Below are 56,525 nucleotides of genomic sequence, written 5' to 3' on the forward strand. Positions count from 1 at the left end.
CAACCTGGGCTATATCTTTGCTTTCAGATCGCTGCCCCAGGTTGTGTTCTTTGCCTCCATTTTTGCGCTGCTGTACAACCTGGGGGTGGTGCAGCCTATTGTGAGGGTGTTTGCCCGCTTCTTCCGCTGGGCAATGAACATCAGCGGAGCCGAGTCGTTGGCGGGGGCAGCGAATATTTTTGTTGGTATTGAGTCGGCGATCGCGATCAAGCCCTTCCTTGAACGCATGACCCGCAGCGAGCTGTGCTGTGTGTTGGCGGCCTGCTTTGGCTCCATTGCCTCGACAGTGCTGGGTCTCTATGCTGGCTATCTGCGGCCTATTTTTCCCTCTATTGCCGGGCACCTAATGTCGGCCTCGGTGCTCACGATTCCAGCCTGCTTTGTGATGGCTAAGATTCTAGTGCCGGAGAAAGAGGTGCCCGATACCCTGGGCAAAGTCCCCGACATTGATTTTGCTGACGATGAGCAGCAAAGCCCGATGGATAGCCTAATTTTGGGTGCCCTCGACGGCGTCAAAATGGCAGTGGGCATTGTCGCCGCCCTAATCGCCATTCTGGGGCTGATCGCCCTGCTCAATTTGCTCTTTGCCCAGCTGGCTAGCTTGGCCACCAGCGAGTTTGCCCTCTGGCGCGTCATCGGCCAGGTGTTTAGCGTGATTACGCTGCAAAACATTATGGGGGTGCTGTTTTTGCCCCTCACCTTTCTCACTGGGGTTTCGTTGGACTGGCAAGAGCTGTGGCTGTCGTCGCAGCTGATTGGGCGACGGTTCTTAGAAACAGCGATCCCACCTTACATCAGTCTCGCCAATGCTGCGGCTGAGGGCACGCTGAGCGATCGCGCCTTAGTAATTGTCAGCTACGCCCTCTGCGGCTTTGCTCACCTGCCTTCGGTGGGCATCTTTGTCGGCGGGCTATCGACCCTGGTACCCTCCCGCCGCAAAGACATTAGCGAAGTTGCCTGGAAGGCCTTGTGGGCGGGCACCTTGGCCACGCTGATGACCGGCTGTGTAGCGGGCATCTTTTTCTACGAAGGCGCGGCGGTGCTGGGCCGGTAAGGGGCGCTAGTTTTTAGCTGATGACCATCGCCTTGGTCAGCTACCAGAACAAAATTGTCTGCGGCTAGACTGTAGATATCTGCATTGCGGCCCTCTAGGCAAAACGCTAGGGCAGGTTCTAACAAAGGGTAAAGCGATGACCTTAAAGGAATTGCTCATTCAAGAACTCGACAACGCCTCCGAGCCGGTGTTGGTTGAGCTGCTCGACTTTCTGCAATTTCTCAAGGCTAAACAAGTAGAAGATACTGCCGATGTAGGGGAGGCCAGACAGGCCTTGGCGTCTGTTGCCACTGAAGGCACCCTTGCCTGGGAAGACCTCAAGGCCGATGTGGGGCTATGACCTATCGCATTGAGTTTGCAAAGCCTGCGGTCAAGCAATTCAAGGCCTTATCACCTCAAGATCAGCAGCGACTAAAGCCCAAAATTGACGCTTTGGCCTAGGAACCTCGCCCGGCGGGGATGGTTAAGCTCTCAGGAGAAGACGACCTTTATCGTATTCGGGTCGGAGACTACTGCATTGTTTACACTATTAAAGATACCCAGCTCTTGATTTTGGTCGTTCGAGTCAGGCATCGGCGGGAGGTCTATCGCTGATGTCTAGCCACGTACTGAGTTAGTTTTGGCCAAGCCTTACAAGCAGGCGATCGCGCCCTCACTGCGGCGATCGCAGCCGCCCAACAGCCCATCTGGATTCACCTGGATGGCGTGGGCATGGCCCATTTTCTCAGCCCAGGCGGGAGCCTCGGCCACCTGGTGCCCCCTACGTTCTAGGGCTTGGCGAATGGCAGCGGGAATCCGATTTTCCATCGCCAGTTGAGTAGAGGCTTCGCCCCAGGTGCGGCCCCACAGCCAGCGGGGCAGGTCGATCGCCGTTTGGGGAGAGTAGCCAAAATCTAGCATTCTGGTCAGTAGCGCTAGCTGGGTTTGGGGCTGACCCTCGCCGCCCATGGTGCCTAGCACCAGATAGGGCTTGCCGCCGTTGAGCACTAGACCGGGCATGAGAGTGTGAAAGGGCCGCTTGCCGGGTTCTAGGGCATTGGCATGGTTGGGGTCAAGGGAAAACAGCGCACCTCGATTTTGCAGCGGAAAGCCTAGCTCAGGCGGCACCACCGCTGCCCCAAAGTCGAAGTACAGGCTTTGAATGGTCGATACCACATTGCCCTCGCCATCGACTACCGCGATGTAGACCGTGTCGCCGCCGCTGGCCGCAGCGAGACAATTCTGGGCTACGGTCATACTTAGTCGGGCGCGGCGACGATCGCCGTAGGGTTTTGAGATCAGTTCGCCTAGCGGCATGTCGGTAAAGTCGGGGTCGCCTAGCCAGCGATCGCGATCGGCAAAGGCCAGCTTGGTGGCTTCCACCAGCAGGTGATAGTAGTCGGCGGTGCCGTGGCCGACGGTGTGCAGGTTAAACCCCTCCAGCACATTCAGCATTTGCAGCACCGTAAACCCCTGGGTGTTGGGGGGCAGCTGGCACACCTGGTGGCCCCGGTAGGTGGTGCTGATCGGCTCTACCCAAGTGGCGCTGTGACGGGCGAAGTCGTCGCGGGTAAGCCAGCCGCCCAGAGCGCTGAGGTAGTCCACGATTTGCTCAGCAATCTTTCCCTCGTAGAAGTCCTGGGAACCAGCGACGGCCAGACGGCGTAGGGTTTTCCCCAGCGGCAGGTTGGTCACGCGCGACCCAGCGGCAGGCACCTCCCCCCCCGGCAGAAAAGGGTTGTTCTCACCGCCGTAGGCCCGCAGAAACTCAGCGTTGACCCTCGTCCAGTGGGCCTGGGATTGGGAGCAGGGGTAGCCCTGCTCGGCCAGGGCGATCGCGGGCTGGAGCAGGTCGGCCCAGGGCAGGCGACCAAAGCGCTGGTGCACCTCGCCCCAGGCCGAGACGCCCCCCGGCACCGTAATTACCGCCTGGGGGCCGCGCTGGGGAATAGCCGCTAGACCCGTGAAGCGATCGCGATCGCAGCTCGTCCCCGCCCGGCCCGAGCCGTTGAGGCCATAGAGCTGACCTAAGCTGGCCTGGTAGCCCAGCCAAAAGCCATCGCCACCCAGCCCGGTCATAGCGGGGTAAACCACTGACAGGGCGGCTTGGGTAGCGATCGCCGCATCGACTGCGCTGCCTCCCTGATTGAGTACATTGAGACCGGCGATGGAAGCTAGGTAGTGAGGGCAGACCACCATAGCGGTTGGGGCAGAAACTAGAGCCATAGCTAACTCAGGACTACATCAGCATTGGGCCTAGAAGGTAGCACTTTTGCGGGCAGGCCGCGATCGCAGGCGGTGGCCTGGGATCCAGCTCTGTTAAGAAATGCTCCAGGTAGGGGCGATTCCGGGACGGATCGCTTCGCGAATCGCAGGCAGGCTCTTTTGTCCGCCAAGCTCCTGTGAGAGAATACAGCCTAATCTCAGCAAATTTCGCCTATAGCTGTCCCTTAGCCCTGTCCCCAAGGAGATTCGACAATGCTGCTTTATCTGCTCAGTATTTTGGCTACGGCGCTGTCGCTGCTGCTGGTAGACGCCATCTTTCCGGGAGTCGTGCTGGCCAATTTTCCGGCGGCGATGGTAGCGGCGGTTGCCATCGGTCTCGTCAACGGCATCATTAAGCCGGTGCTGTTTATTCTGTCGTTGCCGATCACTATCTTGACTCTGGGCCTGTTTTCGCTGGTGGTCAACGGCCTTTGCTTCTGGCTGGCGTCGCTGGTGACCCCAGGCTTTGCAGTACAAGGGTTTTGGGCATTTATCGTCGGCCCCATCGTGCTGTCGGTGGTGTCTACGGCACTAAACAACTTTTTTGTTGGCCGGGCTCTTAAGCCTCAGGCAAAAGAGATCGAAGGGTAGGGGTAGCCCTAGCAGCCCCTGCATCAGCCGATTGCCCAGGGCTGGGGGGCATGACGTAGATGGCCTGGTATTGGTTGCGGCCCTGGGCCTTGGCCTGGTAAAGGGCCTGGTCGGCGGTAAACACCAGGTCAGAGGGTAGGTAGTCGGCCATGGGTAACACACTGGCGACGCCACAGCTAATGGTGACAATGGCTTGGGGAGTTGTGTCATGGAGTAGACCCTGCTGCTGAATCCCTTTCACCAGCCGATCGCTAACGGCAGTAGCCCCGGCCATGGTGGTGTTAGGCAAAATCACCGCAAACTCTTCGCCGCCGTAGCGGGTGACCAGGTCGGCGGGGCGACTGATGCACTGGTTGAGGGTTTTAGCCACCTCCTGAAGGCAGCGATCGCCCGCCTGGTGCCCGTAGTGGTCGTTGTAGTCTTTGAAATGGTCAATGTCGCAGATGACCAGCGACAGGGGCAGGCCTTCGCGTACCCCTCGGCCCCACTCTTGCAGCAGGTACTCGTCGAAGCGGCGGCGGTTGGCCACCTGGGTGAGGCTATCCATCATCGTCAGCTGCTGGAGCTGGTAGTTAGCCTCCCGCAGCTGAATTTCAAGTCGGTGCTGCATAATCAGTCGCCGCACCCGCTGGCGCAGCACCGCCCAGTTGATTGGTTTGGTGATGTAGTCTACCACCCCGATTTCAAAGGCCTGATCTACCGATTTTTCGTCCTCCAGGCCGGTGATCATCAGCACCGGGGCCAGGTCGCCCTGGGTTAGAGACTGCAACCGGCGGCACACCTCAAAGCCGTCTATCACCGGCATCAGCGCATCGAGCAGAACCAGATCAGGCCGGTGATAAAAGTACAAGTCGAGGGCCGCTTCACCGTGGGGCGCTTCAATTACCCTATAGCCCTCGCGCTCAAGGTAACGGGTCAGCATGTGGCGAATGAACGGGTCATCGTCGGCCACCAAAATTACCGCTGAATCAGCGTTGACTGACATGGCTGGTTACCTCCGGGGAAACCAAGACAGATTGTAGGGCCGTTTTAACGTCGGCTAGGGCGTAGCGAATGGCCTCTACTCGGTCGGCGACGGCTGGATTGGAGTCTTGACGCAGCACCGCCTCTAGATCATGACAGAGGGCGGAGAGGGCATCGGCACTGACGGAAGCGCTGCTCGACTTGAGGGTATGGGCGGCCCGCTGGAGGGTAGACCAGTCTTGCTGATCTAGGGCGGTGCCCATATCAACTAAGAGCTGGTCGGCACTCTCCAGGTAGCTGGCAATCAGGTCGGCCATAAACCTCGCATCATCGCCTCCCACGGTGGTGGCAAAGGTGTGCAGTGCCGTCAAATCGACGGCGGCAGGGGTGGTAGACTTCCTCGTCTCTAGAACCCGAATTAATTCCTCTAGGCGAATGGGTTTGCTGATGTAGTCATCCATACCGGCCCGGAGGCACTGTTCGCGATCGCCCTGCATGGCGTTGGCGGTAACGGCAACCAGGCGGGGGCGGCAGCCAGGCCAGCGCTGAACGATCTGCTGGGCGGCGGCTAGGCCATCCATCTCAGGCATTTGCACATCCATCAGCACCAGGTCGTAGGGTCGCTGGGCGAGAGCCGCCAGTACCTCATAGCCGTTGGCGGCCACATCGGCCCGGTAGCCCAGACGCTGCAAAATCTGGAGGGCTACCTTCTGGTTAACCACGTTGTCTTCAGCCAGCAAAATGCGCTGGGGGCACCGCCGCCCTAGGTCGGTATCTACCGGCGCAGGGCTGGGCCGGGGTGACACCCGCACGGTTTCAGAGCGATCGATCAGGGCATTAGCCAGCGCCTCCATGAGCTGGGCTTGCTTAACGGGTTTGGTCAGGTAGGCCGCAAACAGTCCTTGGTTGGCGATGCTGTGGTGCCAGCCCAGGGAAGTCAGCATGATCAGAGGCAGCGATCGCTCCGCAAACTGTCGGTGCAGAGTCTGGGCTAGAGCCAGGCCGTCCATGCCCGGCATTTGCATATCTAAAATGGCCAGGTCAAAGCGCTGAGTTTCAAGCGCTTCTAGGGCCGCTAAGCCCGAATCTACCGTCACCACCGCCATTCCCCATCCCTGGAGCTGGAGCTGAAGAATCTTGCGGTTAGTGGCGTTGTCATCGACCACCAGCAGGCGGCGGCCCTGGAGCATGGTAGTCGGGGACAGAGTGGCGGGGGTTGGCGGCTGGGGGTCGAGGTTGGCTCGCAGCGTGAAGTAAAAGGTTGACCCCTGGCCCTCAAGGCTCTCTACCCAGAGGGTGCCGCCCATCAGTTCACACAGGCGCTTGCTGATGGCTAGACCCAGCCCGGTGCCGCCAAACTGCCGAGTGGTAGAGGCATCCACCTGGCAAAAGGGCTGAAACAGCTGGTGCAGCCGATGGGCCGGAATGCCAATGCCGGTATCTTTGATCGCCACCTGGAGGGTAATTTGCCCGGCGGCGGTCTGCGGCTCCGCCTGCACCGAGACAATCACCTCCCCTGTGGGGGTAAACTTGATGGCGTTGTTGACCAGGTTGACGAGCACCTGGCGCAGGCGGCTGACATCGCCCAGCAAGTACTGGGGCACCTGGGTCGGCAGCAGGTAAGCTAGCTCTAGCCCTTTCTCAGAGGCCTTGGCAGCCAGCAGGTCGAGGGCTTCTTCCAAACAGGTGCGCAGGTTAAAGGGCTGGGTTTCTAGCTCTAGCTTGCCCGACTCGATTTTTGAGAAGTCGAGGATGTCGTTGATGATGGTCAGCAGGCTATCGCTCGCGTTGCGGGTGGTTTCGACAAAGTCCCGCTGCTGGTCGGTGAGGGAGGTGTCGAGCAGCAGGCCGGTCATGCCGATGACGGCATTCATTGGGGTGCGAATTTCGTGGCTCATCATGGCTAAAAATTCGCTTTTGGCCTGGTTGGCGGCCTCGGCGGCGCAGCGAGCCTGTTCGAGGTCGTGCAGATTCTGGTGAAGCTGGGCTTCGGCAAGCTTGCGATCGCTGATGTCGGTCTGAATGCCGATGAAGTGGGTTAGCTGGCCTTCGGGGTTGTGAATAGGCGCAATGCTGAGCTGGTTCCAGTACTGCGTGCCGTCTTTGCGATAGTTGATCACTTCCACAGTGCAGTCTTGGCCTTCGGCAATCGCCTGGCGCAGGGTTTTTAGGCCGGGCTGGTCTCTGTGGCCCCCCTGCAAAAAACGGCAGTTTTGCCCTAGAGCTTCGGCGGCGGCGTAGCTGGTGATACGCTCGAAGGCCGGGTTGACGTAGATTACCGGATTGTTGGGCTGACGGGCGTCGGTGATGATGACGCCGTTGCAGCTGGCCGCGATCGCCCGTTCTTGCAGGCGCAGGGTTTCCTCTAGGTGCTGGCGCTCTAGGTCAGCCTGATGAATCTGTTCGAGCTGGCGGTGCAGATCGAGCTGGGCGACCACCTGGGCGGCTAGCATTTCTAGAGCCTGGCGCTGGAAAGGGGTGAGCGTGCGGGGAACCTGGTCGATCACACAGAGGGTGCCGAGGGCATAGCCGGTGGCAGTGATCAGAGGCATACCCGCATAGAATCGCAGGTTAAATTCCCCTGTAACCAGCGGATTATCCCAAAAACGCTCATCTTCTAGGGCATTGGGCACCTCCATCAACCCCGGCTGCAAAATGGCGTGGGCGCAAAAAGCCAAATCGCGGGCGGTTTCACGTGCAGCAACGCAGCCCGCGCGTGATTTAAACCACTGCCGCTGCTGGTCGATCAGACTGACCAGGGCTATGGGCATGTCGCACACCATTGCGGCCAGTCGAGTCAGATTGTCAAACCCATCAGCGGGTGGCGTATCGAGAATGTGGTAGTCGTATAGCGCCTGTAGACGACAGAGCTCATTGGCGGGCAGAGGTGCAGGTTGCATAGGCTATCGCCCTGTGGGGCAGAGACATGAAGCGAGACTGGCCTTGCAGCCACACCCCGCCTGAGGGCAGTGATATATGCTTGAGAGTACCCAGTTTGAGGTAGCGGTTTTTACCCTAGCGGCTGGAACCGCCCCATCAGAGATAGTGATTTGAACCGGCTAGGCCAGGCCGAAACAGTCATCCCGCCAGATAGGTTATGGACGTCGGCCTGCCTGGGAACACGATTCTTTTTCACGTTAGCCAGGGGCTAGGCAATAACGCCTCAGAATTTTGCTGAGCCTAGACGGGGAATCAGCCTGAAGTTCGCCTGGCCGTGGAAAGCGCTGCGATAGATTCATTGGCTTGAGTTAGGGCAGGTAGGGCGATCGCGCCTAATCTTGGCCAGTGAAAACCTTAAACTCAGGAATTTGCTGATGGAGTAATTGGCTGTTAGATGCTCAGGCGCGTCTAGAGTGCTTTTTCCTAAGGATTGGTGATGCAACTCAGCAATTCTGCCCCCATTGGCGACGCCCCCCACTGGCAGCGACAATGGGCTAGCTTGCAGGGCTTCCGAAATAGCTGCGACCTTTAGCCCGGCTCAGGTTCAAGCGTTGCAAGCAGCGCTAACCCCGCGCCGCCATTCAGTCAACATTTGCCGATCGCTGCCGCTGGGCACAACGTGGGTTGATCGGGTGCTGCTGGCCGGTACCGAAGGGCGATCGCCAGCTCACCCACTTTGCCTCTGCTAAAACGTTAGGACTCGTGCACCTCTTCTTCACTGCGCTCTAGCAGGGTGTCTGCGGTATGGTCTTGGTGGTGGCGTTGCTTGGCCATGGCCTGACGAGCTTTTTCCTCCACCGATGCAGCGGGTGATTCGTGGAGTTCGGCATCGCTACGGCTGAGCAAATTATCGTGGTTGTGGTCGGCGTGCTGACGTTGTTGGGCCAGTCGTTCGCGGGCCTGATCGTCTGACTTATCCATAACAGCTACTATCCCCAGGATGTATGGGCGGGGTGGACGGGACGCGATCGCCCTCGACCACTCGCCCCTATTCTAATTTTCCAAGTTATTGGTGAACGGGCGATCGCCCCTGTCACGATTGTTTAGCCTTCTCAATCGCCCGCAATCTGTCCTGAGAGTGTTTCTGTCATACCTGCCAGAGTTCACCTGTAACTAAGGGATTGCCTGAAAGAGAACACCTAGCACGATAGGCAAGGCTTGGCCAAGGCCAACGCCGCCCGAGGTTCAGGCTTACGGCACCGATGCGGTGGCAACAGCATCCTCAGACCCTACCGGGCGAATCACTAGCGTGTTGAATAGACTGATGTCGGTGTCCTCAGGGACTGACAAGTCAAAGGCTCCACTGGTCTGTGGTAGCGACCCCAAAGCGATGGGACGCTTAGCCATGTTGCCGTTGATGGTCAAAAACGCCTCCAGCGCGTCCCCCTCGGCAGCGATGGTGAAATCTTTTAGCGATAGGGTAATGCTGCTGCCCACAATGGCAGCCCCCACGTAGCCACTGGCGGTGTGGCTGCCTGTCCCGACGACGCTGCCCATAGCCCAGTTCTCCTTTAATACTCTAAAACGCCCGGCCATCATTGTAGAAAGAATCAGCCTTAACTTTGCTTCTGACTCCTAGCGATTGGAGGCAAGACCACAGCGAGTCAAACAGCACTAGCGCTGGGACGCTGCTTGGGCTTGAACCGGTGCGATTCGCGGAGCGTAAAGCCTACGGCATCCTAGAAATGGGGATCGACTCTGAACGACTATCCCCAGGGGGAAGCGCTGTCGGCAAATGATGGGTTTTCCCCACTCAATCTAGCCCCAATGGCGGCTATCCTGGGAAAAGAACTCAGTAATCGATCTCCCCCCTTTCACGGATGTGTCAGGGGGTTTTACAATAGTTCATATTAGGTGTTGTTGCCTCGGCCCCAGCTCAGACTCCCCGTCATGGTCTCGTGATAGAGTTTTCTGTTGTCAAGGCTACCCAATCGACAACCCAGACCCCGTCTGAGTAACCCATGAAGATGGTCACCAGCGGTCCATCGCCCAGAATCCGGAGAAGCAGTTATGGCTAAAGACATCACCCGTTATCGCAATATTGGTATTTTTGCCCACGTAGACGCGGGCAAGACTACCACCACCGAGCGCATCCTCGCCCTCACCGGTCGCATCCACAAGATCGGTGAAGTTCACGATGGTGCTGCCACCACCGACTTCATGGAGCAAGAGCAAGAACGGGGGATCACGATTCAGTCGGCGGCCACCACCTGCTTCTGGAAAGAGCACCAGCTCAACATCATTGACACCCCTGGACACGTTGACTTCACCATTGAGGTGTATCGCTCCCTCAAGGTGCTCGACGGCGGTATCGGCGTCTTCTGCGGTTCAGGCGGGGTAGAGCCCCAGTCTGAGACCAACTGGCGCTACGCCAACGACTCCAAGGTGGCTCGGGTCATCTACGTCAACAAGCTCGATCGCACCGGGGCCGACTTCTTCCGGGTCGTCAAACAGGTCGACAGCATCCTGGCGGCCAAGCCCCTGGTAATGGTGCTGCCCATCGGCACCGAAACCGAGTTTGTGGGTGTGGTTGACCTGCTCACCCGCAAGGCCTGGGTGTGGGATGAGTCGGGCAAACCCGAGAACTACGAGATCAAAGATGTCCCTGAGGACATGAAAGATCAGGTTGAAGAGTACCGCGAGGCCCTCGTTGAGCTAGCCGTTGAGCAGGACGACGAAATTCTTGGTAAGTACCTTGAGGGCGAAGAGATCTCCATTGAGGAGATTAAGACCTGCATTCGCAAGGGCACCCGCGAGCTGGCCTTCTTCCCCACCTACTGCGGCTCCTCCTTTAAGAACAAAGGGGTGCAGCTGGTGCTAGATGCGGTAGTTGACTACCTGCCTAACCCCCTCGAAGTGCCTGCCCAACCCGAAGTCGACCTGGAGGGTAACCCCACCGGCAAACTGGCCTACGCCGATGCCGACAAGCCCCTGCGGGCGCTGGCGTTCAAAATCATGGACGACCGCTTTGGCGCGCTCACCTTCACCCGCATCTACTCGGGTCATCTGAAGAAGGGCGACACCATTCTCGACACCGCTACCGGCAAGACCGAGCGCATCAGCCGCCTGGTCGAAATGCACGCCAACGATCGCGAAGAGGTAGAGTCGGCCCAGGCTGGCGACATCGTGGCGCTGATCGGTATGAAAAACGTGCAGACCGGCCACACCCTCTGTGATCCCAAAGATCCCGCTACCCTGGAGCCCATGGTCTTCCCTGACCCGGTGATCTCCATTGCCGTGTATCCCAAGAAAAAGGGCGACAACGAGAAAATGGGTATGGCGATCAGCAAGATGGTGGCTGAAGACCCCTCCTTCCAGGTGGAAACCGACGAAGAGAGCGGCGAAGTCATCCTCAAGGGCATGGGCGAACTGCACCTCGACATTAAGGTCGATATTCTCAAGCGCACCCATGGCGTCGAAGTCGAAGTGGGCAAGCCCCAGGTGGCCTACCGCGAGGCGATCACCAAGCGCCTGGCCGACAGCTACACCCACAAGAAGCAGTCGGGTGGTTCGGGTCAGTACGCCAAGATCGACTACGTGATCGAGCCGGGCGAAGTCGGCACCAACTTCCAGTTTGAGTCGGCGGTGACCGGCGGTAACGTGCCCCGCGAATTTTGGCCCGCGGTGCAAAAGGGCTTTGCCACCAGCATTGACCGAGGCCCGCTGGCCGGTTACCCGGTGGTTGACCTCAAGGTCACCCTCACCGATGGGGCCTTCCACGCGGTTGACTCGTCGGCGATCGCCTTTGAAATTGCCGCTAAAGCTGCCTACCGCCAGTCGCTGCCCAAGGCTGGCCCCCAGCTGCTGGAGCCGATCATGAAGGTTGACGTGTTCACCCCCGACGACTACATGGGTGACGTAATCGGTGACCTCAACCGCCGTCGTGGCATGATCAAGTCCCAAGATCCCGCCGCTACTGGCGTTCGCGTCAAGGCCGATGTGCCCCTGAGCGAAATGTTTGGCTACATTGGCGACCTGCGCACCATGACCTCCGGTCGGGGCCAGTTCTCCATGGAGTTCTCTCACTACGCTCCCTGCCCCAGCAACGTGGCTGAGGAAGTGATTAAGGAAGCCAAGGAGCGCCAGGCGGCTGCGGCCAAATAAACCCCTGATCTGCTGTAGGGGCACAGCATGCTGTCCCCTACCTCTTCGGATAGTAGAACGCCCTGGCCAACTTTGGCCGGGGCGTTTTGTTTGAATAGATGGAACAGTAAAAAGAAAAAATCGATCGCTCAATTTATTAAGCGTTTAAACCCCTTCACAAAAACTATTGCTTGACCCACCCCAGCTCACTGGCTACTCGCTGGCGAATCACGTTAGCTGGAACCCCAACAGCAATTGAATAGGGCGGAATATCTTTTGTGACCACTGCTCCAGCACCAATCACGCTGCCTCTGCCAATGGTCACCCCATCGACAACTTTGACTCCAGAACCGAGCCAGCAGTCTTCTTCAATTTCTATGCCCTTAACCGTTGTGCCCTGCTGGTTGATGGGTATATCTATGCTGGAGAAAATGTGATTGTTTGCATAAAGACTAGTATTTGATGCAATTAAACAGTTTTTCCCGATAGTAATGTTACCTGGGCCTGCCATACAAACGTATGGCCCTACGTAGGTATTTTGTCCAATACTGACTTTACCTCCTAGTGCTTGGAGATGAAAACCTTGGTCTAACCGTACAGAATCTTCTAAAACTAGTTCGCCGCCATCCTCCCAACAGTTTAGAAACGAATAATTGCAGATTGAGCAAGAATTGCCGATAATGATAGAATTTGGGCGAATGAATCGCACATTAAACTCTATTGTCACGCCCCTACCAAAGCTGCCAAAAATGGGCGAATAGACAAGCTGGCGTAACTTTTTGCCAACGCCCATTGGAACTGCACCGAATAGAGCAAGTAGATACTCGTCCCTTCGATATTTCCAACCGCTAGAATAATTAGCTTGAGAATTATCTGCTGCTGAAGGCTTTTGGTTAAAGTCTTGGTGCCGATTCATATTCTAGTCCTCTTTTTGGAATAGCAAATTGCATTTGAGTTTAATAATGAATACCACCGTCTTTTAGTGATACCAATGCTTCCTAGAACCCTTATTTTGCAAAGGATCAGCTAACTATTACCTATTTCCTTACAATGCTTGTCCAATGTCGAAACGCAGAGTTCTATCGCTTAGAGAACAGCGCATCCCAAACAAAAAATCAGCTTGTATTTCATTGTAGAAAATAAGCTTTATCTAAGACTTATGTGTTGGGTAGGTGGCGACAAAATCCTTTTATGCCTGTGCTATTGCGCTCCTTGGAAGAACGCATGTTGCGATCGCAACAATAGCGACGGACAAATGATAATGTAGCTCTTGCGGCTAGAAACCCAAAAAATTTAATCTTCAGTGTTGCTAACTACAGCAAATTTCAAGGCCGATCTTAGCGACCTGTTTATTCTCGCTGGAAGATACAATCTGGTGCAGAACCCTGTCTGAGATTCTAGCTTTGGGGTACCTTTGCCAACACTTATCTTAGGCAGACAATGACTAATTTAGGGGGGAGTCAAGCCGCCTGGAATTCTTACAGCCATGACGGGCATGCACACTCGGCTCAAACGAGCTAGCCGTAGCCCTTTCAGCATAGGCTGATAGATATTAGTGTAGACGCGTGATTTGTTGAAAACTGAGATAAACATACAACAACTTCATCTACGTTTACACTATTGCCAAGGCCTATGCTATAGATGAAAGGCCAAGCTCTAGTTAAGCCTAGTCTACTGCTAAAGACTTTCAGCAACAACAAGATATTGTCTTTAAATTGTCGTCGAAGGTAAAGCTTGGTTGCAGCGGTTATCTGATGTAATCTATGTAGAAGATATTAATGGACTCTATCGGCTCCACGCATTTCACGCATAAAATTCTTACTACATAGTCCTCCAAAATAGAATTTCGAGGAGCTTTGTAGCTAATTTCTAGCGTTTGAAGAGCAAGTTAGGCTCAAAGTCCTTGGTTATAGATGCTGTAGCTCCCCGCAAGGTAGGGGCTGATTTAGATCTCCCTACCTTGCGTAAGGCAAGATGTTGAAGGCAAGGTAGGGAGATTAACCCTTACACCGAGCCAGCAGCAGCAGGAATACTCCGGGCTGTCTCATCGTCTAATCCCACCAGGCGAGCGCTGAGATCCCACAGTTTGCGGGCCTTAGCGTCATCCAGAGCTTCGTTCGAAACCTCCTGGGCAAAGGAGCGGCGACCTGGCTTTTGGCGATTGCCCCAGCTCCAGTACATGCCAGACTCCTTCAGCTCGGGGTCGGTGACCACATCGGCCACCCGCTCACCTGCCAGCTTTTGAGTGACATAGCCGCCCGTGATGTTCTTCTGGAACCAGGGGAAGATGGTCTGAAACGCCTTGAAGTGGTTGCGGAACAGGGGCGTGTCGGCCACACAGCCGGGATACAGCGAGCTAAAGGTGATGCCCGTTGCATCGTGGTAGCGGCGGTGCAACTCGCGCATGGTAAGCACGTTGCACAGCTTGCTGTCTTTGTAGGCCTTGCCCGACTTGAATTTCTTGTTGTTGATCATCGAGATCGGGGCTTTGAACCCGGCCTCGAATCCTTCTAGGTTGCCGAGATCGGGAGGGGCGGGAATGGGAATCTTGCCGCCCAGCTCTTTGGGGTTGGCGGTGACGGTGCCGAGGATGATCAGGCGCTTGTCGTTGGCGGGGGAGGCTTTAATGTCATCCAGCAGCAGGTTGCACAGCAGGAAGTGGCCCAGGTGGTTGGTAGCCACGCTGATTTCGTAGCCATCTTCGCTGTACATCGGCTCTTTGAGCAGCGGGTAGTAGACGGCGGCGTTGCACACCAGCGACTCTAGACTGCGGCCCGTAGCCCGAAAGTCGCTGACAAACTGGCGCACGCTGGCTAGGGAGCCGAGATCGAGGTGGATGATGCTGTAGCGATCGCTCGGGATGCCAAGCTCTTGGGCCACCTGCTTTGTTTTATCGACATTGCGGCAGGCCATCACCACATGCCAGCCGCGATCGGCCAGGGCCTTGGCGGCGTTGAGCCCCACCCCAGAGGAAGCCCCGGTCACAATGACTGTTTTCTGCTGTTCCATAACCATCTTTAAGACTGAAAAATCGCTTCTAGCATTCCAGTGTTAAGGATGACGTGGACAGTGATGCAGTGTCTTAATGTTTTTTGAGGTGTTGTTACATCGGGTATAGGGTTTTAGGTGAAAGGTATAAGGGGCATTGCTTAACGCAAGTATGATTTGCCCCCCCAGCCCCCCAATTCTGGGGGGAGCCAGAGTCTCAAAGTCCCCCAGAATTGGGGGATTTAGGGGGCCATGCAGCGTCTAAAGGCTTTTTGCTGGTTCATTCCTCGATTCAGCAGCACCGGTCAAAGGCTCGGCCTAAAACCCTATACCTTTCATCCTATACCCACCACCACCTACGTAAACGAACTCGCCCAATCCTTCGCCCAGTGCAGATGTTTGTGCACCTCATCGAGGGTTTTGGCTTCGCTGTAGAGGCGCAGCACGGGTTCGGTGCCGCTGAAGCGGATCAGTAGCCAGCTGTCGTCGGCCAGGGTGAGTTTGTAGCCGTCGATGTCGAGGATGTGGGTGACGGCTTTGCCCGCGACTTCGGCGGGGGGGGCGGTGGCGAGGGCCTCAAGCAGCTTGGCCTGCACTTCCATGCTGGCCAGGGGCAGGTCGATGCGATCGTACTCGGAGAAGTAGTTGGTTTTCTCTTGCAGGCTGCGGTAGTAGTCGCTGAGGTCGAGGCCGGAGGCGACGACGGCTTCTAATACATAGAGGGCTGACATCAGGGCGTCGCGCTCGGGGATGTGGTGGCCGTAGCCGATGCCGCCGGATTCTTCGCCCCCCAGCAGCACTTTGGCCTCCTGCATGCGATCGGCAATGTACTTGTAGCCGACGGCGGTTTGGTAAAGCTCTAGGCCGTTGAGCTTGGCCACCGCTGGAATCAGGTTGGAGCCGCTGATGGTTTTGACGATTTCGCCGCTGTAGCCCCGGCGCGACTTGAGGTGGTCGATCAGAATGGGGATGAGGATTTGAGAGCTGAGGAAATTGCCTTGGCCGTCGACGGCGGCGATGCGATCGCTATCGCCATCAAACACCAGACCCACTTTGACGCTTTCTTTGGCGGGATACTCTTTGACGGTCTCTAGCATTTCGCCCAGATACTTAGGCAGGGGTTCAGGCGGGTTGCCGCCAAACAGCGGGTCGGCCTCGCTGTGCAGCTCGTGGATGCTGCCTTCGCCCAGCAGTCGGGGCAGCCCACCGCTGGCGGAGCCGTACATGACATCGGCAAACACCGTCAGCTTGCCGCTGGAGATGGCGCTCTGAATGGCGGCGACATCGACCTCGGCCTGAAGGGCGGTGCAGTAGTCGGGCCAGGGGTCGAAGGTTTCAATTTGGCCGGGTTTGCCGAGGGGGGCGGGGGGAGTGGGCAACAGCGCCTCGACTTGCTGGGTCACCTCAGGGGAGACAGAGCCGCCGAAGGCTCCTTTAATTTTGAGCCCGGAGTAGGTGGGGGGGTTGTGGCTAGCGGTGATGACAATCGCCCCAAGCAAAGTTTGATGCTTGGCGGCGTAGCTAAAGGCGGGGGTGGGGGCAAAATCTTGGGAGAGCAGCACGTCGAAGCCCTGGGCGGCGATCGCCTCGGCGGCGGTGCGGGCAAATTCGGCGGCGAGAAAGCGGCGATCGTAGCCGACGGCAATGGTGCGGCTGCCGGTTTCGGCCCCAAAGCACTGGTGCAGCACGTGGGCCGAAACCGCCGCCACCTGAGCGACGCGCTCAAAGGTGAAGTCGGCGGCGATAATGCCGCGCCAGCCATCGGTACCAAATTTGATGGGCTTCGGCGTAGCTGGGATGGGGCCTGAAGGTGCTGCCATAGCAGATTCCAAATGTCGGGGGATAAAGAGCGGATTTTCTCTGAGTTTACCCGCTTAATTCGGCGGTGACACGGACAGGGCGGCGGCACTACGGACAATTTACCCAACCGGCTGGTTTTGCCGAAAAGTTTGAAAAGATTGGCGAATTGTCCTGAGGCGATCGCGGCTTTGGCGCAAATGCTAGGTCACGGTGGGATGACGCGGCTGATTAAGGGCAATGGTGGTCGAGCTGGGGCGCTAGTGGAGAGATGCTTGGGCTGAGTTGATTGGTGTTTTTGGGGTGCCGTAGGCTACGGACCTTGCGAATTGCCGCTGCTGACCTAAAATTTGCCAACGGTGGGGGGCTGTCGTGTTACCCTAGTTGAGTAAAAACGGGATGTAGCGCAGCTTGGTAGCGCACTTCGTTCGGGACGAAGGGGCCGTGGGTTCGAATCCCGCCATCCCGATTCTTTCGTTAAAGCGAGTCTTATGGACTACGCGTCGTCGGGTACAGAAACAATCACGCTCGAAGTCTCGCAGGATATGCTGGCTGCTCTCAAAATGGGGGCAACTGACTTGGGGGAGCGGATTCGATTGCTGGCTGCAATTTCATTTTTTCAAGAGAAGCAGCTCTCTTTGGGCAAAGCCGCTGAGCTGGCGGGTTTAAATCGCCTGACGTTTATGGATCTTTTGACTCAACGGGGCATTGTGGTTTTTGACTACGATGAGTCTGCGCTTGCAACCGATCTGGCTGGCATTGCTGAATTGGTAGACCGTGACTGACATTATCTGCAACGCCACGCCCCTGATTGCGTTTGCCAGAATTGGGCAGCTCTCGCTCATGCAAAATGTGGTTGAGCAGCTAATTATTCCAAATGCTGTCGCTGAGGAAGTGATGGATTATAAAGGCTCGGGTGCTGGGCAGATTAACCTAGCCCAAGAATCTTGGATTCGAGTTGAAAAGCTGCAATCTGAGGAGCAAATGCGGCTGCTATTACCCACGCTAGACAGGGGTGAAGCTGAAGTAATTGCCTTAGCGATAGAACGACGGACAACGCTAGTGCTGATGGATGAATTGACTGGTCGCAAGGTCGCTGAGTCGTTGCAGCTTAGGGTAATAGGCTCGGTAGGTCTATTGATTCAGGCGAAACAGCAGGGGCAGATTGTCGCTGTTAAACCGTTGCTAGAATCTATGCACGAGGCTGGCATATATTTCAGTCGGCGTTTTATTGCGGCTGTACTTGAGTATGTCAATGAAATGTAAGACAGAACAATTGAGAGATCATTTGTGAGGCTGCCTGCCAGTTAGCTTCATCGAACCCCGTTTTCAACTTGAAAGACAATAGGAATTGTATGGGAGTTTTTGACCTTTTCTCTAAGCGTCAGCGTCGAGCCCGAGGTGAAACGCCAGATGTGTACGTGTACGACGAGCTACCGCAGGAACTGCGAGTCCAGATCATTCATATTATTAAAGATGCTTTTGGTGAAAAGAACTATTATAGTGTGAGCGACGTTGAGGAAGCATACGAGCTTGTTAATCAGACTCTATGCAGAGAGTATGGAGTATTTGAGCTTACAAAGCATCCTGAGTCAGTCCAAGATTCGCTTTTTAACTTTTTCTTGCAGGAAGAATCGGTTGATCGAGCGCTTGATGTCGTCGAGCTCTGTTTCAAGGTAATTAACGTATTAATTGCAGAAAATCACTCGTACCAAAACAATACCACCCGGAATATTAATCCAGAAGAGGCGATTGCTGAACTTAATGAGCGGTTCAAGGAGCACGGCATTGGCTTCCAGTTTGAATCCAATGAGTTGATCCGCATTGATTCAGAGTTTTTGCATTCAGAGGCCGTCAAGCCTACCCTCGCTATTCTTAGAGAAAGTGGCTTTCAAGGAGCTAATGAAGAGTTTCTTCTTGCACATGAGCACTATCGACATGGGCGAAACAAAGAGTGCTTGGTCGAATGCCTTAAAGCTTTCGAAAGTACTATGAAGGCTATATGTGAGCTTCGTGGATGGCCAACACAATCTAATGATACGGCAAAGTCTCTCCTAAATATCTGCTTTGCTAATGGCTTGCTTCCTACATACCTTAATTCTCAGTTCACCTCGCTGCGTTCGTTACTGGAGAGTGGTGTTCCTACGGTTCGGAATAAGAACGGTGGGCACGGCCAAGGAACTATTCCTATCGCAGTTCCTGAATATATGGCGCGGTACGCGCTGAATTTGACGGCGACAAGCATTCTTTTCCTGGTCGACGCGAACAGCGCAAGTGAACATCTATAGAACTTAGGATGGGCAAAGGGTTGAAGCCATGCCACCACTGCAAAGGCTCAAATAAGGGGTTCGGGTTCCTTTTGCCCATCCTATAGGTGGGTTAATTGAGCTGCCGATCGCGCCTCAGCAGACTAAACACCTCGCCTTGCTCTGGGGTAATTAAAATCCCCGATCGCGGTATTGCAATCAACTGGCTCCAGGTCATTTGGTCGGCGTAGCTCAGCACATGCAGCTGGTTGATGGTGGCTCGCACCCCCTCGGGTGAGCCAATCACCAGATGGCGCAATCGCTCGCGCCCCGGCTGGGCTTCAGGATTTGCCAGCAGCAGCGGATTGGTCGCCTCCCGGTTTTGGGCAGACGACACCAAATATGGCAAACACAACATAATTCAGGGATTCCTTACTAACGATGGGTAGGAATCCCAAAAACTTGGCCGCCCCAGACATGTTGCAGTTCAGGACGGCCAGGTAAAATCACCTTAGCCTCCGAGACAGCGACTCCTGTCGACGGGGTTAGCCGCTGGTTGGAGGGCCTAATCTCCTTCCAGTGGCGCTTGACCAAATTTTTGGGACGTTCAGACTGCACGCACACAGCCTTAGCAGAGTAATTTAATCCAATGGCGCACCGGACGCAAGTAAGAATTGTTACCGTCTTCTAGAAACCTGATTTCTAGACTCATACTCTTGCTTCCGCTACTGGTAGGGGTTATCCACAGCGCCACACCCTTCCTTAGACCCTGTAAACCCTTCCTCTGCCCCCACGAAACCTTTGTTTTGCCCGCTGAAAAGTTGGTTTGACTGCTCGGAGGCTGCTTCAGCAGGCCAAACCCATTCCTTCGCTCACTCGAAAGGTTTCTCCACCCGCGCAGATCATTCCTTCGATCTCGCAGAGGCTTCCTCCAGCGCCACAGATCATTCCTCTAGGCCTGCGAACCTTTCCTCCAGACCTGCGAATGATTTCTCCATCAATGCAAATCTTCGTTTCTATAGAGCAGAATCTTGTATTTGGGTCGCAAGCAATGCTGCCACCAATCCAAAACAACCAGATCCCTCAACAAACTCAATGAGCAGCGCCTCACTGAATGATGCCTCTGCAAAGTCCATTTCTCCGCCCTGCTCGATTCACCCTTTCTTCATCAAAATCCATTCTTTCTATTTGCAATCTTGCTAGTTCTCCGCAGTTCGAGCCGTTTCTACCGGGCAATCTACCCTTAGGCGAGACACACAGACGCCAACCCCTGCCGTCGTCTCGGTTTACCCTTTGCTGCAACTCAATCCGCTTCTCCAGGTCATCGCCCCAGACCTGCGGCGGCTTTGCACGCAACCCAAATTAACCTACTTATCCACCCCTATTCAGGGCGTATCTATCATGAACACCGTTGACTTTTCCCGTCGCATTCCGGCCAAAACCATTGAAGCCGATATTAATTCCTTCCACAGCATGAACTTCATCAAAACCTATATCCCAGTTCGCAGTGAGGCTACCCCCGAAGCGCTTAAAGCGGGTTACGAAACCATGCGGGCCAAGCAGCAACAAGAAACCGAACTCTTGGCCGCCATCAAAGCCGCCTCCGATGCAGCCCGCATGGCCGAAGTCGAATTTCACGACATGGTGATGGCGATGAAAGAAACCGTGCGCGGCCAGTATGGTTCCAACAGTGACGAAGCCGCTGCCGTCGGCTACAAAAAGAAGTCAGAGTATAAGCGTCCCCGCCGCACCCCCAAGGCCAACGCGTCCTAAGCCATTCTCAAAACCCAATTCTCAAGGCTCGTGAGCATAGCTTACGGGCTTTTTTCGTGGCGCTATGACGTGCGAGTGCTGGCCCCTGGCTTTCCTGAGTCCGAAGTGTGCAACCCCATCGGCTTCCTCCGCAGCGAGTCCGATGCCAAAATGGCGCGGCAAATCGCCGCCGTGCTGAACAGAAACTTTCGGCTGATGACCCAGAGCAGTGAGGATGGCTTCTTTGCCGCCGCAGACAATCAGCTCACCGAAGCCCTGGCTCACAAAAAGTCGTTCACCAATTTCTCGCTGAATGGGGTGGGTGGCCAGCACATGGGGGAGGCTCTGGGGCAAGGGCGCTTCACCGTGCTCTCGCCGACGGTTGGCCCAAGTGGCAAGGCCTATGTCAATGTGCAGCGGGTGCCGCCGATTTAGGTAGAGCGGTTGGATGCGATCGGGCTGTACCCGGTGAGTGGTCGCAGGGAGCAAGGTCGAACCCGTCAGTCTCGACCCCTAATTCAGCCACAGCCTGCCCAACCGGGAGTCTTGCGGCTGGAGGAGCTGGCCGCAGCAAAGGCCCAGGCGTTGCTGCATGGGGATAGCCCACTAGAGTCCCGCTCCCATTCCCTCACCTATGCCCTCAAGAGCTATGCCCTAGCAATCTGCAGAGCCGCACGATGGGCGGTGTGGGAGGGAGAATTCGTGAGGATTCTCCCTATCCCGATTATGTCGCGATCGCATACCCCTACTAGCAATTAGGAGAATTGATAGCTTAATCGAACCTCGACTAATTGATTTTTTTGAGCAGCATCATCTCATTTGAGACAGTCAAGGAAGAGCTCGATGACGTCACAATGGACAGAGTTTCCCAATTGTACGCAAGAAAGATGTACCGATAAGCTAACGCTATTTAGGATTTTCTTCCGCAGGCAATGCATCAATGGATTGCAAGATATCGCGTGTAATTTCCTCTCTTTTATAGAGGTCGTCCAATCGGTTTGGCGTATCGATATTGAGAGCAAAGAACACAGGGCCTGTTGGCCACTCGACCCACCCTACCCACCACCCCCAGCGCCCTTCCCAGCCAGTTTTAGCCCGTAGAATCCAATCCCGCTCTGCTTCAACGATCATAATATCCTTGACTAATCGTTGGTGCTCAACCCTGAAAGGGAGTTCGTTGTGATACAGCTTCTGTAGAAAATAAATTTGCTCTTGTGCTGAGATTGCTAACGCTCCATCAATCCAGTAAGCACCTTCGCTAGTGCTTGGGTCTGCGTTTCCGTAATCAATTTGCGTTAGATACTCTCTTGCTTTCGCTTCTCCGATTTCGTCAGCAAACATTTCGTAAACCCAAACGGCTGAGTTTCGCATAGCTGAGCGCAACGTTTGATCCTGATTGTGTGGAGCGAAATCCCTCTCCACTCCATCCCACTCAAAAACTTGAAATTCATCGCGAACGACACCTGCATCGAGCGCAAAGAGAGAATGCGGAATCTTAAACGTTGATGCTGGGGAATAAGCTCTGTCAGCCCGTTCCTGGTCGTAGACCCACAACTGCTGAGCATCTCCGCGCTGATCTAATACCACGATAGTTCCTTGAGCCTCAGCGCCGTCGAAGAAACTGGCCCAATCCGGGCGCTCTTGCCTTTCTACACTGCCCAAAGACCTATTGTCTACGGTGGTCGAATTACTTATCTTCGGTCGCTGCGCAATCTGCGGAGTATGTAGTCTATTACTTAGCTCTGCTGAGATAGGTGAAGTAAGCGATATCCCTGCACTACTTATGACCAAAGAAACAAGGAAAAGGAAACGATGATTCATAATGCTATCTTGCTGCGGTAAAAGTTTTCGTTCTACGCATAGGCGGCAGCGCTAGCGAAACTGCTGCCGCCTATGCAAAACTCATGGAACAATTGCAGTCACGCGGATTTCAATCCGCATCGTTGGCAGCCCAAGAGCCGAGACGCCTACCTGTGTCCAAATTGGGGCATGGTCGGGTATGTAATGGCGATATAGCCTGACCATCACATCGTTAACTTCTGGGGCAACCCGCCAACATGGTAAGAATTGATGTGGACAACATGCTCCCAACCCGCCCCGGCAGCCGCCAGGGTTCGCTCTACGTTCCGAAACGCCTGGGCAATCTCATCCGCCAGTGGTTCGGGAATTTGCAGATTGTCATCCCAGCCGCCTTGTCCTGATGTCTCCACGCGATCGCCAATTTTTAGCGCTTGAGAGTAATGCAAGTTATTCAGCATGTATTCCCCATAGCCGGGGGTGACAAAAAACTCGGGCTTATTCATGGTGTTTCTTCGTTCAGTACAATTGTCGATAGGGATTTCTAAATCCTTAGGTTTGACGCTGGGGCGTCTCGGAATGAAGACGCGACGAGGGTCTTGTCCGACTGCTGTGGAAAGTTAGAAGGCACTTCAGACATGGTGACTAACTTCTAGATTTTCCTTGTCTTAGCTAACTTGAGTGTAGTAGGTTTTAACACTCAGCTTCTTTCAGATTTTTACAGTGATTTATCAGATTTTTATGGGGCTAACGAACCTATTTCGGTGGTATTCGCTTGAAACCCTTACTCTTTCATCAACCCCTAAAAAATTACCTCTCCTTAGACAGCCTTTTCCACCTCAGCCGCTGATCATCATTCAGCAAAATTGCTCCCGACTATTAACTCTATGCTGTCGATTTCATCAGTTTGTGCTAGATAGGATTTTTTCAGTAACTCAGCGACTTCTTGCGCGATCGCAATCAAGGCATCATTAACTTTAGAGTCACTGAGAGAATCAGTCCGAGATGCAATTTCATGCTCAGAATCATTCTTGCGTTGTGATATTGAATGCGTCATATTTTGTACCCGCCGCCCCGAACGAGATCGTAAACCTGTTTCAATGTCATTCCAGTCAATCGCTGAGAAACATTTAGACCTAATCGCAACCTCAGTTCGGGTTAAGCTCAGTGGCCCTATCCCCTTGAGCCCTCACCCCCAACCCCTCTCACAGCAGGAGAGGGGAGCTAGAGGGGTTCAAAGTCCCTCTCCCACGGGGAGGGATGTAGGGTAAGGGCTCCAGAGCAAGCCAGGAGACGGTTTCTAACGATTGCAGTCCTGGGTTTATCCCGAACTCAGGTTAATCGCAGGTCTAAGCATTGATGAAAAGCTTGTTCTAACCTTTAGTTGCGATCGCTGGCACGATCGATCAGTGCGTTTGAGGGCAAGCTCGGATCCAATACCTTGCGCGCACTGTCAGCCCCTACAACGGGCAGTGTAGCCGGATCAAGCATGCCAAGTTGAACCAATACACTCGCCTGATCCCAATAGAGGTGTTCATGGGCTAGTTTGCCATCACGGAACTGAACAATCACGACTAGTGCTATTTCAACCCGTTTCCCTGTCGGAGCAATGCCAGGTAGTATCCAGTCCATCTGGATAGAATGAGTGAACTTAATTAGCATTTCATCGACGAGCTGATTGGTCCCGATTGTGCGCGAGACCGGAACCAACTCTATGTCCGGCGGTATCTGTGGAATGAAGTACTTGGAATAAAACTCACGCAGTGCCGGTTTCCCTACTCCCCCAGTCATGACCGGAATGCCATTCACATAAGCATCCTCAACCATTGTGGCGAGAGTGTCTTCGGTGTTGTGAGTGTCAAACTCAAGCCGCAGATGCTCATCCCAGAGTGCTTGAAAGGCTTCCTGAGCAGGTGTCAGATTGGGGGTTGCCTGTACATTTGCTTGTTTGTCTGCGATTTGCTCTTTGACCATGTTAGATTCTCCTAATTCGTTCTATCCCAACTGTATTGATGCCAATGCTTAAATTCTTTCAGATTCTTATGATTTTCTTAGTTCCTACTCTTCTGAAACCTTCATAATGAGTTTGCCCTGATTCATACTGGGAAGTTTTGCCGAAGGAACACCGTTCAGTCCAAAGAATATGGAAAGTAGAATTCGGGAGCCGCGAAAGGACTTCAAGCGACGCGGTAAAGTCCGTCTGATCGAGACCTGGGAAAATAATCGCACCAATATTGAGATGTTCTCCCTCTGAGATGTAACTCCTCATTGTCTTGAAGATTGTAGAATGTGCGAGAGTAGCTTATGTGTTGCAAACTGCTCGAATGTAGTTGATGTAGCAGCTTCAGGTGTTCGGACTGTCGCATAGATGCCGTCAGGATTGCCAAGAGCATTGAACAAATTCCCTAGCTCTCGTTGTACATCAGGAGTTACCTCAGTTAATGCAAGTTGCTGCTGAATTGATTCAATGGTTACTTGAACATACTTGATTGGACGATCAAGTACCCGTGAGAGAACCGCAATGATTTCAGACAGCGTTAAATTTTCTGGTCCCATCAAATTGTGTGTCCATTGTCCTGCCCAGTGTGTGTCAAGCAAATATTTTGCAGCTTCATCCCCGATGTCGTCTGTACTAATCCAAGGAATATCATGGTCACTGGCATAGGGAAAGTAAACAGTGTGGTCTCGCTGAATAAACTGGACTTGCTCTAGAAAATTCTCCATGAAATAGCCAGGACGTAGGTGCAGCACATTTGAGCAAGCTTGGTTGAAGATCGATTCAACGCTTCCAATGAATGTAACTGTTCCTAAATGTGGTCCTGCACCTGCACCTAGGCTAGAAATGTTGACCACTCGTTCAATGCGGTTTTCGCGCACGGCTTTAGCCCCGCTCATTGCCGTCTGAATGTACCAGTCGCCTAAGCTAATTGCGTCCATTTTGGGTGGAGTCAGCCAAAACAAAGCATCTGCATTCTGCGTCGCCTCGATCAATCCTTGGGTATCATCGCTGCTGATAGGCTTAGCGATCGCACCTTGAACGACTAAATCGGCTAACTTCTCTGGCTGTCGTGTGAGCAGAATGGTTTCAGCTCCAGCCTGGACGACTTTCTCTGCGGTGCGTCGTCCAATGTTGCCGGAAGCGGCAGCAATCACAATCTTCATATCTTTACTCCGTACGATCGACATTAAAAGATTGGCTCAAATGTTCTGTGCTACCCCATGCCTCAAGCGCGGGCATTGGATTCCAATATTCGCGATAGTGAATGATCATGCCTTCCCTAATTTCCAGTCGCATCACGTAATCTTGTTGATAGTGACGACCCGTGGAAACAATGTCGGCTTCTCCATGAACCTCAGCCAATACAACATTCGGGTTTGATGTTGGGTAAACCTGAATGTTGCTAAACACCAAGTTTTGCATTTGTGCTGGTACGTCTTTCATGTAGTTGTAGAGGGCTTCTTTGCCTTCTAGTCGTCCTGGTGTCGTGGAAGCATACGGGAATTCAATCACTGCATTTTCGACAAACAGGTCTAGCCAAGCTTGAACATCCTTGCCCACAACCGATAAAAGAGCGGTCAATACTTGAGTAGCCGTCTGTTGCTCTTGATCCGGTGTTAACTGCATTGGGTTCTCCTTAATCTCATCATTGAGGTGCATTTCCTCTTGCTGCTTTCCCTCGGATTTTTAGGGTGAATTGTCAGATTCTTGTGCAATCACCTTCAAGACGCAGCGTGGAACCGATCGCGTTGTCGAGGAACGTGCGGATCAACGCTGCCACCTCTTCCGCATGGGTCTCCAGCGCGAAATGTCCGGCATCGAGCAGATGAATCTCTGCATCCGGGAGATCGCGTTGATAAGCAGCAGCACCAGCGGGCAGAAATGCCGGATCATGACGACCCCAGACGGCGAGAAACGGCGGACGGTGCTCACGAAAGTAGGACTGGAAGGCTGGATAGAGCGCGACGTTGCTGCGGTAATCGAGGATCAGATCGAGCTGGATCTCCTCCGCGTCTGGCCGCCCCATGTAGGCGATGTCGAGTTCGTAGCCGTCGGGTGACAAAAGGGTTGGATCGGCTCCGGTCCCATACTGCCAATTCCGGATTGTGTCCGGCGCGAGCGAGGGTCGGCAGGCTTCCCGGTTTGCTGCGCTCGGTTCGCGCCAATAGGTCTCCCACGAACCCCATTCATCACTAAAACCTTCAAGATAGGCATTGCCGTTCTGCGAGACGATTGCGGATATCCTTTCAGGGTGGCGTATTGCCAGACGCAGACCCACTGGCGCACCGTAGTCGAAAATGTAGAGCACGTAACGATCGAGCGACAAAGCATTGACGAAGCTCTCAATCACGTCGGCAAGATGGTCGAAGCTGTAGTCGAAGGCCCCACGTGGCGGTGCCTTGGTCTGTCCGAAACCAGGCAGATCTGGCGCAACGAGCCGAAAGCGATCGGCAAGGAGAGGGATAAGGTTGCGGAACATGTGGCTAGCAGTTGGAAAGCCGTGCAACAGCAGTATCACTGGCGCGTCGCTTGCCCCCGCCTCGCGGTAAAACACTTCGACATCACCGACCTGTCGAAACCCATAGCGTATTTTCATCGTACAATTCTCTTTTTTGATTTTCTTCCAACTGAACTTCGACGTTCAAAATTGGCGATCACAGGCCACCCTTCGCATACCTTGTGATCGCCAATTTATAGCGATTCAGAAATGCGGCAGACCACTGACTATTTCTGCTGAAGAAAGTCCAGCAACATGGGATTGACCTGATCAGCGTGAGTCCAGTTGATGGCGTGCGGCCCGCCAGGAATAATTTCAAGCTGACTGTTTTTAATCAGTTTCGGGAGTCTTGCGGCGGTAGATTCAAATGGCAAAATGCGATCGGCATCGCCATGAATGATTAGGGTAGGTATATCAATCCGGGGCAGATCATCGCGGAAATCGGTGAGCCAGGACGGGACACAATCCAAGGTTCCTTTAGCAGAAGCCCCGGCTGCTACATTCCAGCAGGCTTGAATGGCATAGTTGCTGATGCGTTCGCCAAGCAGCACATCCACATTAAAAAATTCTCTGAAAAACTCAGAAAAGTAAGCGGGACGGTCTTTAACGATCGCTTGCATAATGCCATCGAAAACGCTCTGGTCAACGCCTTCAGGATTATCAGCGGTCTTCAGCAGGAAGGGCGGCACTGGAGCCATCAGCACGGCTTTTTGCACCCGCTTTGAGCCGTATTTGCCAAGATAGCGCGTGACTTCGCCGGTTCCCATAGAGAACCCAACCAGCACAGCATCATGCAAGTCAAGTTTGGTCATCAGCGTGTTCAAATCGGCTGCAAAGGTATCGTAGTCATAGCCCAACGAGGGTTGGCTAGACGCACCAAATCCTCGGCGATCGTAGGTAATCACTCGATACCCCGCATTTAGCAGCACCAAGACCTGCTTTTCCCAGGAATGGCCGTTGAGGGGAAATCCATGAATGAGAACAATGGGTTGACCGGCCCCAAGATCTTCGTAATAGATATCAATGGTTGCAGAATTTTCTTGACCAACAGTCACGTAAGGCATATTGACCTCCTAATGAACATTGCAAAATGTTCTTATCTGATTTAACCGAAGTATAGTGAGTTCTAATGCTCGGTTTCTTTCAGATTCTTAGGGTGAATTGTCAGATTCTTAAGGTGTTAGCGAACCTGTTTCGGTGTTACTCCGGTGAGTCGCTTAAACTGTTGCGTCAGATGGCTTTGACTGGAGAAGCCGACTTGTAGAGCGATGTCGGCGATCGCCAAATCTGTTCCCTTCAACATAACTTCTGCCCGTTCCACTCGCTGTTTGATCACATACTGATGCGGCGAAATCCCCATTACTTTCTTAAACAAGCTTGCAAAGTAAGTCGGGCTGATATTGACGACGCTTGCCAGTTCAGCCAAGGATAAATCTCGATTTAAGTGAGCGTGGATGTAATCGATCGCCTGCTGCAACTGGGCATGAGTTAAGCGGTTGTTCGGTGATACAATCGGTTTCGCTAGGGTCGAATAGCGGCGTAGTAAATGAATCACTAAAGCCTGAGTGAGTGATTCGATATATAACTGCCCCATCATCCCGCCCGATTTCAACTCAGCGAACATTAGCATGCCAATCTGATGCAGTTGCAAATCTTGCTGACCAAAACAAGGCACGAGTTCAGACCGTTTTGAATCAACTTCAGAAACTTCAGCAACTTGTTGAATCAATTCCGGTTTTAAGCAAATGTGCAACGGAGCACAAATGACGTCACTCATATCGGGTGCTTGACACCAATAGCTCGGTTGTCCAGCTGGAACCAGAAGGCTGTCCCCTTTGTGGAGAGTTGATTCATGCAGGCGATCGTCGCGTTTTTGAACTAAAGGTGCAGAATCTCCCGTGTGGAAGTAGAGCCAGTGATCAGATAAAGCAGGGAGTTCCATTTCAAACGATGAAGCAGGGCTTTGACACTGCTCCACCAAAATGCCATTCCAGTCCATTTGGCGACTGGAGAACATCAGCGTTTTGTTCCACTGGTGGCTGAGTTCGAGCGAGTTGAGCTGGTTGCTGGCCATGGAGCTTGCTCTCACCGATTTCTTGCAGTCACAAAAATTAAAATTTTTCTAAATCAACTATGGCACAAAAAAGCGTTTGCCAATCAGGGAGCCAAGATAGCAACCAAAACGTTAGACCATAGGCTAGCGATCAATACTTCTCTCCTTAGACAGACTGTTTCAACTCAGTCAGGAGCCGATCATCCAGCAAAAATGTTCCCGTCTGCTACCTCTACGCTATCAATTTTATCAGCTTGTACTTGTAAATGAGGCTTTTAGCCACGTCTGCATCGCCCGAAAGCTAATGCACACCTTAGATACAATTTTCTTGCGCTTACCCTGGGATAGCTTTATTGTTCTCTGATATCTAAATCTCTCCTGTGCATATCCGATGAAATTTGGCCCTACCGGGGTTGATGACGCAACAACCATTGTAGGCAAATTCCGGTAACGATGCCGTAGCCCAGCCAACCTGATCCATAGCTCAATGCTGTCAGGAATGGTGCTGGTAGTAGCCCCGGCTGCAAAATATATGCGATAGTCGAACTGCCCGCCCCTGCTAGTGCACCTCCTAAAGCGCTGACCAGAATCCACCAATGCGCTTTACGGACAAATCGTCTCAAAATCGGAAATTGAGTCGCGCCAAGAATAGCCAGTACAATCAGCTGCTTGACCAAATTCATCCAAAATACATACCATAGGCCAAGCATATTTAGGAATTGAATAAGTGGATCAAGGGTTACGTTAGGACTCACCAGCAATAACCCAAAAGTCCATCCTAGTGCGCTAACCACTATCCACCAAAAGGCTTTAGGAATGTACTGGCGCAAAACGAGCCATTGGGCTGTGCCAATCAATAAACCTGTAAAAAATACGGTTGCTACAAACTGAAAACCTGATGCTTCCAGTGCTCCGACGATCGCCCCCGCAATTGTGGTAGCCAATGTCCACCAGAGCCACAGTCTAGGCGCGACCGCCAACTGTCGTGTTTCATCTTGTTTTTCATGCTGCATCATAATGCTCACCCTAGAGTTGCACTTCAACTCTATATCTGTACTATTTGGCCTAGGCTGATTGGGCTGCGTCTAGCCAAACATTGCTGCGTAGTCACAGGCGAATGTCTTAAAACTGCGCGGCTCTTTACCAATTGCGTCCTGTATATCAGACGAAACCGCTGCTGCCTCATTGCGTCGGTAGTGCGCGTAATCCTCAATCAGCCCGTCTGCTTGCCAAACTAGCATCCCAAGGTTGAGCAGTTGATCGCGCATTACTTCAGATGAAATATCGACGAATGCAATCTGACGATTGAGTGCAGCCGAGAGTTGTTCTGCCATCTCAGCATGAGTCAATGCCTGTGGCCCGGTGAGGTTATAAATCTTTCCCTCATGCCCTATTTCTGTTAGAGAAACTACTGCAACGTCTGCAATATCGCGCACGTCTACCACGCTGACCTTTGCATCGCCGATCGCTGCATAAAAGGCGCTTTGGCTCGTGATTGTCGATTTAAAGTTTAATAAGCCCTGCATAAAGAGGTTGGGGCGCAGAAACGTGTACGTCATTCCTGATGCTTGAATTGCCGCTTCGACTGCGGCATGGTAACGCAAAAAGCGCACGGGCGAATGGGCATCGGCTGCAAATTGCGATAATTTGACGATATGCTTGACACCACTCTGACGAGCCGCATCAACAAACGCAAGTTGTTGGGCTTCTGCGTGTTCTGTAGAGTTCGTTAAGAGAAAGGCACGGTCTACTTCAGTCAGCGCCTCCAACAGTGTCTCAGGGCGATCAAAGTTCCCCTCCACCACTTCGACATTCGGGAGTGCAATCTTCTTTATTCGATCATGGTTACGAACCATGGCGCGGACTTGCACGTTCTGTGCTGCGAGTCGTTTGACAATCTCTGTACCGTTGCTTCCAGTTGCACCAGTTACTAAAATCTTCTGGTTCATTGGAAACCTCCTGATAGGGTGTTGTAGTCTGATTGACTGACAAAAGTTCTGCTGTAGGTTGGTGTAGAGCGAAGCGTAACCCAACACCAGCAACCGTTTTGTTGAGTTACGCTGGCGCTAACCCAACCTACAACAGCTTAAAGGTTTCAAGGGTTTTGTCAGGCAACTAGGTGTTGTAGTAAGCTTTGACTAAAAAAGCGAGGCCTCAAGGACTCGAATTAACGTTTTGTGCAGGCATATTGCTCGGCATCATCCGATTTAGACCCTAATGTTCAGAATTCACTTGCCTTATAATCACAATGTTTTCAGCAAACAGTAAAACACCTATTAGCCATGGAAGCACCTGTAAAATGGCTTCCGCTGTCCAGTTCTGACTCTGAACCTGCCAGATCATCCAAATAATTGTGAATCCAATCACCAACGAGGATAGGATGATCGATGAATTGCGGCGGCGATAGAAGCTGCTTGTCCTCTCTCGCAAAAATGGATTGAAAATACAAGCGATGTAGGACGCTCCTGCACTGATCAACAAGCTAGTTCGAAGACCCGAAGGCAGGTTTGGGTATCCAAACGCGATCGCCGTCAGACAGACTCCCAGAGCAAGATACAGGAAAGTAAACAAGGTAGATCGTCTCATTATTTCTTCTCCGGTGAAGCTTATTCTCTGTACCAAACACGCACACATTGAAAGCAATTGATTGCAAGCCCCTGACTGATCATCACTGGGTAGAAAGCATTACTGGTCTTCACTCCGTAGTCGCCATCACCGATGCCTTCGATGCGATCGGGTAAAACAACAGTTTCAACATTGATTACCTGTATCGTTGTATTTTCGATCCACTGATTTGCAGCACTCACAACCTCCGAAAAAGATTCATACCCGGAAGGGCCACCGAAGGGTCCTCGTTCAGTAATTCGAGGCGCGAAATCTTTGTACTTAATCATTTGATTCACCATCTAAAATTGTAGAGTTGACAATCGATTCAAGACACCATCATGATTTGGTTTGTTTAGCGCTACAACAACCATTGGGTCAGCGGAGGAACCAGGTAGCGAAGCGAGAACGCCTCCCAAATCGCGCCGATGATAAACAGTGGGAGCGTGGCCAGGCTCAGCCAACCGAGCTGTTTTAGCCCACGGACGTAACCCTGACGATGGTTCCGAGCACCGATGGTGGCGGGGCGAACCCAAGACCGACCAAGGATGTATGCGCCAAACATCAAGAGGGCGTAAGCTTGCAATTCGATGAGTATCGTCAGCGAGTGCGGGATCAGTGCCACCGCCATAATCTCGGTAGACGGGGCCATGGCTAGACCTAAAGTGAATGTCTTATACGCAAATATGGCGATGCCACTGAAGGGAACGATCAGCGAAGGGAGCACGATCCGCAGCGCGCCAGTCATGACGTTGACTCCCAGGATAGTCAGCGAGAACAGCCAGGGGTTATTGAATAGCGATCGAACCAGATCCGCCGTTCCGTTATCTTCCAGGATGGCCGACTGAGTTGCGCCCAGACTGGGGAAGACCATCGCCGCTACCATCCCGGTGAAGACCAAGCCATACACAATGGCGTTGATGATGAGGTAGGCACGAAAATTGGCGCGAATGATCTGGAAGGGTTTGCGAAGCAAGCGGATGTGTCTTGCTTCATGATTCGGGTGAATAAGGCGCTTTGTGGCAATCGCTTTGCGTGACATGTTTTTAGCTCCTATTTTTGGTGATGGATGTAGTGATGATTAAGAGTGAGAACCGCCGCGTAGAGCAGCGTTGTTGTTGATGCAAAACTCATGGGACAATTGCAGTCATGCAGATTTCAATCTGCATCGTTGGCAGTCCAAGCGCCGCGACTCCATCTGTGTCCAAATTGGGGCGTGGTTGGGCATGTAGTGGAGACATAGCCTGACCACTGCATCGTTAGCCTCCGCGTGCATACAGCAAGATCCAGCAGAGGATGTGGGTCAGCGGTCTGCCGTCGGCAGCGTGAAGCTCGGGGCACCGGGGGACAACTGCTCCGTGTACGCCTGCCGGTAGATGTCCAGCCACGGCGCGCGATCGCCAGGGATGACGGTGTCGTTGGCTGGGTCGTCCAGGGCAAGCTCGAGTCGGGCATTGCTGACGGTGATTGTTTCAAGCGACGGTGTATCAATCCAGTCGTTGTCCGGGGCCAGAGAGGGCTGAATGGTGCCAATCTCGACGACCAACGCGTGACCAGCTTGCAGCATCCAGTCCGTCGATCGCAGATCGAAGCTGGTCGTGCCGGGTTTCACTACCGCCACCTGCCGGTTGAACGCAACGGCGCTGCCGTCTGGGGCGACGTCGTACAGCTCGACCATGACGTTGCCGTGGCCCTCGGTATTCAGAGACACCTGCGGCGTACCAGTGATCCGAACCGGCTGCCCAAGGGGCTCAGACCAGACGAAGAAACGGTTGGGAACCTCGGCTGCGGGGTCGGCGGGCAGTCCGTCGTCCAGGTACGACCCGCCGCCAAGCGCGATGGTAGTGGAGTACTCCACGACCGGCCAGGTATCCTGGGCGCGCCAGGCACCGGTACTGTCCTGCACGACGTAGGCTGGGTAGTCCACGGTCGGTTCGATGCCCTTGAGGTGCTGGTCGTAGAAGGAGATCACCTCGTCGAACCAGCCCTCGCGGCCCATTTCCAGTTTCCCATCGGCAGTGCGATCGTTGCCCCGGTAATGTTCCCACGGGCCGAGCCAGCCGCGCTGCGGCCCCCGGTGGTTGGTGAGGAACTCCTCCACTGCCTCGGCTTCGGCCTTCCAATCGAGGAAGCCCTGCGTGAACAATAGCGGAGTGTCGGTGCCCTTGGCGCGCTCGGCTAGGTTGCGGAACTGCCAGAACTCCGAGTCCGGGTTGGCGGCCTGGTGACCGAGCGAGTTCAGCGGCAGGCACAGCGGGTTCACCTGCTCGTAGGCGGCATTGGTCCGGTAGCGCTCGTCATCGTCGGGCAGCTGCGGCAAGATAGCAATCTCGTTGTAGGTGCGCGGCACATCCACGATGGTCGAGCGGGGGACGCCGTTCGACCAGAGGTTGCGGTACAGATCCCAGATCGGCTCCTGGGCGACGACAGCCTTCAGCGCGTCGTGGTTGAGGTTGTTGCCGATTAGTCCGGTGATGGCATCAGCGGACTTGCCGTACATACCGACGGCACCCGTCGACCAGGGCTGGCTCGCCGCCCAGTCGATTGCGGCCTGCACGTCGGCCTGCGCACCGGGACCCATGAAGTCTAGACATCCGGTGGAGCCGCCGAAGCCGCGCAGGTCGACCATCACCAGGGCGTAGCCGCGGTTGAATAGATCAGTGCCTTCGATCAGGTCGTTGAAGCGGTTGGAGGGGCCGGTGTGCGCGTGGTTTTCCAGTGCCTGTTCACCGGAGTGCCCGAAGTATGGCCCGACCACCAGGATCACCGGCACCCTCTCGCCTGCGGCCAGTCCTTCAGGCAACAGAACGTCGGCGTGCAGTTCAACGTCGGAGCCGTCCGAGGACGCAAAGTATTGCTGCGTCCAGGCCGCGCCTTCGGGAACGCGGTCGTTCTCGGTGTGCGTGACCGCTTTGTCGGCGGTGGCAACCGCAGCAGTCGCGGTCGCCTCTGACTGTGTCAATGCGGCAGGTGCCCCAGCGAGGACAAGCAACATCACGGCTGTGCCTGTTAATAAGCGCCTGACGCAGGTCTTGGGAACGCGCATAATTCTCCTCCTAATGGAAGCTGTTGGTCTTGAGTCGTACGTGAGTCTGGTCACGATTTCGTGAGCTGTTAGAAGAAATTTGAGACATGATGTGAACTCTTTACCGTCCACCTCATCCGGCAGCGTGCCTGGGGCGACCACTTGGTCAGCGCCCGCTGACCATACAACCAATGCCTCAACCTAGAAGGGCCAGCACGGCATGAACTGTCAGGTGGGCAATCATGGCGGCCTCTAGCCCGTAGCGCCAGAACAAATACCCCGCAACTACTGCAACCAAAGAATTTTGGATCAGCAAGAACCCCACTAGGGCCGGGGTTAAGGGCAGTCCTAGGGCGATCGCATAGGGCAAGTGGGCCACAGCAAACATCAGGGAGGAGACGGCAATGGCGACGACCACCCATTGGGTCTGGGGTTTACCCTGGCGCTGCTGCCCAAATCGCCAGCCTAGCCATAGCAGCAGCGTCATCAGTCCCCAGCGGATCAAAATTTCTTCGGTGATACCGCCGTAGAGAAATCGCACTAGCAGCGGCGTGGGCTCAGCCGCCTCATAGGCTGGTGGCAGCAGCGGGCGAGACAGTAGGGCGATCGCCGTCAGCAGTGCACCGCTGATCAACCCACCCACCACGCCGGGCAACAGTTGAGGAACCAAAGCTTGCCGCCACGATCGCCCAGCAGCCAGCGCCTCTGCTCCCGGTGCCCTTAGCCCTAGCCGGTGGGCCAAGAGCACACCTATCAGCACCGCTACCGACAGCAAAACTGTGGGCTGCACCAGCACCAGCAGCCTAACCACGGCGGCAGGTGGGGCACCCTCTGGGAGCAAGGGCAAAGGCACCAACACCAGGGTCATCACCCCAGCCATGCCTGCCAACCACAGCAGCCCAAACAGTCGCAGCCTAGCGTTTTTATGGTCAACCATGACTCTATCCTCAACGTCATTCCAGAATTGTTTTCAAGCCTTCGCGATCTTGGGGTTATAAGGTTCAGGTCGCCCCTTCATCAGGCAGTTCGAGGTTGATGAGGTATTCAGGTTCATTTGCTGATAGGTTTGCGAACTGACGAGATCACCCACGATCTTGCGGTGGCTCTGGAAAACGGGTTGGAGTCTTACGCTTGAACACTCCGTAGGCGATCGCCAGAAACATGGGTACTGCAACCAGCCCTGATAGCGCCCCGTAGGTGGCGTGATACTCGCTGATGGTAAACAGAGCGGGTGAGGGCAAGGCAGTTCCAGTGATGTTGAACAGGAGTACCCCGCCGATGTTGTTCGCGAAGTGTACGCCGATGGCGAGTTCAGTGGTTCCGTCAATCAACGAGACCACAGTCCACACCAGACCCGGAACGAAGAAGTAGTTGGAAAAGATCGTGAGCCAGCCGCCCGCCCGCGCCTCCGGGTTAAGGAGGTGCGGCAAGGTAAAGATAACGGCTGGCACGATCGCCAGAAAAGCGCGGTTGCTCCAGATGAGGCTCGCGCCCTGCACGATGTATCCGCGAAAGAAAAGCTCCTCCGTTGTCGTCTGGATCGCGGTGAGAACCAGCGCCAGCGGGACAAAAAGCGCAAATGTTATGAGGCCGGAGTTGAAGGAGAAGGTATCTGGGTAGAACAGATACTGCCCCAGCCCACCGATCAGGCAGTACGGCACAAACCACGCCACGAATCCATGACCGACCCGATGCCAGTCTATCCGCTTCCGCGCTGTGACGAGCGTCCGGGGGTGGCGGCGGTGGACGAGGAAGGCAGCGATCAAGACTCCCGTGAAGAAGCACAGGAAACTCGCCATGACAAACAGGTAGTATTCCACAAGCCCGAGCCCCGAGGGGTCTGCCTGGCCGCCAAGCGCGAACGCGACGAGTACGCTGGCACCACTGCCGACGATCAGCCACGCAAAGAGAATGATCATCAGCCCCAGAACATACCGCCACCCCCGATACTTACCCCACCGGGCAGCCTCCACGTAGGTAACTTTTTTCGCTTCTGCAATGATTCCCTCGGTTCTTTCAGTATTTTGTATCTTCATTTCCGTTCCCTTTATGAGTAAATTCTGTGGTGCTTGGATCTGGTTACTAATCACAGTTGCCGATAGTTTCAGGATTTAACGGGCCAATAATGCCCTCGGGCAACGCCGGACGCAGACTACTATCAAGTCGAGATGAAAGCGCGGTAGGGATCTTTTCTGACTCCCGTGAGCGGTTATAAGGAACTCGAGCCATGAAAATTACTCCTTCGGCACATTTGCTTTTGGTTTTACGAACTGACGAGATTACTGATGACCTTGCGGTGGCTCTGGCAAGCAGATCGAGTCCTCACGCTTGAACATACCGTCAGCGATAGCTAGGACTAAGGGGGAGGTTCACGACCATCCCGATCTCGCTGGATGACTGACAAAAATTCAATGAAGACCTCTAAAGCTCTACATATGAAAGGGCTTCATTCTTAAGTAAGCAGTCGTTCCTTTGAGCAAGCTGAAAATCTCTCTATCAAAGACGATTTAAGCCTTGCAAAGGATGCATATATCGCTAGCTTTCTTATCGATTCTCGCTCTTGAAAATTGTCCGAACTATTGCTTCAGCACTACAGTATTAAAAATCTTGTCGTGCCATGTCTCCTGTTCTTTATCCACAAAAAACCAGAGATAGCCTAACCCAAATATTAGTCCACTTAGGAAATACCCCAACGAGCCGCGTAGACCAGCCATCACAAAAGACAATGAATGTCCATCGGTTTTAACTACTCCAATGTTCATCACTCCCATGCCAATTGATCGCTCTCGCTGACTCCAAAGGTAACCAAAGTACAAAAAATGCCCAAATGCAGGAGCGATTGAAAATCCAATCACACTCGGAGCTACAATTAAATTTGGTACAGGTATATCGCTATCAGCGTAAGCTCCGATGATCACTCCAATAGCAACCGCTGCTAGTGAATAGATGATTGAGAGAATAGCTTGATCAATCAACCATGCAGCAGCCCGCTGTAAGAAGGTCGCCTTATTCATCTTTATGTCCTCAAATGTTTTCCACAATTGTCTAAGCAAAATACTCTGAGCAGCCTTTGCGGATGGCTGGAAGGAATTTGAGACATGAGGATCAACTCCTTTACTCTTGTTGCTGATTTCAGTTGTCAATTGGTTTAAGGATCGACAGGATCGCCGACCGCCCCACCTGTAGCTGTGTGCACGGCGCGGGCCATCTGCCCAAGCGTGTTGCCAAGCGAGGTGGGATCGGCTCCTGCCATCAGGGCCGCACTGACGTCTTCACTGATAACGCGCACGACTGCGGTGGCCGCAGCGGCATGCAACCGCACCTCGATATCGTCAGGCGATCGCCGCAGGCGATCTGCGAAGATCTCGACTAGAGCGTGCTCTATTCGGTCGTTGGTCATCAGCCAGGCCGTCCGCACATCCGGCTCTTTTTCGGCCAGCACGGTCATCTTGATCACAGCCTGATCAAAGGACTGCTGATCGGGATCTTTAGTACGATTCATCGCCCACTCCATGAGGTGATCTTCAAGGGAGACATCCCGAGGCCAGCGGCGCAATAGTGCCACAAACTCCTCGCCATCCTGCGCCAAAACCGGCTCGACACAGCTCTCCTTGTTGCGGAAGTATCGCCAGAGAGTGCGTACCGAGAGACCCACTGCAGCGGCGATTTGCTCGCCGGTTGTGGCAGCGACGCCTTGCTCCCAGAACAAACGCGCCGCCTCCCGCGAAATCTCCAGACGTATCCGCTGCTGCCGCTGCTCACTCATCCTCCCTGGTTTGCGCTCGTTCTGCGTTGTGTCGTCGGTACCATCACTCCCCACAACAGTCTTCCTTTCAAGAATCTGTCACTAAGTGACAATATAGCTCTTGGTGACACTGTCGACAAGAGGTTGCTTCACTAATCAGCACATTCAATTTGAGCCAATAGCTATTCAAACTCTGGAAATGCTGTCAGGGAATGACATCTGAGAGATCCCGCCACAATCGGCAGGGGTGAGGTCACCCCCGCAACGGACACTGCCTGCGTGATTGTTAGGCGCTGTTTATATACTTTCCGTACAGGTTGCCTTTGTCTTAGCCAGCTTGAGTGTAGTGAGTTCCAACACTCAACTTCTTTCAAATTCTTACGGTGATTTATCAGATTCTTATAGGCTTAGCGAACTTGTTTTGGCGTTATTCCAGTAAGGCGCTTGAACTGCTGTGTTAGGTGGCTCTGGCTGGAGAAGCCGACCTGTAAGGCAATATCTGCGATCGCCAAATCCGTTTTCAACAACATTAGTTTCGCCTGCTCTATGCGCTGTCGAATCACGTACTGGTGGGGCGAAATCCCCATGGCTTGTTTAAACAAACTTGCAAAGTAAGTTGGGCTGATGTTAACAACGCTAGCCAGTTCTGCCAAGGATAAATCTCGATTCAGGTAGGTGTGAATATAATCGATCACCTGCTGCAACTGGATACGAGTGAAGCTGTTATTTTGGGATGTGATCGGCCGCGTCAGCGTCGAATAGTGTCGCAGCAAATGAATCACCAGAATCTGAGTGAGTGATTCGACATATAACTGCCCCATCATCCCGCCCGATCGCAACTCAGCTAACATCAGCATGCCAATCTGGTGAAGTTGCAAATCTTGTTGGCCAAAACAGGGTACAAGTTCGAACTGATTCGCACCCATGTCGGAGGTTTCAGCAACTTGTTGAATCAGTTCCGGTTTCAAGCAAATGTGTAGTGGAGTGCAGATGACACCACTTTTGTCTCGACACCAATAGCTTGGTTGTCCAGCCGGGACAAAGAGATTATCCCCTTCATTAAGGATGGACTCATGCAGGCGATCATCCCGTTTTTGGATTAAAGGAGCGGGATTTCCTACATGCAAGTTAAGCCAATGGTCTGAGAGGGCTGGGAGTTCAACCTCGAAAGCTGAAACAGGGCTTTGACACTGCTCAACGAAAATGTCATTCCAGTTCATTTGCTGACTGGAGAGCATCAGTGCTTTATTGAACCGTTGGCTAAGTTCGTGCGAGTTGAGCTGGTGGCTGGCCATGGAGCTTGCTCTCATCGATTGCTTGGAACTATAAAATCAACACTTTCCAGCCCGGTTATGGTGCAGCAAAAGCGTTCATCAGTCAGAGACACAAAAGGATGACCAGAGCATAGAACTACAAGCCAGTGATCAATGCCTCTCTCATTAGATAGACTTTGTCAACTCATCCAGGGGCCGATCATTCAGCAGAACTGTTTTCATCTGCTAATTCTATGCCATCGCTTTCATCGGCTTGTACTGGATGGGCTTGTTTCGACAATTCAGCAACTTCTTGCGCGATCGCAACCAGGGCATAATTAACTGAAGAGTCACAGATGAAATCAGTCTGAGATGTAACCTCAGGTTCAAAATCATTCTTGCATTGTGATATTGAATGCGTCATGGGATCATTCTCAATGATGGGTTTACATCGCCAGGCGAATCGGGCGGACAATCACTTCATTGACATCAACATCGTCCGGCTGGGAAACAGCGTATAAAACGGCTCTGGCGATCGCCTCTGATGCAAGGGCGGTTTTGCGAAGTTCTTCTAACAAGCCTTTGGATGACTCATCAGTGATATCAGAGCCAAGTTCAGTGGCAACGACCCCCGGGGAGATAGTGGTGACACGAATAGTTTGTGATTCCTGCCGCAGTCCTTCAGAAATTGCCCAAACCGCATACTTGGTTGCACAGTAAACTGCCGCAGTGGGTACTACCACGTGGGCACCAATGGATGCAGTATTGATGATTTGCCCTCCACCTTGAGCTTCCATAATCGGTAGCCCCGCTGCGATACCATTCAATACGCCCCGGATATTCACATTGATCATGTTGTCCCATTCCTCGACTTTCAGGGCATTCATCGGCGATAGGGGCATCACGCCTGCATTATTAAAGATGACATCGACGCGACCAAATTCGGCTTTGGCAAACTCCACAAATGCTTTTACATCGTCGCGATCGGTGACATCGACCGCTTTGAATTCTGCTGTGCCACCAGATGCATGAATCTTCTTGACTAGCTTCTCTAGCTTGTCTGTACGCCGTGCCCCCAAAACGACTTTTGCACCATTTTGGGCGAGCAGCTTCGCGGTGGCTTCACCGATACCGCTACTGGCTCCGGTGATAGCGATCACTTTGTTTTCTACATTTAACATGATGATTCTCCTGACTGTTGAGGTGGATTGAAATTAAATAGACTGACCACCAAAGACTTCGATTCTCTGTGCATTCACCCAGCGATTGTCTTCGGAGAGCAATGCTGCGATACCTTCGGTAAGCTTCGCTAACGCACCTCCAATATCATCGGGAACACCCACACGACCTAACGCCGTTTGCGAAGCGAGGAAGTTGTTGATTTCTGGATTGTCCTGCACTGCACCGCCTGCAAAATCTGTTTCATCGCGCCTGGAGCCACAGCATTTACGGCAATCTGTCTGTGTCCTAGTTCTTTTGCCATATGGCGACCAGCACTAGTTCCTCGGCGAAACTCTTGCCCATAAGTCGTTGAACTCTTGCATATCCAGAAAGGCGATCGCTTCGATTGCTTTGCCGTCCTGCATTCTGAAATACCAGGTGTAAGTGTTGTGGTAAGGTCTGCCGTCCCCGGCGGTCGCTGCTCCATCCCACAGGGCAATGACCATATCGCCATCGGCCCAGATGCCGCGTAGGGTTGGCACAATTGGGGTCGATAATCGGGCACTGGTTGGGTTAATGACTTGCTCAAGTAACGCTTGTTTGCGATAGGTTCCCGCAGTTGCGCCAGTGCCCGTAATCGTCCAGGTTGCTTCTGGAGCAAGCAGGTCGAAGAAGTTGCCAGTTCCGTTGCGCCAACCGTTGAAATACTGCCGGACGATTTCTTTGTTGCGCTGTTCGATACTCTCAGTATCTTGCACGCCTACTGGGTTGGGCTGCATGACCTGAGACAATGGTTGATTAGGCGTTTTCGACATCCCCGGAACTGTTAGCAGCCCAATCAATCCCATACCGATTAAAACCTGACTCAAACGATGCATCTTTTTAACCTCCTGAAGGTTGCATAACAAAGTAGCTATTTCGCTCTCACATCTATTGCATTGTTCGGTATCGCTTTTATGGAAAAGGCATTTCTCAGTGAGTCCTTGAGCGTGAACTTCTAAATCAGGTTTTGCGCTTTTACAGTTGCGGCAGCGAAATTTTCGATTGTCGTTTGTCCTTTGCGAGTTTCAATACCGTTGTTTTCAAAAATGATATGACCGGAATTGAAGCCGCGCAGCATCTCGCACCAAGCGTTAGCAGCTTCAGGCGAGGCACCGAAACCAACGATCGTCGCCTGCCAATCGCTTTCGGGAAGGGCGACAGCTTGCACGTCGCGCTTGAGCACGACAGCAAAAGCGACGGCGACATCATTTGGCGAATAATCTGCCGCGCCGTATAGCTCGATGATGCGTTTGCCCGTCCAGTCTTCGGTCAACGCTTCAGCGGCAGCGCGTCCGATGTCGGCAGCGGCAACCATCGGAAGTTTACGGTCTAGTGGACTGTAAAAGCTCGGCAAAATGCCTTTTTCGGCGGCGATTACAGCCACGCCGTTCCAGTTTTCCATAAATCCCGCTGCCCGCAGAAACGTGACGGGAATCGCCAAATTGCCAAAGATGTTTTCCAAAAGGTAAGTTGTCATGATGTTGCCTGTGCCAGTAGCGTGCTGCGAGCCAACCGAAGAAAGCAAGACAACTTTTTGCACGCTGGATTGCGCGATCGCTTCAACATAGGCTGCACCAATGTTTTTGGCTACGGTGAACATATCGACAGCCTGATAAGCAGGTGGATTCATTGCATAAACAGCAATCGCACCGTCTAACGCCTTGGTTATCGCATCTGCGTCAATGACATCAGCGAAAGCAACATCCGCACCTTTCGCCTGCCAAGCATCAGCGGCTTTGTCCGATCGCAACACGACGCGCACCGGCAGTTGTTTTTCAAGCAACGTATCGGCAACCACAGAACCCGTTTGTCCGGTCGCACCAAACACTACAAACATAAATTTCCTCCTGAAATGTCGAAACCAATTTTGATAACCGAAACCCCCAACGGCACAGTTCAACGGCAGGTTCCACTTTTGATGAGTCCAATGATCTAACGTTCAATCGCTAGTCTTCTCTTACGGCATGGATTTATCCTAGGTTTGAAAAGCTTTGGCGTGAATATACAAACCTGGCAGATGATTGCCTAATCCTCTCAAGTGAGGCATTGGTAACAGAGAATTTTCCCTATAATGAGCGCAGAAGCAGAGTTTAAGTTAAAACAGCATGACGATTGATACACTCAGCCACAAGAGCGCGATCGATAAATGTGCAGAACTGGCGGCATTGGTCGATCGGCATACTGGCAACCAAGTTAACGGTATCCATGCAACTGCGATCGCTCCCCTAGAGTTCACGCGAGAATGTAATCCTGTCGTAGCAATGCCCGTTGTCAGCGAACCGCTTTTTGCGGTTGTGATACAGGGACAAAAGGAATTGTGGCTGAACGAGAAAGCCTTTCGATACGGTGTTGCTCAGTATCTGGTTTTGTCGGTGGATTTGCCGGTGAGTGCACGTGTGATCGAGGCGACTCCCACTCAACCTTATCTCGGCTTTAAGCTGAAGCTAGACCCAGCCCAATTTTGTGAGATCATTGCTCAAACCCAGCCATGCACTAGTCAAAAAGAACCCGTGAAAGGTTGGTTCGTTAGCCATGCTGAGCCATCTTTGATTGACTGCGCTCTGCGGCTCGCAAAACTTTTAGAGACACCGCAAGATGTTTCGTTTCTGGCACCGATGATCATTCGCGAAATTTATTATCGTCTTCTAATGGGGGAACAAAGCGAAGCAGTTCGCCAAATTGCTACTGCTGGTAGCAATATGCAGCGCATTGCTGAGGTGATCAAAGACATCAAAGCAGAGCTTACAAAGCCGTTGCGGATTGAGGATCTCGCTGAGCAAGTGAACATGTCCGTTTCCTCTTTCCACCGCCACTTCAAAACAGTCACCTCAATGAGTCCGCTGCAATATCAAAAACAATTGCGACTCTTAGCTGCGCGACAGATAATGCTTGCTGAGAAAGCTGATGCCGTTCAAGCGGCCTATCAAGTTGGGTATGAGAGTAATTCACAGTTCAGCCGCGAATATGCCCGCATGTTTGGTGCCCCTCCTATCCGGGATGTTGAACGGTTACGGACAGCCGAGATAGTACTAAAGTGATTTCTGGAAGATAGTTTTCCCTAGTGATCAATGCTTCTCTCCTTAGGCAGACTTTGCCGACTCAGCCAGGAGCCGATCATTCAGCAGAACTGTTCCCGGTTATTGATTCTATGCCGTCGATTTCATTGGCTTGTACTGGATAGGAAATTGGTGCAATTTCGCCAGCGCTAACCAACGCTTATTCTCTGTGCCAGACACGCACACATTGAAAGCAATTGATGGCAAGACCTTGATCATCACTGGTTCTTCGTCTTAAAGCTTAGGGAAGAGTTAGAATTTCTACCCCTTCCTCAGTCACAGCAACGGTGTGTTCAAACTGAGCTGAAAGTTTCTTGTCTTTTGTAATCACAGTCCAACGATCCGCTAAAAACTTAAGTGTACTCGTGCCTTCGTTTAGCATTGGCTCAACCGTAAAAACCATTCCCGGACGCAGCTTCAATCCACTGCCTCGTTCGCCAAAATGAGGAATTTGAAGCTCTGTATGCATCTGCCTGCCGATACCATGCCCAACCATATCTCGAACAACTGAGAACCCTTTCGCCTCGGCATATTCTTGAATTGCAGCTCCAATATCACCAATTCTTGCCCCCGGCTTGATTTCAGCAATTCCTCGCATCATCGATGCTTGAGTGGCTTCAACTAGCTTTCGAGCTGTTGCGGATACATTGCCAACTAGGAATGTTTTAGACGTGTCGCCATGATAACCGTCTAGGCGTGGCGTTACATCGATGTTGATAATATCTCCGTCTTTAAGGATGTGCTTTGGATTCGGAATTCCGTGACAAACTACTTCATTAATGCTGGTGCAAATTGAGCCGGTAAAGGGGGGATGATCGGGAGGCGCATAGCCAAGGGTGGCACTGGTTGCACCATGGGCTTGCATCCAACGCGCCGCCTCATCATTTAAAGCTTGCGTACTCACTCCAGGTTGCACCATTGATTCAAGATGGTTGAGGAGATTCGCCGCGAGCCGTCCAGCCCGCCGCATCTTGTCTAGTTCTCTACTCGAAAGCAAGACAAGGCCTGGATGACCCTGGGGTTGGCCCAAATCTCCGGCGATCGAGAGCAAATTCTGGCGGTTCATGGATAAAGCTTTGATTACTCGTGCTATGCCATGCTAGCACAGCATGGCATAGCACGACACAGGCTAGGCTATTACTGGTATCTTGGAAGCAAGAAAACCAGAAGTGAAACTCAAAATGGGTGGTAAGACAGACTTGGAGCGAGTGGTTGCTTACGTTTCTCCAGAGTTAAAGCAAGAACTGGAGGAGTGGGCGCAGACAGATGAAAGATCTGTCTCTTGGCTGGTTGCAAAATTAATTGATAAGTCTTTGCAAGAACGCCGAAAACAGCGAAGCGCTTCGGAAGTAGTCAATATGCGCTGAAATTAGAGTTCTTATAGAGTAGGTTGCTCTCGTTGCACTGACATTGACCCAGTTCTCAAGCGGGGCGGGCCTGCTGATTGACAAAAAAAGACCACTCGAGGGATGACATCCTTCAGCATCTGCCATCGCATAATGAATTAGACGTCTTATGAGCTATCGAGCCCCTCTCGGTCGCTATGACGTAGACGCGGTGACCCCGCACCCAACGCTTGCCCTAGAGGAAGCAGTGCTCGCTCACTTCCAAATTAGCAAAGCCCCGTTCACCCATCTGATGTCGAGTAACGGTTTAGTTGTCGTCGCTAACACTTTAGTGTCGTCTTAACCAAATTGGTGTCGCCTTAACGCATTAGTGCCATCAAGGTTCATTTAGCGTTTGAGCGCACTTTAGGTGTCATCTTAGCAATCACTAAGACCCTTTCTTGTCAATGGCTTAGCGATTTTTGGCTAGATGACAAAAAGTTGTTAAGACGACAAATAATCTGTTGCCCGACACCCCTTCCTTTGGCGATACCAATGCTAGGAGCATCAGTCGAGAACAGGCATTGTTTTGCGTCCAGCAGAAAGCTGCAACCAGCCGGATGGAGCTTAAGAATTGACGTTGGCCTAAACGGCTTGGGCTTGGGCCACATGTTTGCCCTTACAAAACTCTTCCACAATTTTGCTGTTGAAGGCGGGCAAATCGTGGGGGTTGCGGCTGGTGATTAACCCCTGATCGACGACCACCTCTTGATCGACCCAGGTGGCCCCGGCATTGCTAAGGTCGGTTTTTAGAGAAGGCCAGGAGGTGACGGTGCGCCCCTTGACCACATCGGCTTCAATCAAGGTCCAAGGCCCGTGACAAATTGCGGCTACGGGTTTGCTATCGGCAAAAAATGCCTGAATAAACTGAATGGCTTGAGCGTTGGTTCTGAGCTGGTCAGGATTCAACACTCCACCGGGCAGCACTAGCGCGTCGTAATCGGCGGCGCGAGCTTGGTCAAGGGTGCGATCGACCGGCACTGTGTCACCTTTGTCATGGTGATTCCAGCCTTGAATGGAGTCACCCTGGGGGGCGATCACATGCACTTGGGCACCGGCTTTTTCTAACGCTTGTTTGGGCTCGGTCAACTCAACCTGCTCAAATCCATCGGTGGCTAAGATCGCCACTTTGCGGTTTGTGAGTACTGGGGCCATGCTAATTCTCCTGAGGTTTGAGGTTTAAATTGTCGGTCCTAGATTTCCATGATCTCGGCTAGATTCTGCCCCTGAAATTAATTCAGCACATCCTTAGGCACACCGGGCGTAGCTATCTTCACCGCTTGATTGAAGTCAAGAGGCTGGGCTAGTGGTTGCGGATGTGTAGGCTTACAATGCCTTCTAACCATTGAGGTCGCAGACTAAAGCTGGCAGATTTGTTGCCGAGAACTGTTTTCAGCTTAGGTAACTGAGTTGAGGGCAGCGTCTAGCCATAGGTGGAGTTAGTCAATTGGCCGCACCGGTTCAGCCATATTCATACATGGAGGGGCGGTACGGCGATCGCCGCTGCTAAAACTTCCCTAGCTAAAGCACAGAGCAGGTGACTAGGTCTACTACGGCCTTTCGAATTGAACACCGTGACAGAAGATTGAGAGCCCCACAAGACCCTCTTGAATACTTACACTGAAGCTAGCCAGCGCTATTTGAACCATAGCTTTCTTTGCAAAGCAGCAAATAGCTATGTCTTTCAGTCGATGGGGCTAGCTACATTGCTCAGAAATCGGCTGAAACAATTTGTTAGATAGTGCGATCGCACCCTGGCCCCAAGCAGCCTTGACGAGATTTCCCCAGCGATCTTCAGCAGAGCCTAGTTGAGATGGAGCTAATTCCATGAAAAATACCGCCATTGAGACTCAGCCTCACAAAGTTGTGATCGTTGGAGGAGGGTTTGGCGGTCTCTATGCCGCTAAGGCATTGGGAAAAACTAAGCAGGTTGAAGTCACTCTGATTGACAAACGAAATTTTCATCTGTTTCAACCGCTGCTCTATCAAGTAGCTACGGGGAAATTATCACCTGGGGATATTTCGTCGCCCCTGCGAGCGATCTTGAGTGCTCACCGCCACGTCAGGGTGTTGATGGATGCCGTCATTGATATTGACCCTCAGCAGCAGCAAGTGACGCTAACCCACGCAACTCTGCCCTACGACACGCTGGTGGTGGCCACGGGTGTTAGCCACCACTACTTCGGTCATGACCAGTGGGCCGAAGCCGCACCGGGGCTGAAGACCCTTGAGGACGCCCTAGAAATGCGGAAACGAATTTTTGGGGCGTTTGAAGCCGCTGAAAAAGAGTCAGATCCGGAGCGGCGGCGGGCCTGGCTAACGTTTGTGGTGGTGGGCGGCGGGCCAACCGGTGTGGAACTGGCTGGGGCCCTGGCCGAACTGGCTTTTCACACGCTTAAGGACGAATTTCACCATATTGACACCACCGAAACCCGTATTCTGTTGCTGGAAGGGCTCGATCGCGTGCTGCCCCCTTACCCCGCTGATCTGTCGGCCAAAGCCGCCGCATCACTGAAGGAGTTGGGTGTAACAGTGCGTACCGAAGCTCTAGTGACCGACATCGACGACGATGTGGTGACGGTGCGCCAGGGCGAGCAGACGGAGCAAGTGCGGGCCAAAACCATTCTCTGGGCTGCCGGAGTGAGGGCTTCGGCGCTGGGCAAAGTGCTGGCTGCCCGAGCCGGGGCTCAGCTCGATCGCTCGGGGCGGGTCATGGTGAACCCTGATCTAAGTCTGCCTGAGCAGCCCAACATTTTTGTGGTGGGCGATCTAGCCCACTTTGCCCACCAGAACAATGGCGCAGACTCCCCGGAGGGAAACCAGCCCCTGCCGGGTGTTGCGCCCGTGGCGATGCAGCAGGGAGCCTACATCGCCAAGCTAATTCAGCGGCGGCTGCAAGGGAAAGCGGTGCCTCCCTTCCACTATGACGATGTAGGCAGTCTGGCGGTGATTGGCCATCACGCGGCGGTGGTGAATATGGGACGGTTCAAGCTGTGGGGCTTCCCCGCCTGGCTGATCTGGATTTTTGTACACATCTACTATTTGATCGAGTTTGACAACAAGCTGGTGGTGATGATCCAGTGGTTGTGGAGCTATTTCACTCGCAAAGGCGGTTCACGGCTGATTACTTGGGAAGAGAGCCGCCTGGATGAGCCGATAGTTGTCGATCAGGAGCCTCAGCGGGTGGAGCGGAATGAAGCTCCAGAACGCACCTCAGGGAATCTAAAAGCGCCAGTCATTGCAGAATCGTAGGGATGGGGAGGCTGAGTTGGCGGACGTAGTCATTGGTTTAGACTTGGGAACCGGCGGGGTGCGGGCGATCGCCGTCAATCTGCAAGGCCAAGTGGTGGCCCAAACGACCCAGAGTTATCCCCTGCTGACGCCCCACCCCGGCTGGACGGAGCAGCAGCCCGCCGATTGGGTCGAGGCTAGTCTCACGGCCCTGAGCGAAGTAGCGGCGCAGATTGAGGGGCAAACGGTAGTTGCTCTCGGTCTATCAGGCCAAATGCACGGCATGGTGCCGCTGGACGAAGACGGTCAGGTAATTCGCCCAGCCATTCTCTGGAATGACCAGCGCACAGGGGCGGCGGTGGCGGAAATTGAAGCGGCAGTGCCCCGGTCAGACCTGATTCAGCGCACCGGCAATCCGGCAATTACGGGGTTTCAGCTACCCAAATTGGTGTGGCTGCGGCAGGAGGAACCCCAGACCTACGCCCAGGTGCGGCAAATTCTGCTGCCCAAAGACTACCTCGGCTACGTGCTGACTGGTGAAGCGGTGACGGAACCCTCGGATGCCTCTGGCATTGGCTGCTTAAACCTGGCCAGTCGGCAGTGGGATCAGGATATCCTCGCCGCTCTCGATATCAGCCCCGACCTGTTTCCCACGGTGGTCGAATCGACCGCCATTGCTGGACGGCTGAAGCCGGAACTGGCTGAGCGGACAGGACTCCCAGCAAGACTGCCCGTGGTGGCGGGTGGCGGTGACAACGCCGCAGCGGCGATCGGTCTCGGCATTTCCGATCGCAACCTGAAGCGAGGCAGCCTCAGCATTGGCACGTCGGGAGTAATTTTTGCCCCCTGCGATGTCCCCACCCCCGACCCCCAGGGGCGCGTGCACCTGTTTTGCCATGCCGATGGTGGCTACCACCTGCTGGGGGTAACCCTGGCGGCGGGGGGTGCCCTGCGCTGGTACCGCGACACCTTTGCCCCCAATATCGCCTTTGCCGATCTGATGGCCCTGGCCGAAAAATCTGAACCGGGGGCGCGGGGCGTGCTGTTTTTGCCTCACTTGGCGGGCGAGCGCAGCCCCTACCTCGACCCCGATACGCGGGGAGCCTGGGTGAATTTGTCGCTGGCTCACACCCAGGGCGACCTGATTCGGGCAGTGCTGGAAGGGGTGGCCTTTAGCCTGCGGGCGGCCTTGGAAGTGATTCAGGGAACTTCTCCGGTGAATCAGCTACTGGCAACGGGGGGCGGGGTGCGATCGCCCCTCTGGTTCCACCTACTAGCGGATGTGCTCCACACCGAACTGGTCGCTCCCAAAGCCGAAGAAGGAGCGGCCTACGGGGCGGCGATTTTGGCGATGGTAGGGGTAGGTGTCTATCCGTCGCTGGAGGAAGCATTTGAGACTTTGCCAGAGGCGATCGAGGCGGTGCAACCCCAAAAGCACGCAGCCTATGAGGCGGCATTTGAACGATACACCCCACTCTACGAGTCGCTAAAGGTGGTGAGGTAGGGATGATGACAATGCTGTAATTCAAGCTTGGGGTAAACCGTAATTTTGGTTTGGCCCAATAGAAGCTGTCGATATAGTAATGCCCCTACAGTTATGCCCAGACAATATGTATCTAGAATGAATGGCCTTAGCCTCAAGCGTCGCGATGCCCTAGGCTTCATCGGCGGCACTCTGATGGTTTCGCTGTTTGGCTGCTTGCGCAAGCCCTCGGCCTCGGCTGAACCGAGTAGTACCGTAGCCCAAACCTCGACCGGCGCAGCGACGGCAGGGCAGCCTGCTTGCACCGTGCGACCCCAGCAGACCGAAGGCCCCTATTTTGTTGATGAAGCGCTAAATCGCTCCGATATTCGCTCTGACCCAACGACTGGCTCGGTGAAACCAGGCGTTCCCCTAAAGCTGCAATTTCGGGTATCTCAAGTAGGTGCTGATGCCTGTGTGCCGCTGGCAGGAGCAATGGTAGATGTCTGGCACTGCGATGCCACCGGAGCCTATTCAGACGTAAACGATCGCCAAGCCAACACCTTAGGCCAAAAGTTTCTGCGCGGTGCTCAGGTCACCGATGCTGACGGCACGGTCGAGTTCACCACCATTTATCCGGGTTGGTATCCTGGCCGGACTGCACATATTCACTTCAAAATTCGCGGTAATACTGCCGAAAATCAGGGCTATGAATTTACCTCACAGCTTTATTTTGACGATGTTCTGAGCGATCGCGTCTACGCCCAGCCCCCTTACAGCGATAGGGGCGATCGCACCACCCGTAACCAAAACGACGGTATCTTCCGCAGCGGCGGCGATCAGTTAATTCTGCCCATTACCGAGGCTAGAGAGGGCTACACCGGGCGTTTTGAGATTGGGCTGGAGTTGGCCTGATGGGCGCTCCTCTATATTTAGCCCGGTTTGGTTAGGGCAAACGCCGTTTGCCCCTACAGGGTTGCCTTATTAATGGGGATGTAGGGGCGAATGGCATTCGCCCTCGGGGTTTAGGCAGCGACCTGGTGGTGCAGAAAAGCATCGACCTCCTGGGGGGTGGGCTGGGCGGCGATCGCACCCGGTTTCAACGTCGTCAGCGCCCCCACCGCGCTGGCATAACGCAGAATTGCTTTAATCTCAGCCGGGTCTTGCCAAACATCCCAGCCCCGCTGGCAAAGCTGGTGCAGAATTCCGGCTAGGAAGGCGTCTCCTGCCCCGGTTGTATCTTTGCTGCTGACATCAAAGGCCGGGAGTGAGACGCTGTGCTGTTTCGTAGCGCAGGTGCTGCCGTTGCCGCCATCGGTGAGCAATACAGCCTGAGCGCGGGGCAGTTGCCGACAAATATCTGCGGCGGAATCGGTCGCGAACAGCCACAGAGCCTCTTCGCGAGCGAGTTTGAGCAAGTCAGCGACACTTAAAAAGTCTCGAATTTTGGCGGGAGCAAGGTCTACTTCTGGCCAAAACACTGGCCGCCAGTTCAGATCAATCACAATCTTGGCCCCGGCCTGCTGGGCCTTGTCTCGCGCCCGTGCCATGGCGCTGGCAGTAGTGGGGTAGGCCAGGCCCAGCGTCCCCATCACCAGATACTTCACCCCGGCAAAATCGACGGCATCTATCCACTCGGGGGTGAGGTGGGCGTCGGCAAAGGCGGTGGGGTCGGGGGCGCTGAAGCCAATGAAATTGCGATCGCCCGTTTCATCCCGCTGCACTAGCACCGTGCGGGTGGGCACATTGACCACGCGCTGAATCTGGCACGCCACTCCCTGCTCTTGCAAAACCTGAATTAGCCAGTCGCCCAGGTCATCTTGGCCTAGGGCGCTGATCAGTCGGGTGGGGGTGCCGAGTTTTGCGATCGCAGCAGCCACATTCGCAGGTGCTCCACCAGGATAATCGGTGCCGTCAGCAGAGCCACTTTCAGGCGTTTCACCGACCTCAAACAGGCGATCGACTAAGCATTCTCCTAAACAAATCACGGGCTCGGTCATGGGTTTCTCCTAAATCGCTCTAAATCCATTCATCCGAGCTAGCCGATCTCGGGTCGATAATAGTTATCCCTTAATCAAAATCGCTGTGGCGGCGGCTTCGTCAGTAATTAGCCCGCTGATCAGCCGACCCTGTAGGGCCGCGAGAATGGCTTCGGCTTTGCGGGTGCCGCCAGCAACGCCGATGATCAGGCGCTGAGCTGGTTGCTCTAGGGGCACGCCAGCAACACGGCTATTGGTGCCCGCTTGCAGCAATTTCCCCTGAGAATTGAACGCCCAGCCAGCGATTTCACCCACGGCCCCCAACTCAATCAGCTCGGTCAGTTCGGCGTCGTTGATAAAGCCATCCTCGTGCAGGGGCGCGTTCCAAGCGATGTGACTAACGCCGACGAAGGTGACCTTAGCCTGCTCCGCCAGAGCTTTAACCGCTAGAAACGATCGCTGGGTCTGCAACAAGTCGCGCTCCTCCACGCTGGTGGCCACCGCTGGCGTGGGCACCGGGTAGGTTTGCGACCCCACCCGATCAGACAAATGCATGACCACCTCATGGCGACCGGCTAGCCCGTAGTGCGACATGTTGCCCACAATCGAAACAATCTTGTGCTGAGGCTGATCCATCGACGGAATTTGATCGACCATGGCCCGCAGGGTGCGCCCCGAGCTAAAGGCCAGAATGGAAGGGGTTCTGGCGACTAGATAGGTCTCTAGATAAGTCGCCGCGCAGACGCCCAAGCCGTCGTAAAGGTCACCACCGACGGCGGGGTCGGGCACGACTTCACACATCGCTAGATCAAACCGATCGCGCAGGGCCTCGGCCAGGGCAATGCAGTGGCTGAGGGGATGGTCGAGGCGAAATTTGATCAGCTTTTCGCTGACGGCTAGGGCCACCAAGCGCTGGGCCGCCTGCCGCGACACATTCAGCTTGGCGGCAATTTCTTCTTGGGTGTTACCAGCAATGTAGTATAGCCACGCGGCATGAGCCGCTAGGTCGAGCTTGCGATGGCCCTGTTGGGCCAGTCTTCGAACATCGCGCTTTTCTGCATAAATATCTCCCATCGCTCACCTCAAAACCCACCACTACCCAAAGAAAGATTTTATTCGATTAAAGATCTATCTAAAGAGTGATTGAGCAATTCGTCCATCAGAGAATATTTGCTCAATTCTATTGTCCCCCTGTGACGTCCAAATTGAACCCGGTGATGTAGCTAGCCTCGTCGCTCATCAAGAAAGCGACCCCGTTGGCGACTTCTTCTAACCGGCCCAGGCGGCGCAGCGGCACTGAGTTGAGCATCTGCTGCTCGACCACCTTGGGGTCGGCGTCAAAATACTGCGACCCCACCCCTGCCTGTAGTTCCGTCTGCCGGGTCCACATCACACCGGGGCCAATCAGCGACGGCGATAGAGCGTTGACGCGAATGCCGTAGGGGGCCAGGTCTTTGGCAGCGGTTTGGGTCATGCCAATTACCGCAAACTTGGAGGCGGCGTAGGCCAACATGTTAGGCGGTCCATCCACCCCAGCGTGGCTGGCCATGTTGACGATTGCCCCGCCAGTCTTCCGCAGGTGTTGAGCGGCGGTTTTGAGAATGTGAAACACGCCAACTACGTTGATGTCGATCACCGTCTGAAAATCCTGCTCAGGATACTCGTCGGTTTTGGCAAACGCGCCCTGGTAGCCGGCATTGTTAAACACGTAGTCGAGCTGCCCCACCTGCTCCACGGCGATCGCAAACACGTCGGCCACCTCCTGAGCGTCGGTGACATCGCAGCGAATGGTGTACACAGGATTGCCGTAGTCTTTCAATCCCTGGGCAACCTCGGCCAATCTCATTTCGTTAATGTCCAGCAACACAATTGTTGCCCCGTTGGCAGCAAATCGGTGGGCAGTGGCTTTGCCGATTTCCCCTGCCCCGCCGGTAATCAGAATGGTTTTGCCCTGGAAATTGTAGGTTGCCGTCGCGCTCATAAAGCTGACCTCACAGGTGGGATTGCAATCAAGAATTGTTGCGAATACGACTGAGCGCCTCATCTTTGGGAAGTGACATCAGTATGATTCCATTATTGGGCTTTTGCCCATAGTCAGAGCATAAATTCAACTTAGTTTATTTTTTTAGCAATCCGAGGAGCCGTGCGATGCGCTTATTTCGCCGCGCCCGAATGCGTGCCAGGGGGCTGGTGGCATTCCTGATTGGCCTACTGCTAGTGCAGCTTGTCAATGCCTGTTCAGCCGGCCCCCAAGTCGGGGACCGCACTCGCCTCACCATCGCCACCGTCAACAACGGCGACATGGTGGTGATGCAAGACCTGTCGAGCCAGTTCGAAGCCGACAACCCCGACATCGAGCTGCGCTGGGTGGTGCTAGAAGAAAACATTCTGCGCCAGCGCACCACCACCGATGTGGCCAGCCAGGGCGGTCAATTCGATGTTTTGACGATTGGGTCCTACGAAACGCCGATTTGGGCCAGGCGGGGCTGGCTGCGATCGCTCGACGGTCTCCCCGCTGAATACGATGTCGACGACCTGATCGACCCAATTCGCACCGGGCTTTCCTACGAAGACACCCTCTACGCGGTGCCCTTCTACGGCGAAAGCTCAATGCTCTATTACCGCACCGACCTATTCGACAAGGCGGGCATTACGGTGCCCCCCAACCCCACCTATGCCCAGGTGGGCGAGTGGGCCAGCCAGGTGCACGACCCGGCCAACGGCGTCTACGGCATTTGCCTGCGGGGCAAGCCGGGCTGGGGCGAAAATATGGCGTTTCTCACCACCCTGGTCAACACCTTCGGCGGCCGCTGGTTCGATATGGACTGGCAGCCCACCATCGACAGCCCCGAGTGGCAAAACGCCGTCACTTATTACGTGGATGTGATGAACCAGTACGGGCCGCCCGGAGCCAGCTCCAACGGCTTTAACGAAAACCTGGCCCTGTTCTCTACTGGCAAATGCGGCATGTGGATCGACGCCACCGTCGCCGCCGGACTGCTCTCCAACCCTGACCAGTCGCAGGTGGCCGATCGCCTCGGCTTTGCCCGCGCCCCGGTCGAGTCTTACCCCAATGGCTCTAACTGGCTGTGGTCCTGGGCACTGGCAATTCCCGCCACGTCGCAATCGCCCGAGGCCGCCGAGCGCTTCGTCGCCTGGGCAACCTCGAAGGAGTATGTGCAGCTGGTGGCAGAGGAGCATGGCTGGGTCTCGGTACCGCCGGGCACCCGCACCTCCACCTACAAGAACCCCAACTACCAGGCCGCCGCCCCCTTCGCCGAAATCGTGCTGGACTCTATCCAGGCCGCCGATATCACCAACCCATCCCCACTACCGACCCCCTACCACGGCGTGCAGTACGTGGATATTCCTGAATTTCAGGCGATCGGCACCCAGGTCGGCCAGCGCATGGCCTCCGCCCTGACCAACCAGGTTTCGGTCGATCAGGCGATCGCGCAGTCGCAGACCGTCGCTGAGCGGTTTATGCGTCATACCGGCTACATCGAGTAGGCGGGTAAGGGGTGGGAGGGTAGGCGGGTGGATGGGTAGATGGGTAGATGGGTTTTCCATGTACCTGACACCTAAACCCTAAAATCTGACACCTGATACCTAATACCCAACACCAACACCCCCACTCATCCACCCTTTCACTCTCCCACCCGCCTACCCGCCCACTCATCCACCCCCTACTCATCCACCCCCTTCCTGCCATGACCTCATCTATCGCAACCCCTACCCATTCGCCGCCGCCTGCGCGGACGCGATCGCACCGCTCAATTCCCGCCCGGCTGCTGGTCGCGCCCGCGGTGATTCTGCTGGTGCTCTGGATGGTGGTGCCGCTGGCGATGGCCATCTGGTTTGCCTTCCAGCGCTACAACCTGCTGATTCCTGACGAGCGCGAGTTTGTTGGCTTTGCCAACTTTGCCTACATTCTCACCGACCCCACCCTGTGGATTTCTATCGGCATCACGATGGTGCTGGTGATATCGGTGCTGGCGATTACCATTGGCCTCGGCACCGTGCTGGCGGTGTTGTTTAACCAGGAGTTCCCTGGTCGCGGCGTGGCGCGGGTGCTGGCGATTTCGCCCTTTTTCGTCATGCCCACGGTCAGCGCCCTGATCTGGAAAAACATGCTGATGCACCCGGTGAACGGGCTGTTCGCCCAGATTACGCGGGGGCTGGGTCTGGGGGCGATCGACTGGTTTGCCGACTTTCCGCTGCTGGCGATCATCATCATTGTGGCCTGGCAGTGGCTGCCCTTTTCCCTGCTGATTTTGCTGACGGCAATTCAGTCCCTGGATACCGATCAGATGGAAGCGGCCCGCATGGATGGCGCTAGCGCGATGCAGTTGTTCCGCTTTGTGGTGCTGCCCCACCTCAACCGGGCGATCGCCGTGGTCGCCATGATCGAGACGATTTTCTTCCTCACCATCTTTGCTGAAATCTTCGTCACCACCGGGGGCGGCCCTGGCCTGGCCACCACCAACCTGGCCTACTACATCTACCTCAAAGCGCTGCTGGAATTCGACGTCGGTGGGGCCTCGGCGGGCGGCTTAATTGCCGTCGTGCTGGCCAACA

The 56,525-nt window shown here is 54.0% G+C and carries 56 protein-coding genes and 1 tRNA gene (2 of these 57 running past the window's edge); 19 read left to right on the plus strand and 38 right to left on the minus strand.

Going from position 1 to position 56,525, the window contains the following annotated elements:
- The 3 genes from H6G07_RS14765 to H6G07_RS27110 all read left to right on the plus strand — a co-directional run.
- Positions 1 to 1,054 carry the 3' portion of a NupC/NupG family nucleoside CNT transporter gene (locus H6G07_RS14765; protein WP_073608952.1) on the plus strand. It extends 362 nt beyond the left edge of the window, so only the last 1,054 of its 1,416 coding nucleotides appear in the window; its start codon lies off the left edge, out of view; it ends in the stop codon at positions 1,052 to 1,054.
- Positions 1,055 to 1,190: 136 nt separating this feature from the next.
- Positions 1,191 to 1,394 (plus strand): hypothetical protein, encoded by a 204-nt coding sequence (locus H6G07_RS14770; protein WP_073608951.1) that lies wholly within the window; start codon positions 1,191 to 1,193, stop codon positions 1,392 to 1,394.
- A 119-nt stretch (positions 1,395 to 1,513) separates the two neighbouring features.
- Entirely contained in the window at positions 1,514 to 1,648 is a 135-nt protein-coding gene (locus H6G07_RS27110) for a type II toxin-antitoxin system RelE family toxin (protein WP_199312111.1), read from the plus strand.
- Positions 1,649 to 1,684: 36 nt separating this feature from the next.
- Here H6G07_RS27110 and ggt read toward each other — a convergent pair whose 3' ends face one another.
- Positions 1,685 to 3,259, minus strand: coding sequence for a gamma-glutamyltransferase (ggt, locus tag H6G07_RS14780; RefSeq protein WP_073608950.1), 1,575 nt, complete (start codon positions 3,257 to 3,259; stop codon positions 1,685 to 1,687).
- 252 nt (positions 3,260 to 3,511) lie between these two features.
- Between ggt and H6G07_RS14785 the strand changes: the two genes are divergently transcribed.
- Positions 3,512 to 3,889, plus strand: a complete 378-nt coding sequence (locus H6G07_RS14785) for a phage holin family protein (protein ID WP_073608949.1) — start codon at positions 3,512 to 3,514, stop codon at positions 3,887 to 3,889.
- Here H6G07_RS14785 and H6G07_RS14790 read toward each other — a convergent pair.
- Together H6G07_RS14790 and H6G07_RS14795 are read right to left on the minus strand one after the other, a co-directional pair.
- Positions 3,858 to 4,874, minus strand: a complete 1,017-nt coding sequence (locus H6G07_RS14790; protein ID WP_073608948.1) for a response regulator — start codon at positions 4,872 to 4,874, stop codon at positions 3,858 to 3,860. The genes H6G07_RS14785 and H6G07_RS14790 overlap by 32 nt on opposite strands.
- Complete coding sequence (locus H6G07_RS14795; RefSeq protein WP_073608947.1) at positions 4,858 to 7,752, minus strand: hybrid sensor histidine kinase/response regulator; 2,895 nt, start codon at positions 7,750 to 7,752, stop codon at positions 4,858 to 4,860. The genes H6G07_RS14790 and H6G07_RS14795 overlap by 17 nt, the downstream gene beginning before the upstream one ends.
- A 501-nt stretch (positions 7,753 to 8,253) precedes the next feature.
- Here H6G07_RS14795 and H6G07_RS14800 point away from each other — a divergent pair.
- Positions 8,254 to 8,481, plus strand: coding sequence for a hypothetical protein (locus tag H6G07_RS14800; RefSeq protein WP_139297056.1), 228 nt, complete (start codon positions 8,254 to 8,256; stop codon positions 8,479 to 8,481).
- Positions 8,482 to 8,485: 4 nt separating this feature from the next.
- On the opposite strand, the gene H6G07_RS14805 is transcribed toward H6G07_RS14800, so the two are convergent.
- Both H6G07_RS14805 and H6G07_RS14810 read right to left on the minus strand, forming a co-directional pair.
- Complete coding sequence (locus tag H6G07_RS14805) at positions 8,486 to 8,713, minus strand: hypothetical protein (protein ID WP_073608946.1); 228 nt, start codon at positions 8,711 to 8,713, stop codon at positions 8,486 to 8,488.
- 270 nt (positions 8,714 to 8,983) lie between these two features.
- Positions 8,984 to 9,289, minus strand: coding sequence for a hypothetical protein (locus H6G07_RS14810; RefSeq protein ID WP_073608945.1), 306 nt, complete (start codon positions 9,287 to 9,289; stop codon positions 8,984 to 8,986).
- Between the two features lie 513 nt (positions 9,290 to 9,802).
- Between H6G07_RS14810 and fusA the strand changes: the two genes are divergently transcribed.
- A complete protein-coding gene (gene fusA, locus H6G07_RS14815) occupies positions 9,803 to 11,896 on the plus strand; it encodes an elongation factor G (RefSeq protein WP_073608944.1) in 2,094 nt (697 codons plus the stop codon).
- A 163-nt stretch (positions 11,897 to 12,059) separates the two neighbouring features.
- Here the strand turns inward: fusA and H6G07_RS26440 are convergent, their stop codons facing one another.
- From H6G07_RS26440 to H6G07_RS14830, 3 genes are all read right to left on the minus strand, one after another.
- The gene (locus H6G07_RS26440; RefSeq protein ID WP_073608943.1) at positions 12,060 to 12,791 is read right to left on the minus strand and encodes an acyltransferase; all 732 of its coding nucleotides are present in this window, start codon (positions 12,789 to 12,791) and stop codon (positions 12,060 to 12,062) included.
- 1,088 nt (positions 12,792 to 13,879) lie between these two features.
- Positions 13,880 to 14,890 carry a protochlorophyllide reductase gene (locus tag H6G07_RS14825; protein ID WP_073608942.1) on the minus strand — a complete coding sequence of 337 codons (1,011 nt, stop codon included), beginning with the start codon at positions 14,888 to 14,890 and terminating at the stop codon, positions 13,880 to 13,882.
- 329 nt (positions 14,891 to 15,219) lie between these two features.
- Positions 15,220 to 16,683, minus strand: coding sequence for a phosphoglucomutase/phosphomannomutase family protein (locus H6G07_RS14830; RefSeq protein WP_073608941.1), 1,464 nt, complete (start codon positions 16,681 to 16,683; stop codon positions 15,220 to 15,222).
- 372 nt (positions 16,684 to 17,055) lie between these two features.
- On the opposite strand from H6G07_RS14830, the gene H6G07_RS14835 reads away from it, so the two are divergent.
- The 4 genes from H6G07_RS14835 to H6G07_RS14850 all read left to right on the plus strand — a co-directional run bounded on the left by H6G07_RS14835 (position 17,056) and on the right by H6G07_RS14850 (position 18,948).
- Positions 17,056 to 17,129, plus strand: a tRNA-Pro gene (locus H6G07_RS14835).
- Between the two features lie 22 nt (positions 17,130 to 17,151).
- On the plus strand, positions 17,152 to 17,445 hold the full coding sequence (locus tag H6G07_RS14840) for a UPF0175 family protein (protein ID WP_073608940.1): 294 nt from the start codon (positions 17,152 to 17,154) through the stop codon (positions 17,443 to 17,445).
- Positions 17,438 to 17,926: a PIN domain-containing protein gene (locus H6G07_RS14845; protein WP_479684959.1), complete on the plus strand. Its 489-nt coding sequence runs from the start codon at positions 17,438 to 17,440 to the stop codon at positions 17,924 to 17,926. Before H6G07_RS14840 ends, H6G07_RS14845 begins: the two co-directional genes overlap by 8 nt.
- A gap of 89 nt (positions 17,927 to 18,015) precedes the next feature.
- Entirely contained in the window at positions 18,016 to 18,948 is a 933-nt protein-coding gene (locus tag H6G07_RS14850; RefSeq protein WP_073608939.1) for an abortive infection family protein, read from the plus strand.
- Between the two features lie 91 nt (positions 18,949 to 19,039).
- Here the strand turns inward: H6G07_RS14850 and H6G07_RS14855 are convergent, their stop codons facing one another.
- Entirely contained in the window at positions 19,040 to 19,324 is a 285-nt protein-coding gene (locus tag H6G07_RS14855; RefSeq protein WP_073608938.1) for a hypothetical protein, read from the minus strand.
- 983 nt (positions 19,325 to 20,307) lie between these two features.
- On the opposite strand from H6G07_RS14855, the gene H6G07_RS14860 reads away from it, so the two are divergent.
- Together H6G07_RS14860 and H6G07_RS14865 are read left to right on the plus strand one after the other, a co-directional pair.
- Positions 20,308 to 20,679, plus strand: a complete 372-nt coding sequence (locus H6G07_RS14860; RefSeq protein WP_073609014.1) for a hypothetical protein — start codon at positions 20,308 to 20,310, stop codon at positions 20,677 to 20,679.
- A gap of 30 nt (positions 20,680 to 20,709) precedes the next feature.
- A complete protein-coding gene (locus H6G07_RS14865; protein ID WP_073608937.1) occupies positions 20,710 to 21,093 on the plus strand; it encodes a type IV secretory system conjugative DNA transfer family protein in 384 nt (127 codons plus the stop codon).
- A gap of 471 nt (positions 21,094 to 21,564) precedes the next feature.
- Here H6G07_RS14865 and blaOXA read toward each other — a convergent pair whose 3' ends face one another.
- The 24 genes from blaOXA to H6G07_RS14985 all read right to left on the minus strand — a co-directional run bounded on the left by blaOXA (position 21,565) and on the right by H6G07_RS14985 (position 42,671).
- Positions 21,565 to 22,479 (minus strand): class D beta-lactamase, encoded by a 915-nt coding sequence (gene blaOXA, locus H6G07_RS14870; protein ID WP_084173207.1) that lies wholly within the window; start codon positions 22,477 to 22,479, stop codon positions 21,565 to 21,567.
- Between the two features lie 203 nt (positions 22,480 to 22,682).
- Positions 22,683 to 22,961 (minus strand): Rid family hydrolase, encoded by a 279-nt coding sequence (locus tag H6G07_RS14875; RefSeq protein ID WP_242026805.1) that lies wholly within the window; start codon positions 22,959 to 22,961, stop codon positions 22,683 to 22,685.
- Positions 22,962 to 23,308: 347 nt separating this feature from the next.
- Positions 23,309 to 23,512 (minus strand): hypothetical protein, encoded by a 204-nt coding sequence (locus tag H6G07_RS14880; RefSeq protein ID WP_073608936.1) that lies wholly within the window; start codon positions 23,510 to 23,512, stop codon positions 23,309 to 23,311.
- A gap of 323 nt (positions 23,513 to 23,835) precedes the next feature.
- Positions 23,836 to 24,429: an ester cyclase gene (locus H6G07_RS14885; protein WP_073608935.1), complete on the minus strand. Its 594-nt coding sequence runs from the start codon at positions 24,427 to 24,429 to the stop codon at positions 23,836 to 23,838.
- A gap of 291 nt (positions 24,430 to 24,720) precedes the next feature.
- The gene (locus tag H6G07_RS14890) at positions 24,721 to 25,617 is read right to left on the minus strand and encodes an NmrA family NAD(P)-binding protein (protein ID WP_073609012.1); all 897 of its coding nucleotides are present in this window, start codon (positions 25,615 to 25,617) and stop codon (positions 24,721 to 24,723) included.
- Between the two features lie 4 nt (positions 25,618 to 25,621).
- On the minus strand, positions 25,622 to 26,080 hold the full coding sequence (locus tag H6G07_RS14895; protein ID WP_073609011.1) for a nuclear transport factor 2 family protein: 459 nt from the start codon (positions 26,078 to 26,080) through the stop codon (positions 25,622 to 25,624).
- 73 nt (positions 26,081 to 26,153) lie between these two features.
- On the minus strand, positions 26,154 to 27,050 hold the full coding sequence (locus H6G07_RS14900) for an alpha/beta fold hydrolase (protein ID WP_073608934.1): 897 nt from the start codon (positions 27,048 to 27,050) through the stop codon (positions 26,154 to 26,156).
- A 128-nt stretch (positions 27,051 to 27,178) separates the two neighbouring features.
- Positions 27,179 to 28,015 (minus strand): alpha/beta fold hydrolase, encoded by an 837-nt coding sequence (locus H6G07_RS14905; RefSeq protein ID WP_073608933.1) that lies wholly within the window; start codon positions 28,013 to 28,015, stop codon positions 27,179 to 27,181.
- A 116-nt stretch (positions 28,016 to 28,131) separates the two neighbouring features.
- Positions 28,132 to 29,025, minus strand: a complete 894-nt coding sequence (locus tag H6G07_RS14910) for an AraC family transcriptional regulator (protein WP_073608932.1) — start codon at positions 29,023 to 29,025, stop codon at positions 28,132 to 28,134.
- A 383-nt stretch (positions 29,026 to 29,408) separates the two neighbouring features.
- Complete coding sequence (locus tag H6G07_RS14915) at positions 29,409 to 30,020, minus strand: hypothetical protein (protein WP_073608931.1); 612 nt, start codon at positions 30,018 to 30,020, stop codon at positions 29,409 to 29,411.
- Between the two features lie 69 nt (positions 30,021 to 30,089).
- Positions 30,090 to 30,953, minus strand: a complete 864-nt coding sequence (locus H6G07_RS14920) for an SDR family oxidoreductase (RefSeq protein ID WP_073608930.1) — start codon at positions 30,951 to 30,953, stop codon at positions 30,090 to 30,092.
- A 657-nt stretch (positions 30,954 to 31,610) separates the two neighbouring features.
- On the minus strand, positions 31,611 to 31,898 hold the full coding sequence (locus tag H6G07_RS14925) for a hypothetical protein (RefSeq protein WP_073609010.1): 288 nt from the start codon (positions 31,896 to 31,898) through the stop codon (positions 31,611 to 31,613).
- A 71-nt stretch (positions 31,899 to 31,969) separates the two neighbouring features.
- Positions 31,970 to 32,650 (minus strand): stage II sporulation protein M, encoded by a 681-nt coding sequence (locus H6G07_RS14930; protein WP_073608928.1) that lies wholly within the window; start codon positions 32,648 to 32,650, stop codon positions 31,970 to 31,972.
- A 261-nt stretch (positions 32,651 to 32,911) separates the two neighbouring features.
- Complete coding sequence (locus tag H6G07_RS14935) at positions 32,912 to 34,654, minus strand: CocE/NonD family hydrolase (protein WP_073608927.1); 1,743 nt, start codon at positions 34,652 to 34,654, stop codon at positions 32,912 to 32,914.
- Positions 34,655 to 34,829: 175 nt separating this feature from the next.
- Positions 34,830 to 35,570, minus strand: coding sequence for a CPBP family intramembrane glutamic endopeptidase (locus H6G07_RS14940; RefSeq protein ID WP_073608926.1), 741 nt, complete (start codon positions 35,568 to 35,570; stop codon positions 34,830 to 34,832).
- A gap of 145 nt (positions 35,571 to 35,715) precedes the next feature.
- Positions 35,716 to 36,669 (minus strand): CPBP family intramembrane glutamic endopeptidase, encoded by a 954-nt coding sequence (locus H6G07_RS14945; protein WP_073609009.1) that lies wholly within the window; start codon positions 36,667 to 36,669, stop codon positions 35,716 to 35,718.
- Between the two features lie 540 nt (positions 36,670 to 37,209).
- On the minus strand, positions 37,210 to 37,647 hold the full coding sequence (locus H6G07_RS14950; RefSeq protein ID WP_139297054.1) for an RDD family protein: 438 nt from the start codon (positions 37,645 to 37,647) through the stop codon (positions 37,210 to 37,212).
- A 134-nt stretch (positions 37,648 to 37,781) separates the two neighbouring features.
- A complete protein-coding gene (locus tag H6G07_RS14955) occupies positions 37,782 to 38,399 on the minus strand; it encodes a TetR/AcrR family transcriptional regulator (protein ID WP_073608924.1) in 618 nt (205 codons plus the stop codon).
- 386 nt (positions 38,400 to 38,785) lie between these two features.
- The gene (locus H6G07_RS14960) at positions 38,786 to 39,673 is read right to left on the minus strand and encodes a helix-turn-helix domain-containing protein (RefSeq protein ID WP_073608923.1); all 888 of its coding nucleotides are present in this window, start codon (positions 39,671 to 39,673) and stop codon (positions 38,786 to 38,788) included.
- A gap of 178 nt (positions 39,674 to 39,851) precedes the next feature.
- Positions 39,852 to 40,055, minus strand: coding sequence for a hypothetical protein (locus H6G07_RS14965; RefSeq protein WP_073608922.1), 204 nt, complete (start codon positions 40,053 to 40,055; stop codon positions 39,852 to 39,854).
- Between the two features lie 22 nt (positions 40,056 to 40,077).
- Positions 40,078 to 40,812 (minus strand): SDR family oxidoreductase, encoded by a 735-nt coding sequence (locus H6G07_RS14970; RefSeq protein WP_073608921.1) that lies wholly within the window; start codon positions 40,810 to 40,812, stop codon positions 40,078 to 40,080.
- A gap of 33 nt (positions 40,813 to 40,845) precedes the next feature.
- The gene (locus tag H6G07_RS14975; protein ID WP_199312113.1) at positions 40,846 to 41,031 is read right to left on the minus strand and encodes a hypothetical protein; all 186 of its coding nucleotides are present in this window, start codon (positions 41,029 to 41,031) and stop codon (positions 40,846 to 40,848) included.
- 96 nt (positions 41,032 to 41,127) lie between these two features.
- Entirely contained in the window at positions 41,128 to 41,670 is a 543-nt protein-coding gene (locus H6G07_RS14980; protein WP_084173204.1) for a nuclear transport factor 2 family protein, read from the minus strand.
- A 119-nt stretch (positions 41,671 to 41,789) separates the two neighbouring features.
- A complete protein-coding gene (locus H6G07_RS14985; protein WP_073608920.1) occupies positions 41,790 to 42,671 on the minus strand; it encodes an NmrA family NAD(P)-binding protein in 882 nt (293 codons plus the stop codon).
- 268 nt (positions 42,672 to 42,939) lie between these two features.
- On the opposite strand from H6G07_RS14985, the gene H6G07_RS14990 reads away from it, so the two are divergent.
- Positions 42,940 to 43,872, plus strand: coding sequence for an AraC family transcriptional regulator (locus H6G07_RS14990; protein ID WP_073608919.1), 933 nt, complete (start codon positions 42,940 to 42,942; stop codon positions 43,870 to 43,872).
- Between the two features lie 259 nt (positions 43,873 to 44,131).
- Here the strand turns inward: H6G07_RS14990 and map are convergent, their stop codons facing one another.
- The gene (map, locus tag H6G07_RS14995) at positions 44,132 to 44,956 is read right to left on the minus strand and encodes a type I methionyl aminopeptidase (RefSeq protein WP_073608918.1); all 825 of its coding nucleotides are present in this window, start codon (positions 44,954 to 44,956) and stop codon (positions 44,132 to 44,134) included.
- A gap of 82 nt (positions 44,957 to 45,038) precedes the next feature.
- Between map and H6G07_RS15000 the strand changes: the two genes are divergently transcribed.
- The gene (locus H6G07_RS15000) at positions 45,039 to 45,257 is read left to right on the plus strand and encodes a ribbon-helix-helix domain-containing protein (protein ID WP_242026807.1); all 219 of its coding nucleotides are present in this window, start codon (positions 45,039 to 45,041) and stop codon (positions 45,255 to 45,257) included.
- Positions 45,258 to 45,860: 603 nt separating this feature from the next.
- Here the strand turns inward: H6G07_RS15000 and H6G07_RS15005 are convergent.
- Positions 45,861 to 46,430 (minus strand): type 1 glutamine amidotransferase domain-containing protein, encoded by a 570-nt coding sequence (locus H6G07_RS15005; protein WP_073608916.1) that lies wholly within the window; start codon positions 46,428 to 46,430, stop codon positions 45,861 to 45,863.
- A gap of 672 nt (positions 46,431 to 47,102) precedes the next feature.
- Here H6G07_RS15005 and H6G07_RS15010 point away from each other — a divergent pair.
- The 3 genes from H6G07_RS15010 (at position 47,103) to H6G07_RS15020 (ending at position 50,883) form a co-directional block, all read left to right on the plus strand.
- Positions 47,103 to 48,527 (plus strand): NAD(P)/FAD-dependent oxidoreductase, encoded by a 1,425-nt coding sequence (locus H6G07_RS15010; RefSeq protein WP_084173203.1) that lies wholly within the window; start codon positions 47,103 to 47,105, stop codon positions 48,525 to 48,527.
- Positions 48,528 to 48,543: 16 nt separating this feature from the next.
- On the plus strand, positions 48,544 to 50,010 hold the full coding sequence (gene xylB / locus H6G07_RS15015; RefSeq protein WP_073608915.1) for a xylulokinase: 1,467 nt from the start codon (positions 48,544 to 48,546) through the stop codon (positions 50,008 to 50,010).
- A 117-nt stretch (positions 50,011 to 50,127) separates the two neighbouring features.
- Entirely contained in the window at positions 50,128 to 50,883 is a 756-nt protein-coding gene (locus tag H6G07_RS15020; protein ID WP_199312115.1) for an intradiol ring-cleavage dioxygenase, read from the plus strand.
- Positions 50,884 to 50,993: 110 nt separating this feature from the next.
- Here the strand turns inward: H6G07_RS15020 and H6G07_RS15025 are convergent, their stop codons facing one another.
- From H6G07_RS15025 to H6G07_RS15035, 3 genes are all read right to left on the minus strand, one after another.
- Positions 50,994 to 51,968 carry a carbohydrate kinase family protein gene (locus H6G07_RS15025; RefSeq protein ID WP_073608913.1) on the minus strand — a complete coding sequence of 325 codons (975 nt, stop codon included), beginning with the start codon at positions 51,966 to 51,968 and terminating at the stop codon, positions 50,994 to 50,996.
- Between the two features lie 63 nt (positions 51,969 to 52,031).
- Positions 52,032 to 53,021 carry a sugar-binding transcriptional regulator gene (locus H6G07_RS15030; RefSeq protein ID WP_073608912.1) on the minus strand — a complete coding sequence of 330 codons (990 nt, stop codon included), beginning with the start codon at positions 53,019 to 53,021 and terminating at the stop codon, positions 52,032 to 52,034.
- A gap of 106 nt (positions 53,022 to 53,127) precedes the next feature.
- Entirely contained in the window at positions 53,128 to 53,928 is an 801-nt protein-coding gene (locus tag H6G07_RS15035; protein WP_073608911.1) for an SDR family NAD(P)-dependent oxidoreductase, read from the minus strand.
- Between the two features lie 167 nt (positions 53,929 to 54,095).
- Here H6G07_RS15035 and H6G07_RS15040 point away from each other — a divergent pair, with 167 nt between their 5' ends.
- Positions 54,096 to 55,457 carry an ABC transporter substrate-binding protein gene (locus tag H6G07_RS15040; RefSeq protein WP_073608910.1) on the plus strand — a complete coding sequence of 454 codons (1,362 nt, stop codon included), beginning with the start codon at positions 54,096 to 54,098 and terminating at the stop codon, positions 55,455 to 55,457.
- Between the two features lie 200 nt (positions 55,458 to 55,657).
- Positions 55,658 to 56,525, plus strand: the 5' portion of a protein-coding gene (locus tag H6G07_RS15045) for a carbohydrate ABC transporter permease (RefSeq protein ID WP_073608909.1). 50 nt of this gene lie beyond the right edge of the window; the window shows 868 of its 918 coding nt (coding positions 1-868); its start codon is at positions 55,658 to 55,660; the stop codon falls past the right edge of the window.

The organism is Phormidium tenue FACHB-1052, from assembly GCF_014696675.1.
Classification (GTDB): Bacteria; Cyanobacteriota; Cyanobacteriia; order Phormidesmidales; family Phormidesmidaceae; genus Nodosilinea; species Nodosilinea tenuis_A.

Bases quoted from the DNA above. Each gene is read 5' to 3' on its own strand.
- H6G07_RS14910 (WP_073608932.1), bottom strand. From the start codon at position 29,025: ATGGCCAGCAACCAGCTCAACTCGCTCGAACTCAGCCACCAGTGGAAC.
- H6G07_RS14900 (WP_073608934.1), bottom strand. From the start codon at position 27,050: ATGAAAATACGCTATGGGTTTCGACAGGTCGGTGATGTCGAAGTGTTT.
- H6G07_RS14880 (WP_073608936.1), bottom strand. From the start codon at position 23,512: ATGACGCATTCAATATCACAACGCAAGAATGATTCTGAGCATGAAATT.
- H6G07_RS26440 (WP_073608943.1), bottom strand. From the start codon at position 12,791: ATGAATCGGCACCAAGACTTTAACCAAAAGCCTTCAGCAGCAGATAAT.
- H6G07_RS14795 (WP_073608947.1), bottom strand. From the start codon at position 7,752: ATGCAACCTGCACCTCTGCCCGCCAATGAGCTCTGTCGTCTACAGGCG.
- H6G07_RS14875 (WP_242026805.1), bottom strand. From the start codon at position 22,961: ATGAATAAGCCCGAGTTTTTTGTCACCCCCGGCTATGGGGAATACATG.
- ggt (WP_073608950.1), bottom strand. From the start codon at position 3,259: ATGGCTCTAGTTTCTGCCCCAACCGCTATGGTGGTCTGCCCTCACTAC.
- H6G07_RS15025 (WP_073608913.1), bottom strand. From the start codon at position 51,968: ATGACCGAGCCCGTGATTTGTTTAGGAGAATGCTTAGTCGATCGCCTG.
- H6G07_RS14925 (WP_073609010.1), bottom strand. From the start codon at position 31,898: ATGATTAAGTACAAAGATTTCGCGCCTCGAATTACTGAACGAGGACCC.
- H6G07_RS14895 (WP_073609011.1), bottom strand. From the start codon at position 26,080: ATGCAGTTAACACCGGATCAAGAGCAACAGACGGCTACTCAAGTATTG.
- fusA (WP_073608944.1), top strand. From the start codon at position 9,803: ATGGCTAAAGACATCACCCGTTATCGCAATATTGGTATTTTTGCCCAC.
- H6G07_RS14940 (WP_073608926.1), bottom strand. From the start codon at position 35,570: ATGGTTGACCATAAAAACGCTAGGCTGCGACTGTTTGGGCTGCTGTGG.
- H6G07_RS14850 (WP_073608939.1), top strand. From the start codon at position 18,016: ATGGGAGTTTTTGACCTTTTCTCTAAGCGTCAGCGTCGAGCCCGAGGT.
- H6G07_RS14980 (WP_084173204.1), bottom strand. From the start codon at position 41,670: ATGCATCGTTTGAGTCAGGTTTTAATCGGTATGGGATTGATTGGGCTG.
- H6G07_RS14915 (WP_073608931.1), bottom strand. From the start codon at position 30,020: ATGATGCAGCATGAAAAACAAGATGAAACACGACAGTTGGCGGTCGCG.
- map (WP_073608918.1), bottom strand. From the start codon at position 44,956: ATGAACCGCCAGAATTTGCTCTCGATCGCCGGAGATTTGGGCCAACCC.
- H6G07_RS14830 (WP_073608941.1), bottom strand. From the start codon at position 16,683: ATGGCAGCACCTTCAGGCCCCATCCCAGCTACGCCGAAGCCCATCAAA.
- H6G07_RS14930 (WP_073608928.1), bottom strand. From the start codon at position 32,650: ATGTCACGCAAAGCGATTGCCACAAAGCGCCTTATTCACCCGAATCAT.
- H6G07_RS14790 (WP_073608948.1), bottom strand. From the start codon at position 4,874: ATGTCAGTCAACGCTGATTCAGCGGTAATTTTGGTGGCCGACGATGAC.
- H6G07_RS14890 (WP_073609012.1), bottom strand. From the start codon at position 25,617: ATGAAGATTGTGATTGCTGCCGCTTCCGGCAACATTGGACGACGCACC.
- H6G07_RS14990 (WP_073608919.1), top strand. From the start codon at position 42,940: ATGACGATTGATACACTCAGCCACAAGAGCGCGATCGATAAATGTGCA.
- H6G07_RS14885 (WP_073608935.1), bottom strand. From the start codon at position 24,429: ATGGTCAAAGAGCAAATCGCAGACAAACAAGCAAATGTACAGGCAACC.
- H6G07_RS14985 (WP_073608920.1), bottom strand. From the start codon at position 42,671: ATGTTTGTAGTGTTTGGTGCGACCGGACAAACGGGTTCTGTGGTTGCC.
- H6G07_RS14955 (WP_073608924.1), bottom strand. From the start codon at position 38,399: ATGAGTGAGCAGCGGCAGCAGCGGATACGTCTGGAGATTTCGCGGGAG.
- H6G07_RS14840 (WP_073608940.1), top strand. From the start codon at position 17,152: ATGGACTACGCGTCGTCGGGTACAGAAACAATCACGCTCGAAGTCTCG.
- H6G07_RS14970 (WP_073608921.1), bottom strand. From the start codon at position 40,812: ATGTTAAATGTAGAAAACAAAGTGATCGCTATCACCGGAGCCAGTAGC.
- H6G07_RS14860 (WP_073609014.1), top strand. From the start codon at position 20,308: ATGAACACCGTTGACTTTTCCCGTCGCATTCCGGCCAAAACCATTGAA.
- H6G07_RS14960 (WP_073608923.1), bottom strand. From the start codon at position 39,673: ATGGCCAGCCACCAGCTCAACTCGCACGAACTTAGCCAACGGTTCAAT.
- H6G07_RS15005 (WP_073608916.1), bottom strand. From the start codon at position 46,430: ATGGCCCCAGTACTCACAAACCGCAAAGTGGCGATCTTAGCCACCGAT.
- H6G07_RS15010 (WP_084173203.1), top strand. From the start codon at position 47,103: ATGAAAAATACCGCCATTGAGACTCAGCCTCACAAAGTTGTGATCGTT.
- H6G07_RS14770 (WP_073608951.1), top strand. From the start codon at position 1,191: ATGACCTTAAAGGAATTGCTCATTCAAGAACTCGACAACGCCTCCGAG.
- H6G07_RS14855 (WP_073608938.1), bottom strand. From the start codon at position 19,324: ATGTTGTGTTTGCCATATTTGGTGTCGTCTGCCCAAAACCGGGAGGCG.
- H6G07_RS14965 (WP_073608922.1), bottom strand. From the start codon at position 40,055: ATGACGCATTCAATATCACAATGCAAGAATGATTTTGAACCTGAGGTT.
- H6G07_RS14825 (WP_073608942.1), bottom strand. From the start codon at position 14,890: ATGGTTATGGAACAGCAGAAAACAGTCATTGTGACCGGGGCTTCCTCT.
- H6G07_RS14805 (WP_073608946.1), bottom strand. From the start codon at position 8,713: ATGGATAAGTCAGACGATCAGGCCCGCGAACGACTGGCCCAACAACGT.
- H6G07_RS14785 (WP_073608949.1), top strand. From the start codon at position 3,512: ATGCTGCTTTATCTGCTCAGTATTTTGGCTACGGCGCTGTCGCTGCTG.
- H6G07_RS14945 (WP_073609009.1), bottom strand. From the start codon at position 36,669: ATGAAGATACAAAATACTGAAAGAACCGAGGGAATCATTGCAGAAGCG.
- H6G07_RS14920 (WP_073608930.1), bottom strand. From the start codon at position 30,953: ATGAACCAGAAGATTTTAGTAACTGGTGCAACTGGAAGCAACGGTACA.
- H6G07_RS15035 (WP_073608911.1), bottom strand. From the start codon at position 53,928: ATGAGCGCGACGGCAACCTACAATTTCCAGGGCAAAACCATTCTGATT.
- H6G07_RS14950 (WP_139297054.1), bottom strand. From the start codon at position 37,647: ATGAATAAGGCGACCTTCTTACAGCGGGCTGCTGCATGGTTGATTGAT.
- H6G07_RS15030 (WP_073608912.1), bottom strand. From the start codon at position 53,021: ATGGGAGATATTTATGCAGAAAAGCGCGATGTTCGAAGACTGGCCCAA.
- H6G07_RS27110 (WP_199312111.1), top strand. From the start codon at position 1,514: ATGGTTAAGCTCTCAGGAGAAGACGACCTTTATCGTATTCGGGTCGGA.
- H6G07_RS15020 (WP_199312115.1), top strand. From the start codon at position 50,128: ATGAATGGCCTTAGCCTCAAGCGTCGCGATGCCCTAGGCTTCATCGGC.
- H6G07_RS14905 (WP_073608933.1), bottom strand. From the start codon at position 28,015: ATGCCTTACGTGACTGTTGGTCAAGAAAATTCTGCAACCATTGATATC.
- H6G07_RS14810 (WP_073608945.1), bottom strand. From the start codon at position 9,289: ATGGGCAGCGTCGTCGGGACAGGCAGCCACACCGCCAGTGGCTACGTG.
- H6G07_RS14935 (WP_073608927.1), bottom strand. From the start codon at position 34,654: ATGCGCGTTCCCAAGACCTGCGTCAGGCGCTTATTAACAGGCACAGCC.
- blaOXA (WP_084173207.1), bottom strand. From the start codon at position 22,479: ATGAATCATCGTTTCCTTTTCCTTGTTTCTTTGGTCATAAGTAGTGCA.
- H6G07_RS15040 (WP_073608910.1), top strand. From the start codon at position 54,096: ATGCGCTTATTTCGCCGCGCCCGAATGCGTGCCAGGGGGCTGGTGGCA.